The following is a 48,149-nucleotide window of genomic DNA, read 5'->3' on the forward strand; positions in this document are numbered from 1 at the left end:
CTCGGCCTGATCGACGCGGATCGCTTCGACCTGCTGGTCGACCCGCGCCGGATGCTCGGTCCCGACAAGCCCTAGAGGAGTATCATGCAAAAGCGCTCGATCGAGATCGCCGGCCATCGCACGTCGGTCAGCCTGGAAGACAGCTTCTGGCAGGCCCTGTCCGATTACGCCCGGCAGCAGGGGGCGACGATCAACGCGCTGGTGACCGAGATTGACACCGGCCGCGACCCCGACAGCAACCTCTCGAGCGCGATCCGCCAGTTTTTGCTGGCCGCCGCGCGGGCCGGCCGGCTGCCGCTCCCGGGCGGCGACGACTAGGTTTTTTCCGGCTACGGAAAGGAATTCGCCCTCCTGTCGTCATCCCGGCGCAGACCGGGATCCTGGGCCGGCAAGCGCGCCTCTCTCGTCCAAAGGCCCCGGCCTTCGCCGAGGCGACGACGATCAAGGGTCAATCAAACCACCGGCCTCACTCGCCGTCATCGCCAAGCGTCACCGAAACCTCGACCTCCATGCCGAGATAGCCGCCGGCATCGCCGGTGAAACTGCCGGATATCGGGATCGCTTGCGCCGGATCGCGGGTGACGGCGACCCGGATCAGGGCTTCGCTGCCGATGAGACCATTGGTCGGATCATATTCGACCCAGCCGGCGCCGGGCAGGAACACTTCGGCCCAGGCGTGGGTCGCGCCGGCCCCCTGCACCGCAGCCCCCTCGGCACCGGCGTCGAGGGCGGGATCGTAGAGATAGCCCGAGACGAAACGCGCGCCGAGGCCAAGATGGCGAGCCGCCTCGATGAACAGCAGGGCGAAATCCCGGCAGGTGCCACTGCCCCGCTCCAGCGTCTCGACCGGGGTCTGCGTCCCCTCCTCGTCCCGGGCCTGATAGGCGAAACCCTGGTGGATACCGTCGTTGATATCGCTCAGAAGGGCGAGCGTGTCCGTGCCCTTGGCCATGACGAAACCCGCCGCCCATTCGGCCAGCCGCCCCTTGGGATCGGGATAATGGGTCTCGCGCAAGGGCCCCAGATCGCGCCGGTCGTCCGAGGCATAAATGAAGGGATAGGTCGCGGCGTCGGCGTCGATATCCATGCTGGGCGGCACATAAGGGTATCGCTCCAGCCGCAGCGTGCTTTCGATTTCCAGCACCGCCGCGTCTTCCGCGAATTCGGCGATGGCGATGGAATTGCCGAAAACGTCGTGAATCCAGCGCAGTTCGGCTGGCGGCGACAGGCGCAGCGTCGCGTCGAGCAGGCGCAGGTCATGACTGTCCCGCGGCCTCAGCATCAGCCGATGGGGGCCGAAGGTCACCGGCCCCGAATACTGGTAGCGGGTGACATGGCGAACCGTCATCCGGCCCGTCATCAGTTGCCCCCCAGGCCCTTCAGCAGCTGATCGACGATGGCCTTGCCCGAGCCGCCGCCGCTCCCGCCGCCGGGCAAGCCGGGCAGCTTCGAGCCGATGAATTTCTGCAGGTAGTAATTTTCGATGTCCCGGCTGCGCACCGTGGCATTCACATCGTCCGGCGGGCCGGTCAGGTCGATGCCGAGGGCGGGCAGATCGGCCGGCGCCACCAGCTGCAGGGCAAGGCGCACCTTGGTCGCCCAGGCCGGCAGGTCGATGGTCCCCTCGCCGCCCAGGCTGGCGCCATCCATGTCGGAAGCAAGGCCGTCGAGGCGGATCACGCCCTTGTCGATGACGAGGCCGGTCGAAATGCGCCGATAATCGGTCGCGCCCGATTTCAGGGCATGGGCAATGCGGCCGACGATGTCGCCCGGCTGGTTCACGGTGGCAAGACCGTCCGACAGGGCCTTGAGGTCGATGCCCTGCAGCTTGCCGTTGCTGGCGACCAGCGCCCCCTTGCCGGCGAGGCTGGAGACGATCTCGAAGGTGCTGCGGCCGCGCCCCGCGAGTTCGACGACGAGGGCACCGCTGCCGGACAGGCCCGGCTCCCCGCCCTGCCGCCCGGTCACCCGGTCGAGATCGAAGCCGTTGGCCTTGAGGTCGACCGAAAGCGCGACCGCATCGCCGGAAGCATCGAGGACGAGCCCCCCCTCGAGCGTGCCCGGCTCGGCGAAGGCCTTGAGGCCGGAGACAGCGATGCGCCCCGACGCGGCATCGACCCGGGCCGCGACCCCGGTCAGTACGAAACGCCCCGACACGATGCGGTCGACGGCAAGATCGAGCGTGCCTTCGATCCGGCGGAAAGCGGCGAGATCGAGCGGCTTGGTGGACCAGCGTCCGGCCTGTCCGCCGGTTGACTTGGCGGGAGCCCCCGAAGGATTGGCTGCGGGCGCGCCACCGCCGAACAGCGCGAGATCGAGGCGCGTGGCCGTCGCCTGCCCGTCGAAGCGCGTGGTTGCGCCAAAGGCGATCTTGCCCCGGATGCTCAGGTCGCTGTCGCCCAGCACCAGTTTCAGACCGTTCAGCTTCACCTGATCGGTGCCACCGACCGCATCGACATCAAGTTTCAACGGCCCGGAGACCGGCCCGGTCAGGCCAAGGCGGGTCAACATGCCGGCGCCATTCGCGCCGTTCAGTCGGCCGGTGAATTTATAGCCGCCCTCGGTCTCGACCGCGGCCGACGCCTGAACCTCGGCCGGGCCGAGCATCCCTTTCAGCTCGAAGGCCGGGCTTTTCGGCACGCCGCGCAGGGCAACCGTCAGGTCGACCGGGCCGAGCACCGGACCGGCCGGGGCAGGTGTCAGACCGATCTGGCGGGCGACCGCGATCAGCTCGGGCGCGCTCAGCGCCCCCTTCAGATCGAAATTCAGGGCATCGAGCCGCCCGATCGAGCCGGCGAGGGCGAGCCGCGTGTCGCCCAGCCCCAGCTTGGCGTCGACCACCGGACTGTCGGGCTTGCCGGTAATATGGGCCTCCAGCACTAGGGCGCCGAGGCTATCGACATCGGCCGGGGCCGCTTCGCCCGCGAGGGCGAAGAGGGGCGCGGGCGATGGCGCGGTGGCGCGCACCTCGAAATCGCCCTCGGTCGCGTCCTTGACGAAACCGAGCTTGCCCTTGGCGCCAAGGGCGAGGCCCGCGAAATCGCCGACGGTGAATTCGGCCAGCCGCAAGGCCTCGGCCGAGAGCGTGCCGTCGAGCAGCACGGCTTTCACATCCCGCCCGTCGAAGGTCACACTCTTCGCGGCAAGACGCAGGGCGATATCGAACCCCAGCCCGGCGAGGGGCGAGGCCGTGGGCGCGCCGATCTGCGCCAGCGGATTGCCCGTGGCCGGCGCAGAGGCCGGCAACGCCGGCGCGGCATTGCGATAGCCGTCGAGATCGAGCCGGTCGATGTCGAGGGAGAGCATGGCCACGGGACGCGGCCCCGGCTGCCAGCCGGCACTGCCCCGCGCCGTCGCGCCGTCCAGCCTGACGACGAGATTGCCGAGCGTGCCGCCGACACCGTCGGTCACCAGCTTGCCGGTCAGGCCGAAACGGGTCAGGCGGTCGGCCGGCAGCCCTTCGGGCGTGATCTTCAGCCAGTCGGTCAGGGCCCGCGGATTGTCGGAAGCGACATCGACGCTGCCCTCGAAGCGCAGGCGGCCATCCCGACTTGCAGCGCTGCCCGACAGGCCGAAATCCGTGCCCCCCGGCAGGACCGCCGAAGCATTCGACAGGGTCAGCCGGCCGCCTTCCAGGGTGGCGACGACGGCAATCTTCTGCACGACGGCGCCGGCATATTGTACCGCGTCGATGGCCAGATCGACATCGGCGGTCAGCCCGCGCGGCAGATCGACCGCGGCGGTTTCCGCCGCGGGCAGGGTCGCCGCCGCCGGGACATCGGGCTTCGTCTTGCTGGCGTCACCGGCGAAGGCGGCATGAAGCGCATCGCCGTCGAGCCGGGGCAGGCGCATCTTCAGCGAAACGGAAGGCGTATCGCCCAGCTGAATCGCCAGGCGGCCGCTGCCGCGCGCTTCGCCCACGGCGACGACAAGGTCGTCCAGTGCGATGGCGGCCGGCGTCGCCTTCAACTGGCCCTCGATGGAGACGGCCCCGGCCAGCGGCAGGCTGATCCCGGTCAGGCCGGTGACGGCGGCGGCATCCTCGACGGTCAGCACCGCCTTGCCGTCGATCGCGGGTCCGGCGGCGCCGAGTTGCAGATTGCCCGAGGCATGAACGCCGGCCCCGGCCAGGCCGAGCCGGGCGTCGAAACCGATGGGCGTGCCCGGCGTCAGGCGGCCAAGCACGAGATCGAGCAGCACCGGCATTCCGCGATAGGAGGCACCGCCGCTGGCGGTGAAGGGCCCCTGCAGGCTGGGGGCGGAGAGCGAGGCCTCGATGGTCTCGATCCGCTGGATGTCGCCGCCGCGCGGCCGGTATTCAAAGCTGCCGTCTTCGATCACCACCCGCTGGACCGCGATCCCGGGGGCACTGCCGCCCGGCCCTGCCTCGGCGTTTCCCGCGGACGCGGGCGCGACCGCAGGCGTCGCCGTCGGCTCGGCCCAGGTGACGGTGGGTTTCGACAGGCGGATTTCAGCGACATCAACAACGCCGCCCAGCAAAGGCAACAGGCTGAGGCGCAGGTCGATCGCCGCGACGGTGGCGAGATTGGGGGCGTCCGGCGTCTCACCCTCGACCACGATGTCGCGGACCGAGACGGCAGGCACGGGCAGCAAGGTAAAGCGGATGTCGCCGCCGAGGCTGACACGGTGCCCCGTCGCCTCCTCGATCAGGGCGGCAATCCTGGGCTTCTGGGCGTTGAGATCGACGAGAAGCGGTGCCGCGAAGCCGAGCCCGACCACGACACCGACCGCCGCCCCCACCCCGATCAGAAGCTTGCGCAAATCACGTCTCCGTCCAATGCTTTGGCCATTGTAGCCGCCACCGATGCAGGACGGAAACCGCCGCATGGCAGACATCATCAATTTGCGCCGGGCACGCAAGGCGAAAGCCCGGGCCGAGGCATCGAGCGCCGCAGCGGAGAACCGGGCCCGCTTCGGCCGCACCGGCGCCGAGAAGAAACGCGAGGCGGCCCAGAAGCAGCTCGACGAAAAGCGCCTCGACGGTCACCGCCGCGACGACGAAACGCCCTAGCGACCCGTCAGGGCCTCGACCACCAGGCCTTCGGTCAGCAGCTGCGGCAGAACGACCGGCCGATCCGCCCCCGGCCGGTAAAGCAGATAGAGCGGCACCCCGGACCGTCCGTTCTCGGCCAGCAGGCGGGTGATCGTGCCGTCGCGGTTGGTCCAGTCGCCGATCATATAGACCGTGCCCGTGCTCGCCAGCGCGTCCTTCACCGCCGGCCGCTCCAGCGCCACCTGTTCGTTGACGAGGCAGGTGATGCACCAGGCCGCGGTCAGATTGACGAAAACCGGCTTGCCTTCCGTCCGCAGGGCCAGAAGTCGCTCCGGATTATACGGCTCCGCCCCGGCCTGATCGGCAAGGCCCTTGCCGGCGCCGCTCTCCGCCGGCATGGCGGCCAGCACCAGGGCGCCGATCACCGCGGCGGTGCCAACCAGCCGGCCGCCGACACCACCGAATTCATGGACGAGGAAAGCCGCGAGGGCGATCAGCAGCAGGCCGGCGCCGGCCGCCGCGACCCCCATCGGCCCCGACTGGACAGCCAGCACCCAGAGCAGCCACACGGTCGAGGCAAAGAGCGGAAAGGCCAGCAGCTTCTTCAGTCGCACCATCCAGCCGCCCGGCTTCGGCAGCAGACGGGCCAAGCCGGGCACGAAGCTGATCAGAAGAAAGGGCGACGACAGGCCAAGGCCGAGCGCCATGAACACCGCGAAGGCTTCATGGGCCGGACGGGTCAGGGCGAAACCGAGGGCCGCGCCCATGAAGGGCGCCGTGCAGGGCGTCGCCACGACGGCGGCGAGCAGGCCGGTACCGAAAGTCCCGGCGAGGCCACCCCGGCGCACCAGCCCCTCGCCCGCCCCCATCAGCCGGTTGCCGAAAGAGACGATGTCGAGCATCCACAGGCCGAGGGCGAAAAAGAGATAGCCAAGCAGCGAAACGACGATGGGCGATTGCAGCTGGAAGCCCCAGCCGATGGACTCGCCCCCGGCCCGCAGGGTGAGCAGGGCACCGGCCAGCAGGGCGAAACAGGCGAGCACGCCGAGCGTATAGGCAATGCCGTGGTGGCGCACCACCGGCCCCGGCCCCTTGCCCGCCATGGACAGCACCTTGATCGACAGCACGGGCAGCACGCAGGGCATCAGGTTGAGGATGAGCCCGCCAACAAAGGCGAAGGCGAGCGCCAGCAGGATGCCGATGTCTGGCGCGTCGGGCGCCGGCGCCGGAGGGGGAGCGGTCGCCGCCGAGGCGGCTGGCGCGACGCTGGCGAGCGGCGTGTCGACGACATAGGAGCGCGTCCAGCCGCCGCCCCCGACCACGATCACACCGGACAGGCGCGTGCCCTTGAAGTCCTTCTCCAGCGTCGCGGTCAGGCGACTGCCGTCGAAGACCTGGGGCGCCGCGGCGACGATACTGTCGCCGTCGAAGGGAAAGAAGCGCGCGGTCGCGACCTTCATGCTCGCGGGCAGCAGGATTTCCAGGCTGTCGCCCGCCCGTGTCGCCACGACCGGCTCGCCAAGGGGCAGGGGCAGTTTCTCCCGCGCCTGCTCGAAGCCAAGGGCGTGGGCGGGATCGGCGGCGAAGGTGGCGGCGACGGGCACCGACAGGGACAGGTCCGCCCCCTCGGGCACGCAGATTTCGGCGCAGATCAGCCAGTCGGCCCGCGCGCGCAGCTCAAGCGTGCCGCCCGCGAAACCCTCCGGCACCGCGATATCGGTCAGCAGCCAGGTCTCGCCCTCGAAGCCGTAATTCATGAAGGGACCGACCGGGATCGCCTCGGGCCGGGGCCAGGCGATGGCGCCCGCGCTCACCCCCTGCGGCACGGTCCAGACGATGGTGGTGGCAAGGCCGGTGTCGCCCGGGTTCACCCAATAGGTATGCCAGCCCGGCCGGGCGACCAGCTTCAGGGCGACGCTCAGGGTCCGCCCCGGCACCGCCGGCCCTTCGGCGATCAGTTCCGCCACGGCATTTTCCGTGGCGACGGGCTGCGCGGACGCGAGCCGCGGCAGCACCATCACCGCGAGGGCGAGAACGAGGACGTGGAGGATGAGGCGGATCGACGGGATGTGGCGTGGCATGACAGGACTTATACGCAGGATTGAGGCCAAGTGATGATGCGCCGCCTTGCCGCTGTCTGCGCTTTTTTATCGCTTTTCCCGTATCTGGGCGCCGCGCGGCCGTCGGAGGCGGCGCGGCTGTATCCTCCATCCGGACGGGCCGCCGCCATCGCCGCCGGCTGCGGCGAGGCGGAGTGCTGCGAGAAGTCGCTGGGCAGTCCCCGAATCGAGCTGCGCTGGCGCGATGCCTTGTCCGATGAAACCCTGCATTTCCGCTGGTCGCGGAACGGCGGCTCGACCTTGAGCAAGATCAATGCGGCAGGGCAGCGGACCACCTATTTCTGCCTTGTCTGGGCTGCATTGCGCCTCGATTGAGGGGTCGCGGTCACGCTGCGGGATCGCGTTGACGGCTGTCATAAAAAACCGCTTGCACCCCCGGATTTTTGCCCTATATCTCCGCTCCAGACGCACCCGCACGTGCCCTTGGCCCACGGTGGTACAGCAACGACGTTAGGCGTCCTTTTTGGAATTTCCGGGCTCGCCCCGAAACCCGAGAGGGAACCAACATGTTGGACCGTGAAGGCCTGAAGGCTGGCACTGCCCACCGACACATTCGAGAGACCGCCCTCGCTTCCGTAACGGGAGGCCGGCAGGTTTTCGCCGCCGCTTTCAGCGCCGCCGTCCGCTCGAGTATGCGGGCGCCGGACTGACTTCCGGCAACCGGCCCCGACGGGCCGTGACCGCCTAGACCCAAACATCACCCGAATTGTCGTTGTTTCTCGTCCGCCCCTCACGGCGGCACGTCTGGGACCACTCACATGACCGAGAAGATTCGCCGTTTCCTCGACGAGCGTCGCCCCGCCACCCCCTGCCTGGTGGTCGACCTGGACGTGATCGAGGATAACTACCTCAATCTCAACCGCCTGCTCCCGGCGGCGAAGATCTTCTATGCCGTCAAGGCGAACCCGATGCCGGAAGTCGTCGGCCGACTGCGCAGCCTCGGCTCCTCCTTCGACACCGCCTCGCGCGGCGAGATCGAGCTGGTGCTGTCCCAGGGCGCCGATCCGGCCAATGTCTCCTTCGGCAACACGATCAAGAAGGAAACCGACATCGCGACGGCCTATGCCCTCGGTGTCCGGCTCTTCGCCTTCGACTCGGAAGCCGAGCTCGAGAAGATCGCCCGCTCCGCCCCCGGCTCGCGCGTGTTCTGCCGCGTTCTCGTCGAATGCGACGGCGCCGAATGGCCGCTGTCGCGCAAGTTCGGCTGCGCCCCGCAGATGGCCGCCGACCTGATGGTGAAGGCGCGCGAGCATGGCCTCGACCCCTATGGCATCTCGTTCCATGTCGGCTCGCAGCAGACCGACCTCGGCCAGTGGGACAAGGCGGTCGGCGGCGTCGCCCAGCTGTTCTCGATCCTGCGCGAGCGGGACGTCGAGCTGCGCATGATCAACCTCGGCGGCGGCTTCCCGGCCAAATACCGTTCGGACATCCCCCCGCTCGAGGCCTATGCCGAGGCGGTGATGGGCGCGATCTACAAGCACTTCGGCAACGCGATCCCCGACATCATCATCGAGCCGGGCCGCAGCATGGCCGGCGATGCCGGCGTGCTGCAGACCGAGGTCGTGCTGATCTCGAAGAAGGACGAAGCGGAAGACAAGCGCTGGATCTATCTCGACGTCGGCAAGTTCTCCGGCCTGGCCGAGACCATGGACGAGGCGATCAAATACCGCCTGTGCACCCCGCATGACGGCGGCGCCACCGGTCCCGTGATCCTCGCCGGCCCGACCTGCGATTCGGCCGACATCCTCTACGAGAAGGCGAATTACGAGCTGCCCGTCGATCTGAAGATCGGCGACAAGATCGAGATCCTGGCGACCGGCGCCTATACGACCTCCTACTCCTCGGTGAATTTCAACGGCTTCGCGCCGCTGAACACGATCTGCATCTGACCCCGCCTCTGGTTGGAAAGGGACTACTGATGATCAACGAACATTGGGGTTTCCGCGTCGGCGAGCGCATCACCGTCCCCGGTCTGTGGGGCGAGCAGATGGGCACCGTGATCGACTTCGCGACCATGCAGGGTCGCAACGCGGGCCGCGTCGCCCATGTCGTCGTCTACCGCCTGGACGACGGCCGCGTGTCGAGCGACACGCCGGAGCGCCTGTTCCGCCTGAACCGCAACCACCGCGCCTATGGCGGCATGGGCACCCAGGCCCGCGCCGCGTAAGGCACCGGCATCCATCGAAAAGGCCGCCCCGCAAGGGCGGCCTTTTTTAATTCATGAAGGGTCATCGTTGACGGGGGCCGGGGTCATTTGGCCGCCGGCACCGCCGGCCACGACAGGCGCGGTCACTCCGCCCGGGTGGAATGCAGGATCATGTCGTCGAGTGCCTTCACCTCGGCGTCGATCGCCGCCTGTTCGGCGCTGCGCTGCGCTTCGCTCGCCGGGGGATGCTGTTCCAGCTGCTGCTGGCGCCGTTTCGCGGCGTCGAGGCGGACGCGGGCCGCCGCCAGTTCCTCGGCCTTGGCCTGGCGGTTGCGCGAGGCTTCGCGCAGTGCGATGTCGAGCCGGGCCAGTTCCGCCTTCTGGGCGCGGTTGCGCGCCTCGGCCGCGGCGAGGGCGGCGCTGGTCGCGCTGGCTTCGGCCCGGGCGGTGCCGGCCCGCGCCTGCATCTCCCGCGCCATGGCCTCGGCGCGCTGGGCGTCCTGTTCCCGCTCGGCCACCCGGCGGTCGTAGGTGCCGTCGACGACATTGCCGATGCCGGAGAAATAGCCCGCGCGATTGGGGTCCTGCTCGCGCGCGCAGGCGCCGAGGCCAAACGACAGGCCGGCGGCCAACAACAGGGATTTTGTGATCTTGGGGGACATATCCGGGTTCCGATCAGGCGTCCGGCACGCTGGCGAGGGCGCGGGCGAGTTCGTCGCGGCTGCGGGCGATATCCTGGGCCGAGCGGCCGATGTCGGCCTGGGCCTGATTCAGATTGGCCCGCCCCTGCCCGCCGACATAGCTGCCGTCCTCGGCGATCTTCTGGCGCACCTCGCCGGCATTGGACAGGGCTTCATCCATCAGCCGCAGGTCTTCCTGCATCGAGGCGGTACGGTTGCGGTAATCCTTGGCCGAGATCTGGCCGGCGCGATACTGCTGTTCCAGGAGGGCGATCTTCTGGCGGTTGTCCGCCGCCACCCGGGCCGAGGAGGCCGCGATCTGGCGGTAGGAATTTGCTTCGTTGCTGGCCGCCTGGATGCGGGCGTCCAGCGCCTGTTCGCGGCTCGCGTATTGCTCGTTCTGGCTGGCGATGTAATAGCCGGAGGCGCCGCCGAGGGCACCGCCCGCCGCCGCGCCGATCAGGGCACCGCGACCCCGGTTCTTGGAATCGGACAGCGCCCCGACGAGGGCGCCGAGCAGGGCACCGGCGACCGCGCCGGTCGCCACCGTGTCGTTGAAACGGTCGGTCTGCTGGCGCAGCGCGGCCTGCGCCGGGGTCAGCGGCTGGTCGTAATCATAACCGCCATAGCCACCGCCGCCGCCGCTCGCGCAGCCGCCGAGGCCCAGCGCCGCGACCAGCACCATCACCCCGAGGGGACGAAGCCCAGCGACCTTCACCCGCGCGACCATCGAAAGACCTCCACGACCCATATCCCTATCGCAAGAAAACGGCGCGATCAGGGCCGGGTTCCCTGCTCATTCCACAAGCTGTCTGTACCAGCCATCGTCATCCTGCGCCGGCCGCGCGGCATAGTCAGTGACCTGCTTCACGAAAAGTTTCGCGAAACGGGCGAAACTGTCCAGCTTCTGCGCCTCGAATTCCGCCGTCAGCACGCCGAGGGCCTTGGTCAGCCGGGCCTTGTCGTAATCATCGGCGGTCTGCACCAGAATGTCGCGGTAAGCGCGCTTCGAGATATCGAGGGCCTGCTGCGTCGCGTCGTAGAGGGTCTTCCATTCGTCCGCGTCGGCCGGATTGGCGGCGCGGTTCTTTTCCGCCAGCTCCCAGCGCGCCTTGACGGGGGCGAGGCGGCGGTCGAGATCGCGCAAGGAACGGATCATGGCGGCGGCGGCATAGATGGTCGACTTGGCCGACCGCGCCTCGGCCTCGTCGCGCGCCACCCGCTCGGCCGAGAGACTGTCGGCGATAGTCTCGACCGCGCGCTTCATGTCCGGATCGGTCGCATCGTCGGCCAGGCGCTTCAGGAGGGCAATCGGATCGGTCTCGCCGGCCCGGCCTTTCTGAATGGCGGCGAAGGCGGCGCGCAGGGCGTCGATCCGGCTCTGGCTGACCGAGACTGGCGCCGTCATGACAAGGCGGAAGCCGAGGGTCGGCAGACGGGTCGCCTGCCCGGTCGCCGTGTCGAAGGGCGGGATTTCCAGCCGCAGGGAGGAACGCAGGCGCCCCTCGGCGGTGCGGAAATCGCCGCCCCGGGCGATCATGCCGCCGGCCTGACCGTGCAGCCGCGCGACGCGCACGAGGCGGTAAGGCTCCAGCACCCATTCCTGCGCATTGCCGAGGATATCGTGCAGGCCGAGGGGATTGGGCTTCAGCAGGCCGATCTGGCGCAATTGCCCGTCGGACGAGGACGGCCCGCTGACCCAGGCATAGGCGGTGACGCCTTCCGGCATGGGGAATGTACGCGCTCTGAAATCGCTGTCCGAGATGGCGGCGCCGCCCCGCGCGGCATATTCCCACTCGGCTTCCGTCGGCAGGCGCAGGAAAGCCGCGGTGTCGCCCTGACGGGGCAGGTCGGCGGGCGATTTCTGCAGCAGCCATTCGGTATAGCGGGCGGAGAATTGCACCGCGTCGAACCACGAGACATCGACCCGGGGCAGCCGCCCCTGGGCGGAGGGTGTGGGGCAACTCCCCTCCATCACTGCGGCGAACTGATCAGCCGTCACCTCATATTTGCCGATCAGGTAAGAACGAGCGCCGTCCCGCCCAACGAGGCCGCCGGCCAGATTGTCCTTGCGGCTGTGCTCGATGTAATCGGTTTCGGGATCGCTCTGCCCGAGGGTGACCTGCCGGTCGTCGAGCGGGCCGCTGCCGGCATCGCCGGTCGGCGTCGCCACCCGGCGGAAGGCCATGTCGCCGCCGCAGGGCATGGGCAGGACCACGTCGCCATCCGCCGGCTTGGGGTTCCATTGTTTCGGCTCCCAATCGGCGGCCACGGCCGGTGCCGACAGGGCGAGAAGCGCGAGCGTGACAAGACCCGGCCTAACCATGACGCACCCCCTCCCCCGGCTCGACCCTCGCGGCCGACAGACCGGCCAATGTCGCGGCCACCAGGGCAACCGCGAGGGCGATGCCGAGAACCGACACGACCTGTACCGCGTCCAGCCGGCAGATGGCGCCGCCGCCCGGCAGCCCGTCCGAGAATTGCCGGTTGATCACCAGCGCGGCAAGACCATAGGCGCCGAGCGCCAGCGCCGAGCCCGCCGCCGTGATGGCGATCCCCTGAACCATCGGCATCCCCGCCATGCCGCCCGAAGACAGCCCCATCAGGCGCAGCAGCGAGAGTTCGCCGCGCTTCCGCGCGACATGGCCGATCAGACTGGCGCCGAGGCTGAGGGCGAAGCCCGCCCCGCCGATCGCCGCGACGATGAGAAAGATCGCCGTCAGATTGCGGTCGAGACGCAGCACGGTCTCGATCTCATCCGCCCGTGTTGTCACCGGCTGGCCCTGCGCCTCCAGCCGGGCGGCGATGGCGGCGACATCCTCGATCCGCGCGGCGACGGCGCGGAAACCGGCGAAGGCGCGGGTTTCCGCCGCGTTCGGCCCGTCCCAGCCATAGCGCGGCACCGGCCGGCCATCGCGATAATCCTCGAGCGCGGCAAGCAGGCCGATGGAGACGAAAGCACCCTCCCGCGCGAAGGCCGCATCCGGCGCGATGCCCGCGACCGTCAGGGACAGGCTTTTCCCTTCCGCCTGATCGCCCAGCTTCCGCTGCACGGCGAGGCGCAAGGCATCGCCGGGTGCCAGCCCCAGTTTCCGCGCGGCGAGCGGGGTGAGGATGATGCCGTCATCGCCCGGCGCCGCAACGGGCGCGAGCAGCGGATCGCCCGGCGCGGTCGGCATCAGCTCGGCGGTCAGGGCATTGCCGCCATCGCCCCGCGCCAGCGTCGCCGTCGCCGCCAGCAGGCGGGTGCGGGGCACGATGAAGATGACGCCGTCCTGCCGGCCGATCTCCGCCACCGCCTCGACCGAGAGGCTGCGATTGCCCAGCGAATTGATTTCCCGCATGTGCGGATCGGCCAGCAGCTGTGCGCGCAGACTGTCGACCACTCCGGTCTTCAAGCCGAGCAGGACGAGGAGCGGCGCGAGAATCGCCGCCAGCGCGACGACGAAACAGGCGCTCAGCCCCTTCTCATGCCACAGGTCGGCAAGGGCGAGGCGGAGACTCAGCATGGCCTGAACACGGCCCGCGTGCCGCCCTCCCCCGCCTCGACCGTCGGCGTCAGGGCCTTGTCCATCCGGCCGGCGAGACTGGCGATATCGTGGGAGGCGATGACGAGGGCGCAGCCCGCCGCCGCCCCGGCCTCGACCAGCAGGTCGAGAATGATGCCCGCCCGGGTCGGATCGACCGAGGCGGTGGGCTCGTCCGCCAGCACGAGGGCGGGGCGATGGGCGAGCGCGCGGGCGATGGCGACGCGCTGGCGCTGGCCGACCGACAGGCTTTCCGGCTTGCGGGGCAGAAGTTCGGCGATATCGAGACGGCGGGCAAGGTCGCGCAGCCAGGCGCCATCCGGCCGGCCCGACAGGCGCTGGGTCAGGGCGATATTCCCCTCGACCGAGAGATAGGGCAGCAGTCCGCCGGTCTGTGGCACATAGCCGATGAAGCGGGCACGCAGAGCCGCCAGCGCCTCGCGCTTGCCGTCGCGCCACAGGGCGGCGAGGTCGACCGTCTCGCCCCCCGCGCTCAGGGAAAAGGCCCCAGCCCGCGCGGGCGCAAGGGCGAGGGCGAGAAGGTCGAGCAGCGTGCTCTTGCCGACGCCGGAAGGCCCGGTCAGGGCGATGCGGTCGCCGGGGGCGATGCTCAACCGCTCCACCTCGACCTCATAGGCCCGGCCTTCCGCCTGCCAGCGACGGACGAGGCCCGCCGCCTCCATCAGGCTCATCAGGGCAGCGCCTCCAGCGGCACCGGGTAATAACTGTCACCCGCCGCCTGGCCCCGCCCGAAGGAGACCCAGAGGTTGGGGCTGGCGTCGAATTCGGCATAGAGGCGGAGTTTCGCCTCGATGGTGTCCAGCACTTCGCGCTGGGCGGATGGCCCCATGGCCAGCCATTCCGCTTCGCCAAGGCCAAGGATCTGGCTGCGGTAAGGCAGGTCCTGCAGATATTCCCCGAGGAGATCGCCCAGATTGCCGATATTCCGCACCTGTGACGGGTCGCGCGCGGTCGCGGCGGCGGCGGAGCGCAGCTGGCCGAAGAAATCCTGCGGCGACAGTCGGCTTTGCTCGCCCTTGTCGAGAATGGTCTTCAGCGCGCCGGCAAGGTCGGACAGCTGGTTCTTGGTCAGCAGCACCCGGACGTCGAGCGCTGGCAGGGTCGGATCCCTGGTGTCACGGTCGGCGGCCCAGGCGCGGAAGACATCGGGCGCCCGCGTGCCCTGCACCCGGCCAAGATAGGCGAGACGCATGGCGTAGCCGACGATGGCACCCTGCCGGGCGATATCCGCGCCCGCCGCGGGCGCCGCGGCCGGCGGCGGGGCGGAAGCGGCGACGGTCGCCTGCGCCTGCGCGATCAGCGTGTCGACCAGCTGGTCGACGACCTGGCCGAGGGTTTCGGCCGTGCCGCCCTCGACCCCGTAATAGAGACTGCCGGCGCCCGGAAACCGGGTCAGTTCCTGATATTGCGCCTTGGCCCGCGCGTGATCGCCCGTGCCCGCCGGGGTCAGCAGATGCAGGGCGAAGGTGGCGATGCCCTTCTGCCGGGCGAGTTGGTTCAACTCGCCGGGGCCGAGGCGGGTTTCGCTCAGGGGATCATTGCCGGCGCGGCTGCCGGCATCGGTGATCAGCACGATGTAGCGCCCGCCGAAGGGCGCCCAGTCCATCTGGTCGATCGCCGTCTTGATGCCGGCGAAACTGTCTTCGTAGAAATTGGGACTGGAAACATCGGCCGCCTTCATGGCGTCGAGCGCGGCCAGCGTTTCTTCCGGTTTGGTGTCCGGCGAGAGCGGGGAGAAGACTTTCGAGACATAGCCGAGGGCCGGCGTCACCTTGGCGTTGTCGCGGAAACCGACGACGCCGAAGCGGATATTGTCGGCGAAGGGCGTGCCTTTCAGCTTGTCGTGGATACGGCGCACCGCCTCCCGCGTCCGCTCGATCTGCGGCTGCATCGAGGTCGAATTGTCGATGACGACGGTGATGCCGACCTTGAAAGCCTTCAGCGCCGCGGCGGGATCGACGGCGACCGGCGGTGTCGCCGACGGCGCGGCCGGAACCGAGGCGATTTCGAGCAGGCGCAAGGGGAAGCCGTCGTCGGTCAGCACCTGCTGCGACGACAGGATGGGCAGCAGATAGAATTGCTTGGCGATGTCGACATAGGTCGGCGGCTCGATCGCGGCGACCGGGCTGTCCGGCGGCAGGCGGTCGCCGATGGCCGCCGCGCGCATCGCCTCGGCATCCGCCGCCCGTGTGGGCGAGGCCATCAGCGTGGCCAGCGCCGGCTGATCCTTGAGGAACAGCACGCGCTGGCGCGCGGCCGGATTGGCGAAGGCGACCGTCAGGCTCTGCTTCCATTCGATGGTCTGGTCGGCCCGGATGTAACCGTCGGTATCGCCCCGGGCATTGCGCCCGACCTCGACGAAATCCTGCCCGCCCGCGCTTTTCTTGCCATAGACGTAATAGACCGTGAAGGCATCGACCGCCTTGCCCTCGACGGCGGCGGGATCGGCCAGCAGCTGCGCGCCGGGGCGCGACAGCACGCGCTGGAACAGGGTCTTCTTGCCCTCGATCAGCAGGGGCTCGCGCGCCAGGGCCGGCTGCGCGGCGACGAGCCCGGCGAGAAGAAGCAGGAGAATGCGGAAGAGCCTCATTGCGCCCCCTCCGGCCAATAGGTGGCGAGCGCCGCCGCGGCCTCGGCATCGCCAGCCGCCGCCTGTTTCTGCAGGACCGCCTTCAGGGCCTCCAGCGCCGGCTTCGCCTCGGCGACGCCGGCCGCCTCGGCCTTGCGGTAGAATTTCGCCGCCTGCCCCGGATTGGCCTTGGAGAACGGCTTGCCCGCGACGAAACTCGCCGGGTCGTAAAGCCGCGCGATGTCGAGCATGGCGCCGCCATGGCCCCGCTCCGCCGCGTTCTCGAGCAGCAGCAACATGCCCTGCACGTCGCCCTTCGCCTTGAACTTCTGCGCCCAGTCGTAGATTTCCTGCGGCGTGCCGGCGGCGCGGACGATGTCCTGCACGCCGGGCTCGCCCGCAGGGGTAGCGGTCGGCGTCGGGGTCGCCGGAACCCCGGCGACCGGCCCGGGGGCCGGCGCAGGAGCCGGCGACGGCTTGGTATAAAAGAGATAGGCGGCGATCCCCACCCCGGCGATGACGACCAGCGCGGCGAGACCGATCAGCCAGCCGCGTGAGGACGGCTTGGGCGGCGGCGCGTCGACCATGCGCTCCGCCCGCATGGTGTCCACCGGGGGCGGTGGCGGGGGCGGCAGGGGTTCCGGGTCGGGCGGCGGGGGCGGCGGGGGCGGTGGGGGCGGCGACGGTGGTGGCGGAGGCGGCGGTGGGGGCGCGGCCGGTTTCACCGCGACGCGGCGCCCTTGCGCCTTGCCGCCGTAATGGGGCGTGATCGCCGGCCAGGCCAGCACCGCTTCGCCGGCGATGCCGTCGATGTCGATGGCGACGTGATCGTCAGAGGTGAGGAATTCCGTCACCTCCGGCCCGAGATAGAATTGCACCGTGCCGTCGCGCACTTCATAGCGGTCGGCCAGCACCCGGCTTTCGGCGATGCGCCAGCCCTTGTCCGACAGATGCGCGGCCTCATAGCCGAGGCGGCGGATGCCGATGCTGCCGTTGCCGACATATTGGCCCCGCCCCTCCACGACGAGAATGGCGTGACCGCCCTCGACCTGGGCCTTGTCCTCGACGACGCGGATGATCGGATCGGCCATGGCCCTACTCCAGCGCCGCGATCAGGCGGCCAAGGCGGGCATTGGCCTCGACATCGACCGCCTCGCCGTCCTTGAACGAGACATTCTCGTCGGTCAGGGCGAACAGCCCGGCGATCCAGTCGACATAGAAGGTCTGGTCATAGGCCGAGGGTTCCTCGGCCAGTTTGGGGTAAGCCCCGGCGGGCGGCGGCGGGGCGAAGATCGGCTTGCCCGTCGCCCGGTTCTGCGGCCGCGCCGCCAGCGGCCGGGCATCGAAACCGAGCCGGTCGACATAGGCGTTGATCAGGCTTTCCGCCGCCGTCACCGGCTTGGCCGCGGCATCGCCCGGGCGGGCACGGAAGGCCGACATCTTGCGGACCTGCGCCGCGATGGCCTGCCCGAGGCCGAGGCGGCGGGCACCGATGCCCAGTTCCTCGGCGAGGGTGGCGGCCGACGGCCCGTCGAGACCGATACCGTCCCGCAAGGGGCCGTCGTCGGCGAGGGCGTGAATCTGTTCCATCCAGTGTTCCATCGCGGCGTCGGCGAAACGCTCCGCCTGATCGCGGGCGCGGCGCGGCGGCGCCGGCACTTCGGAGGTCACCGGCCCGTCGCCGAACAGGGCATCCATCATGCCCTGCGCGTCCGGCCGCCGGCCGAGCGCGGGGCCGCCTTCGGCCTGCGCGGTCTCGTCAGAGGCCGCCTCAGTCTCGATCCGGTAGTATAGGCCGACCAGCGTGTCGGCCGAGACCTGAAGCGCGCGCAGCAATTGGCCGAATTTCTGATCCCCGGCACAGGCGACCAGCCGGCGGCCGCAGGCGCGGACGGCGCCACGCCGCTTCTCGAGTTCGACCGAAAGGTCGCCCGAGATGTAATAGCGCGCCAGCCGCTCGAGCATGGCCCGGCGCAAGCCGCGCAGCTGTTCCTCGATCTGGCGGCGCTTGATCGCCGGGTTGCATACCGGCTCCAGCGAGGCGGCGAGATAGGAAATGCCGCCGTCGTTCAGGCGGAAGGCTTCGTCCCACGCCTTTTCCGGGTCGCTGAAATGGGCCTGCGCCGCGCCATTGGCGAGGAAATCGGCCTTTGCCCTGGCGATCCGCTCGGCCTCGGAGGCGCGAATGCCGGATTCCCGCCCCGCCGTGTCGTAATCGAGGATGTGCTTGGCGATGAAATTGGGATTGCGCAGCCAGAAACTGTTGGCGAAGGGCTTGCCCGGCGTCCAGTTGCGCGGCCAGTCATGGGCCTTGCCGAAGAAATCGAGCAGCGAGGCATTGAGCCGGATCGTCCAGCGCCCCTCGGTCGAGGCGGCTTGCCCGGCCTTTTCCTCGAATTCCTGATCGAATTTGGTCAGCACGAGGAAGAGCGCGTTGTCCTGCCGCGCCCGGTCCTCCGGCGTCGCGCCATGGGTCGCGTCGATCCAGTCCTTCACCATGGCCGGCAGGGTGCGGACTTCCTGATTGGACGGGCCGATGCACAGCAGCATGGCGGTGAGTTCCCGCTCGGCGCAGTAACGCTCGAACAGATAGGCGACCTTGCCGCGCAAATAGACCGAGCGCAGCGCGCCTTCCTGTTCGAGGAAGCCGCGCGGATCGGGGAAATTCTCGCGGCTGCGGGCGCCTGGGAAATCGAGCAGGTCGGTGTGATCGAAGAAGGGCCAGGGCTGGTCGCGCATGACGATCGTCAACTCGGCGATCAGCGCGGTCACTTCCGCCCGGGCGAGCTGGGCCTTGCGGCCGTCCCTTGTGACCAGCGTCAGCGCCTCGCCCGCCGCCGGCTTGCCGAGGTCGCCGAGGGTGCGGACGTCGATGATCGAAGTCTCGCGCGGGACCAGCGCCTCGATCCCGACCCAGGCCTCCGCCGCGTGGCCCAGCCGGTCGAGACCGCCGACGAGGGTCTGGTACAGCGCGGTCAGACGCGGGATGAAATTCCAGACGACGGCGAACAGCTCCGCCCGGTCGGCGAGGGCGAGGCGCGGCGCCAGCTCCGCCGCCCGCGCCCAGTAACCGCCGGAAAGCGCGCGAACCCCGGCCTGGGGCTTGAAGTAACGCTCGAAATATTCCTGCAGGTCGAAGACATCGTCCGCCGTCAGCACGTCGACGGCGCTGCCTTGCGCCTTCGGCTCCAGCCGGGCGAAGAGTTCGCCGATCTGCTGGGGCGTTGGCGGTTCCTCGTCCTCGAGATTGAAGTCCGAGAAATAGGCATTGCCGATGATCTTCACGACATCGGTCTGCGACAGCAGACGCAGCGCGACCGGCTTGCCCGTCGGGCAGGGCCGCGCCTTCATGGTGAAGCGGGTGACGACGCCCGTCGCTTCCTGCCCGCCCTCGGGGTTGAGATCGGCGACGAAGTCGAGCGCCCGATCCTCGAACACCGCCATCAGCCGCTCCGTCCCCTTCCGGGCGAGGGCGGAGATCAGATAGGACTTGCCGGCCTGGCTCGGCCCGAAGACCGAGACGCACATGGGCCGCGTCGCCGCCGCTTCCAGCTTGCGGGCGGCGGTGCCGAAGCGGCGGAAATCGCGGCGCAGCGCCGCCTCGTCCTGATGCAGGCGGCCGGGATGGGCCTGGAACCAGTCGATGGCGGCGGTGGCGGCCGCGCCGGTGGCGGCGGCCCTGGCGCGCAGCGTCTCGTTTTCGGCGGAATGGTCGATGCTCATCATGCGCCTCACATTACCCCGAGCACGCCCGTGTCGCGCCAATAGCCTTGCGCCGCCTTCAGCGTCTGCAGGCGCAGGGTGACGGCGCCGCGCCGGCTGTTGCCCTCCGCGTCCTCGACATCGGCGATGCGGAAATCTTCCCAGCGGTCCATGTGGTCGCTGTCCACTTCCGCCCGCTCGATCGTCACCTTCAGCGGCAGGGCAAGGCCCGCCGTCGCCGAAGGATTGGCGAATTCGAGGAAATAGAGCGGTGTCGCCGGCCAGCGTTCGAGGTCGAGCTGGCGGAAGCCAACGAAGACCGGGGCGTAGAAGTCGAGGGTGAAACTCTCGCCCCCGCCCTCGCCCGTGCGGGCGTCCAGCGTCGGATCGGCGAGGAAGACGTTGCGCCGCAGGACCTGGCCCGAAATCTCCATCTGGCCGAAGAAACGCGCGGTCGATTTCATGACAAGGCGCGAGGTGCGCATCAGGAAAGCTTCGAGGTGCCCCTCGGCGAGGCCGCAGAGCATGGCACCGACGGCGGCCGCCGTCTTCGGGTCCTCGATCCGCGCGTTCACGTCGCGGAAGGGATACCAGCTGCCCACGGCATATTGATGCATGGGCAGGATACGGTCCGGCATCACCGGCAGTTTCGCCAGCATCACCTTGACGATGGCCGGCAGGCGCGACGGCCGGCCGGACAGCAGCAGGATATCGCAGTCATAGGCATGGATGACCTCGGCCAGATCGGCCAGGGTCTGACCGATGACGGCGAGCGTCGTCGCCTCGATCTGGGCAAGGTCGATCGTGACCTCGACCGCGCCGGTGTCGAAGCCGCTGGCGCCGTGATCCACCGCCTCGGTCTCGAAGAAGCGCAGCACGCGCAGGGTTGGCGGCAGGGCACGATCCATCAGGCTGTCCAGCCGGCGGGTTTCAGCGCCGGCATGGGGGCCGCTGCCGCCCTGTTCGTAGGCGTGCAGCAGGGCAAGCCCCGCCGGCTCCAGCACCTGGGCGACGAACTGGCGGCGCAGGTGGCGCTCCACCTCGGTCTCCGAGCCGCGATTGCCCGAGAACAGTTTTTTCAGCATGGCCGCGGGGTCGCCGACGCCGGCCGCCGCCAGGCCCTTGGCGATCGCCGGCAGGATATGGCGCTCGATCACGGCGGCGAGGATATCGTCGCCCGCCAGCTTGAAGCCTTCGCGGAAATTCTGCGCCGGATTGATCGCCCGCTGCCCCTCGACCGTGTAGGTCGTCACGATGAGATCGGTGGTGCCGCCGCCGATGTCGATGGAGGCGATGCGCAGCGACGGCTCTGCCCCGTAACCTTCGCGGACACGGCCCTTCAGGCCGAAGAAGGCGCCGTAATCGCCCCGGAACTTCTGGGTGATCTCGGTATAGAGATAGACGAGCTGGGTGCCCGAGGCCTCGTCGAGGTTCAGCACCACCGAAGGCTCCGGCGGCAGGGTGCCGTCGACGGCGGCCTGCGCCATCAGGTCCCAGGCCAGTTTCACCGCCCCCTCGGCCCTGCGGCGCATCAGGCGCTGCTCGGCCACGGGCAGGGCCGGCGGCATGGTCAGCACGATGCGGCGCAGGCGGCGCGGCACGTCGCCATGCTTGCGCGCCAGGCGGATTTCCGGCGCGTTGATCATGGCCATGGCCTGGAACAGAATCTCGACCAGCAGAAGACTATAGATCGCCGAGCGGGAGAATTTCGCCCGCACCGCCGGCTGGCCCTTGCCCGGCGGCAATTGCCGCAGCACGTCGCCATCCTCGGTCATCAGGCCCATGACCGGGCCCGACACCGGCGGCTCGGTGGTGATGCCGTCGGGGCCGAGGCCGTTGAAGCGCCAGCCCTGCACCAGCGGCCTGGTATCCCACAGGTAACGCTTGGGGCTGGACAGGCCCGTCGCCCCCTCGTTACCCAGAGCATCGCCGGCGAGACGCATGGCTTCCGGCCCGACCCGCAGGGGGCTGGGCCACCAGAAGGCATTGGCCCGGCCGGAGCGGCGGGAGGCCGCCTCCTTGCCGAAGCTCGCCCGGGCGAATTCGACCCGGCTCTCGAACGGCTTGCCATAGGCCTGTTCGGGATGGCCGAGGTCGCGCAGCTCGAGGACATAGCTGTCGTTCAGGTCCATGCGGTCGTCGGCATGGGATTCGAGCAGGATGCCGCAGGTGCGCGAATTGCCGATGTCGAGCACGAGATCGACCTCGACCGGCACGCGCCGTCCGGCATCGGAGACGGTGTCGATCAGGCGGATGCGGGGCAGGAAGTCCGCCTCGTCGATGAGGGCGAGATAGGCGATGTAACGCGCCCAGTGCTCGCAGGCATGGGGAAAATCGTCGTCGCGCAGGGGCCGGTTCGGCCGCTGGGCCTGCTTGAATTCGCGGAAGCTCTCGTCCAGCCACTGGTCGACCCAGGCTTCTTCCATGAACCAGGCATTCTTCTCGGCCTCGGCGACCAGGGCGAATTCCTGCTGTTCCTCGGCGTCCGACGGGCTGGGCATGACATAGGGCCGGCCCGGCAGACGCTTCGCCAGCGCCGTGTCGAAAGCGAGGGTAACGCGGTGCGTCATGCCCTCGCGGTCGCGCGCGGGCAATTCGACGACGCACAGCCGCGCCCAGTTGCTCGGCCCCTGATCGTGCAGGTCGGCGCCATCCGGCGTCTTGCCGCGCACCTTGCAATAGGGCAGCGGCATCCAGCGGCCGAGGAAGGGCTCCAGCCCCTTGCGGCCGTTCAGTTCATAGACATCGTCGGGCGGTGCCAGCGTCCCGGTGCGGGGATCGACCAGCCCGCCCTTCGCCTCATCCATGACGAGGGTGCGCAGCACGACCTGCTGCTGGCCATCGCTGCCGGCGCCGGCCGCCAGCGGCTCTTCCCAGAAGGCGCGCGAGACTTTGGGCAGGGCGTCGATATCGAAACCGAAGTCGAGGAACTGCAACCCGCTCGACGGCACGAGACTGACCAGACGGCGGAAACTCGTCAGACGTTTCAGCATGTTCCCACGACCATCATCACTTTTCCGCCCCGTTCGAGGCTAGCACGTTCCGCCATCACGGCACGGTGAAGACGTGAACGATCTTAGTATCGTTCCGGTTGCGCGCACGGTCCACCGTGCCTTCGAACACCTGGTCCGGCTTGCCCTCGCGCCGCAAGGTGATGCGGTAGTGCGAGCGCGGCAGGCCGCGCGACTTGGGCAGCTGGACCTCGATCCGATAGGTCCCGGGCGGTGGATCGTTCACCCAGACGATATTCTCGACCGGATCGAGGATCACCCGGTCGTCGTAACGATTGTGGTCGATATCCAGTTCGCCGCCGCAGGCACGCAGATTGTCCCAATAGATGCGCCTGCCGTCCGGGCAGATCACATGAACGTCGACGTCGTTCGGATCGTCCCAGGCCAGGATCACCTGCATCTTGCCCTGCTGGCCGCCATCGCGTTCCACCCGGCGCGCATCCTCGTTCACCGACGGCGGCGGCGGTGGGGGCGGAGGGAGCGGCGGCGGCGGCGGTGGGGGTGGCGGCGGTGGTGGGGGCGGAGGCGGAGGCGGAGGCGGAGGCGGAGGCGGCGGAGGGGCAGGCGGCTGGCAGGCCAGGCGCTTTTCCGCGATCCGGCGCTCGATATCGGCCATTTCCCGCTGCAGCACGGCTTCGCGCGCGGCTTCGGCGTCGCGTTCCTCGATCAGGGCGATTTCACGGGGGTCGATGCCGCAGACCGGCTCGGGGATCGCGAACAGGCCGAGAATGCGGGGCCACAGCCACCACAGCAGAACGGCAAGCAGCAGCAGGAGCGCGGCGAGTGCCGCCAGCCACCACGGAAAGCCCCGGGGCGGCGGGGCGGCGACCAGCACCGGCGCCACGGGCGGCGGCGGCGGCGGCGCGCCCCGGCGGAACCGGGTGAGCACGCCGCGCTGGCCCTCCCCGCCCTCGCGGACATTGCCCCAGCCGGTCAGGACGGGCCGGCCGTCGATGACGAGGACATGGTCGAGCGAGGGAATTTCGAGGGCGTGCAGCAGCATCAACGCCATCAACCGCTCGCCGCCATCGCCCGAGGTGGCGAGCGTGTCGGCGGCGCGGCGGATATCGCCGGTCAGCGCGGCCAGCCGGTCCTCGACCCCGGCGCGCTCGGCTTCCGGCAGATCGACGAGGCGGCGCGGCGCGGCATCGCCCGGGGCATACCAGTCGATCTGGCCCCGGCCGGGATCGAAATTCGGCTCGGCCAGCAGCGCGGCGTGATCGGCCGACAGATTGCGCCGCAGATATTGCGCGATCTGGTCGAAGGCGAGGGTGACCGGCTGGCCGCCCGCGCCAAGCGCATGGAAATCGGTCGAGCGGGTCGAGGCGACGAGCTGGCTGGTCATCGCGCGTTACTTCGCGGGTGCCGCCGGTGCGCCGCCGCCAGCCGCGCCCTGCCCGCCCCCCACGGCTGGGGCTGGGGCTGGGGCTGGGACGGGGGCCGCAGCGCCCGCTGGCGCGTCGGCCGGCGGATTGGCCGGCACGCAACGGCCCGACAGTTCGGTGAAGCCGGCGTTCTGGCTCTTCAGGAAGGCGATCAGTTTCGCGCTGGCGAGGGCATAGTTCACCCGCACCGCCTGCGACGCCTCGACCTTCAGGAAGGTGTTCACCCCGACGACCCGGCCACAGCGATCGACCAGCGGCCCGCCGGAATTGCCGGGCGAGATGCCGGCGGTATGAACGACCACCGGCACCCCGCTGGCGAGGTCCTGCATCACCGAGACCTCGCCGGAGGTCACGGCCATTTCCGGCACGGCCGAAACATCGCCCTGTTCCATCAGGCGGCGGAAGGCGGCGTCATCCTCCATGACGATGCCGGGGAAGCCGGCGGCGACGACATGGTCGAGCTTGGCGACAGTGGTGGTCACCGACAGCGGCTGAATCGTCGCCGGGGCGCCGTCGACCTTCAGCAGGGCAAAATCGACCTGGCCCGGGTCGGTCGCATTGGTCGAGGCCAGCAGGGTCGCGGGCCGGGCGCCGCCCAGCGGCTTCGAGGTGACAAAAACCTTCTCCGCCCCGGCGACGACATGGGCATTGGTGACGACGAGCCCGGGGCCGACGAAGAAGCCCGAGCCGGTGCTGACTCCTTCCTGATTGGGGGCGAGGACGAGGACCACCGCGCCGTCGACGAGATCGAGCAGATTGCCCTCGAAGGCGCGGCCGCCTTCCGGTGTCGGCACGGCTTCGGCCGGCGGGGCGGTGCTTTCCGGCGGGGCCGGCAGGCTGCCGAAGGGATTGTCGGCGGTGCAGACATTGCCTTCGAGGATTTTCTTCGCCTCGGCGATGCGCTGCTCCAGCGCCTCGTTGGCCTTCTTCTGCAGGGCGATTTCTTCCCGCGTGCGCGCCTCGTCGATCAGGCTGGCCCGGCCTTCGAGCCCGTCCAGCTTGTGAGCGAGCAAGGCCCAGCCGAGCCAGACGCCGAGGGCGAGGAAGACCAGCGCGACGACGAGGCCCGCCGGGATCAGCCACCAGGGCTTGCCCCGGCGGGGCTCGGCGGACGTGTGGGGCGAGGAAGGCATGGACATGAAGGGCGACCCCGACTTCGGCAGGCGCGGCGGCGGATATCACCCGCCACCATCGCACCGCCCCGATGCGCTGGACAGGCACTTGTGCGGGACGCTAACAAACCGCCTGCGCCATGCCAATGTCGAGGATCACAACCCCCGAGGGGCCCCGTCAGTTCCAGCGTCCCTCGACCCAGATCCAGCCATTTCGCCGCTCGGCCCAGTGACCGGGGATCCAGCGGTGTTCCGGATGGCGCACGAAGACCACCCGGCCCGGCACCCAGATCCACACCCCGGCGCGCAGCGCCCAATGGCCGGGTTCCCAGATTTCATGCTCCTGGATCGCGGGCGCGACCTCGACCCGGGGTGGCGGCGGCTCTTCATAGATGATGATGTCCCGGGCCTGGGCGGCACCGGCGGCACCGAACAGGCCGAGTCCGAGAATCAGCGCGGCGGCTGCTCGCTTCGACATGATGGTTTTCTCCGGCGGAAGGTTTCCGCATTGCCTGAAACGGCGGATTACGGGGATTTCCTGCGCCGCCCGTGGGCCTTCCCTGCCCCCGATGTTCCCTATATGATCCCGGCCATGTTTACCGAAGCCCCCCTCGACTGCGGCCGCGCCACCGTTCTGCCCGAATGGGTCGACTACAACGGCCATATGAATGTCGGCTATTACGTTCTCGCCATCGACCAGGCGCTCGACCGCAGTTTCGACCGGTTCGACTGCGGCAAGTCCTATGTCGAACGCACCAACCGCTCGTTCTTCGTGCTGGAAACCCATGTCCGGTATTTGCGCGAGGTGACGGTGGGTGCCCCCCTCGCCTTCAGCTTCCAGCTGATCGGCCACGACGCGAAGCGGCTGCATTATTTCATCGAGATGCGCCACGCCGAGGAGGGGTTCCTGTCGGCGACCTCGGAACAGATCGCGCTTCATGTCGACCTCGGCACCCGCCGGACCGAAGTGATGCCGGATCACCTCCAGGCCCTGTTCGCGGACATGGCCGCCGCCCATGCCGCCCTGCCCGCGCCCGAGGGCCTCGGCCGGGTCATGGGCCTTGGCCGGAAAAGCTGATCCCGTGTCCGCCGATCCCTTCGACCCCGCCGGCTGGGACGAGCCCCTGCCGCCGGATGCGCCCGATATTCCGGCGCCGACGCCCTATTACCTCGACGGCCTGAACCCGGAGCAGCGCGCCGCGGTCGAGGCGACGGACGGCCCCGTCCTCGTCCTCGCCGGCGCCGGCACGGGCAAGACCCGGGTGCTGACCACGCGGATCGCCCATCTGTTGCATCTCGGCAAGGCCTGGCCGGGGCAGATCCTCGCCGTCACCTTCACCAACAAGGCCGCGCGCGAGATGCAGGAGCGGGTCGCCGCCCTCGTCCCCGGCGCGGCGGAAGGGCTGAACTGGCTGGGCACCTTCCATTCGATCGCCGCCCGCATCCTGCGCCGGCACGCCGAACTCGTCGGGTTGCAGCCCAATTTCACCATTCTCGACGCCGACGACCAGCTGCGTCTGATGAAACAGCTGATCGCCGCCGAGGGGCTGGACGACAAGCGGTTCCCCGCGCGCAGCCTCGCCGTGCTGATCGACCGCTGGAAGAACCGGGCGCTGACCCCCGACCGGCTGGGCAGCGACGACGCCCATAGTTTCGCCGACGGCAAGGGCAAGCTGCTCTACACCGCCTATCAGGAGCGGCTGAAGACCCTGAACGCCGCCGATTTCGGCGATCTTCTGCTGCATGTCATCACCATCTTCCAGCAGCATCCGGACGTGCTGGCCGACTGGCAGCGGCGCTTCAAATACATCCTCGTCGACGAATATCAGGACACCAACGTCGCGCAATATCTGTGGCTGCGCCTGCTCGCCCAGCGCTGGCGCAACCTGTGCTGCGTCGGCGACGACGACCAGTCGATCTATGGCTGGCGCGGCGCCGAGGTCGGCAACATCCTGAAGTTCGAGAGCGATTTTCCGGGCGCCGTGGTGATCCGGCTGGAGCGCAACTACCGCTCGACCGGCCATATCCTCGCCGCCGCCTCGGGCCTCATCGCCGCCAACGAGGGCCGTCTCGGCAAGACCCTGTGGACCGAGGACGAGGCGGGCGAGAAGGTCCGCGTCATCGGCTATTGGGACGGCGAGGAAGAGGCCCGCTCCACCGCCGACCTGATCGAGGGGATGCGCGGCCGCGGCCGGCGCCTGTCGGAGATGGCGATTCTGGTGCGCGCCGGCCACCAGACCCGCGCCTTCGAGGAGCGCTTCGTCGCGACCGGCCTGCCTTATCGTGTGATCGGCGGCCCCCGCTTCTACGAGCGGCAGGAAATCCGCGATGCCCTCGCCTATTTCCGGGTCGTCGTGCAGCCGGACGACGATCTCGCCTTCGAGCGGATCGTGAACGTGCCGAAACGCGGCCTCGGCGATGCCACGATCCAGCAGCTTCACATCCTCGCCCGGGCGCGCGGCATCTCGCTGCACCGGGCGGCGGAGGCGATCACCGAGTCCGACGAACTGAAACCGAAGGCGCGCACCGCCCTGCGCGACCTGATGACCGGTTTCGCGCGCTGGCGCGCCGTCGGCCGCGACCTGCCCCACGCCGAACTGGCCGAGACCATTCTGGATGAAAGCGGTTACACCGCCATGTGGCAGGCCGACAAGTCGGCCGAGGCGCCGGGCCGGCTCGACAACCTCAAGGAACTGGTCGACGCCCTCGCCGGCTTCGAATCCCTGCCCGCCTTCCTCGACCATGTCGCGCTCGTCATGGAGATCGAGCGGGGCGACGCCGGTCAGGACATGGTCACGCTGATGACGCTGCATGGCGCCAAGGGGCTGGAATTCCCCGTGGTCTTCCTGCCCGGCTGGGAGGAAGGCCTGTTCCCGAGCCAGCGCAGCCTCGACGAGAGTGGCCTCGCCGGGCTCGAGGAAGAACGCCGCCTCGCCTATGTCGGCATCACCCGCGCGCGGGAGACGGCGATCATCAGCCATGCCGCCAACCGCCGCATCTATAACCAGTGGCAGAGCGCGATCCCGTCCCGTTTCATCGACGAGATGCCGCGCGACCATGTCGAGATCGAGGCAAAGCCCGGCCTGTGGGGCGCGAACAGCGGCTCGTCCAGCCTCGGCACGTCACTGCGCGAGGCCGATCTGTTCGGCGACCGTGGCGCGCCCGGCCCGGGTTTCCGCCGCGCCGCCGAGGTGAAACCGACCCGCGCCCTCGACCTCGCGGTCGAGCGGGTGACGGTGACCGATCACTCGGGCGATGATTTCTCGACCGGCGAGCGGGTGTTCCACCAGAAATTCGGCTATGGCCGCATCGCCCGCATCGAGGGCAACAAGCTCGACATCAATTTCGACAAGGCGGGGGTCAAGAAAGTGATCGCCAGCTTCGTCTCCCGGGCATGACCCCGTTTTCCCTTCCGAGGCCCCTGACATGAACCCTGGCGCCGGCCTGATCGAAGCCCATCTGACCCTGCCGCCGGAAGCGGTGCCCGCTTTCGAATTGATGCTGTCCGACCTCGTCGTCGCGCTGACGACGATGACGAAGGACGACGGCGCGACCTGGACCCTCGAAGCCCTGCTCGGCCCCGACGGCGACAAGGAAGCCCTCGCCGACGCGCTGGTCGAGGCCGCCGACATCGCCGGCATCGAATTGCCGGCCATCGAATGGCGCGTGCTGCCCGATGTCGACTGGGTGTCGGAGACGCAGAAGATCCTGAAGCCGCTCGATATCGGCCGGTTCTGGATTCACGGCCCCGACGCGGAAGAGACGCCGCCGGTCGCGACCATTCCGCTGGAGATCGAGGCGGGCCTTGCCTTCGGCACCGGCCGCCACGCGACGACCGCGGGCTGCGTCCTCGCGCTCGAGAAATTGTCGAAACAGCGCCGCTTCCGCCGGGTGATCGACGTCGGCGCCGGCTCGGGCATTCTTGCCATGGCGGCGGCGAAGCTGATGCATCCACCCGTTCTGTGGGCGACCGACGTCGATCCGGTCGCGGTCGAGACGGCGCGCGACAATGCGGCGAAGAACGGCCTGCGTGCCGCCGCCCTGCACACGGTCGCCGATGGCGTGATCGAGCGCAAGGTCCAGGCCGCCGCGCCCTTCGACCTCGTCATCGCCAATATCCTGGCGGTGCCCCTGATGAAGCTGGCGAAACAGATCTGCGACGTGGTCGCGCCCGGCGGCACCATCGTCCTGTCCGGCCTGCTCGTCTCGCAGGAAATGATGGTGCTGTCGGCCTATCGCCAGCGGGGCTTCCACCTCGCCGCCCATATCCACAAAGAAAACTGGGCGACCCTGATCCTCACCCGCTAGGGGGAAGTCGGGATCGCCCAGCTTCGGCGTCTCGTCACAATGTCTCGGCGCGCCGTCGGGCGCACCTGATGCCTCAAGCGGCGGTGCGGGCCGCGGCGTTTTCGTTCGCCGCGTCCTTCAGCGCCTGTGCCTGCAACAGCACTTTGGCATCCCGCCGGACACGGCCGGCGACGACGCCATCAATCTGGCCGCGGTCGATGCCGATATCGGCAAGGAGGCGGTCGTCAAGAACAGACAATTCGGCACGCAGGCGCTGACGCGCCATGAAACCCTTCAGCGCCCCGGCGAGCTTTCCCGGAACCTTGGCCACAACCATGACAACCTCCCAGAGGAAAACGCTCAACCCCACCAGCGGAACGATCCTGGCCGTAACCATGTCCGCGCCACCGATGAAGCCATAGGTGCTGACGGGCCGATGCCCAACATGCGAGCGGGACGCCTCGTAAGGAACGTAAGCCATGATGCTTCTCCTTCGGTTGGCGTTACCGTCGTGGCAAGATATACGCGGCGGCCGTGGCTTCCGGCAGGGGGGCACCGGCAGGCGAGATATGCGTCCAATGCATTGGAAACAAATTATCGTCCCACTAAATGCATAGCTCTGCAGCAAATGTCCCGAGTTCGACGCCAAGAGGCTAAAAAATGAGCACACCCGATCAGGCCACCGCACGCTTCCTCGATGCCGGGGAGCTGGCCGAGCTGGAGCGCCTGGCGCCGGGCAAGCCCTTGGAATCGCTGGCGCTTCGCGTCGCGGGCGCGGCCGCCGGCACGGCCGGGAGCGGCGCCGACCTGCTGGCGGTGATCGCGCCGGGCGCCGCCCCTGCCCTTGCGTCCGGGATCGCGGGCGTGGTCGGCCGGCTGCGCCCGCGCCTGCTCGCCTCCATCGGCGCCGGACGCAAGGCCAGCGCCGCCCGCATCGCAGCCCTGCGCGAAGAGCTGGCACGGCGCAACCTCTGCGGTTTCCTGATCCCCCTCGCCGACGAGCATCAGGGCGAATATATCCCGCCCTCGGCCCAGCGCCTCGCCTGGATCAGCGGCTTTTCCGGCTCGGCCGGCATGGCCGTCGTGCTGCGGGATGAAGCCGCGATCTTCGTCGACGGGCGTTACACGCTGCAGGTCCGCGATCAGGTCGATACCGCGATCTTCGCCCCCCATCACCTGATCGAGGAGCCGCCGGCCACCTGGCTGGCCAGCCGGCTGAAGGCGGGCGACCGCCTTGGCTTCGATCCCTGGCTGCACACCGCGGCCGGCATCGCCGCCATCGAGCGGGCGGCGGCCTCGGCCGGGGCCCAGCTGGTCGCGGTCGCGGGCAATCCGGTCGATGCGATCTGGACCGACCGGCCACCGGCGCCCCTGTCGCCGATGAAGCCCCATGCCCTCGCCTTCGCCGGCGAAAGCCACGAAGACAAGATCGCCCGCCTCGCCAGGGGTCTCGCCGCCGAGGGACTGGACGCCGCCGTGATCAGCGCGCCCGATGGCCTTGCCTGGCTGCTGAATGTCCGGGGGCAGGATGTGCCCAACAATCCGCTCTCGCTCGGCTTCGCCGTGCTCGACGCGGGCGGCGAAGGTCTCGTCCGCCTGTTCGTCGATCCGGCCAAGGTGACGCCGGAGGTGCGCGACCACCTCGGCAACCGGGTGACGATCGCGGCGCCGGACGACCTCGGCCCCGCGCTCGACGCGCTGGGTGCCGCCGGGGCCAAGGTCCGGCTTGACGCCGCGACGGCGGCTGTCTGGCTGTCGGCGCGGATCGAGGCTGCGGGCGGCGCGGCCCTGCCCGGCCTCGACCCCTGCGCCCTGCCCCGCGCGATCAAGAACCCGGTCGAAATCGCCGGCACCCGCAGCGCCCATGTCCGCGACGGCGCCGCCATCGTCCATTTCCTGCACGGACTGCAACAGGCGGTCGAAGCCGGCGAGACGCTGGACGAACTCGCCGTCGTCGCCCGGCTGGAAGCGGCGCGCGCCGCCCATGGCTGGTTCCGCGGCCCCAGCTTCGACACGATCGCCGGCTTCGGCCCCAATGGCGCCATTGTCCATTACCGCGCGACCGAAGAAACCAGCCGCGTTCTGGAGAAGGGCAACCTGCTGCTGCTCGATTCCGGCGCGCAATATCCGGACGGCACCACCGACGTCACCCGCACCATCGCCATCGGCAGCCCGAGCCCGGAGCACCGCAACCGTTACACTCTCGTTCTGAAAGGCCATCTGGCGCTGGGCGCGGCGCGCTATCCGGCGGGCACCTCGGGCAGCCAGCTCGACGTGCTGGCGCGCCTGCCGCTATGGGCCGCCGGCCTCGATTACGACCATGGCACCGGCCACGGCGTCGGCGCCTTCCTCTGCGTTCACGAGGGGCCGCAGCGCATCTCGAAGATGCCGAACAGCGTCGCCTTGCGGCCGGGCATGATCGTCTCGAACGAGCCCGGCTACTACAAGACCGGCGCCTATGGCATCCGCATCGAGAATCTGGTGACCGTCACCGAACTGCCGGCCCCGGTCGGCGCCGAGCGCGAGATGCTGGGCTTCGAGACCCTGACCCTGGTACCCTACGACCGGCGGCTGATCGACACGTCCCTGCTGACGGCGGCGGAAATCGCGCTGGTCGATGCCTACCACGCCCGGGTGCAGGCGCAATTGGCGCCCCTTCTCGATCAAGCGGCACTGGCCTGGCTGAAAACGGCGACTGCCCCGATTTCGCGTTGACCTCTTCGGATCACGCGACCTTGGTGCCGCAGCGATCCGGAGGCAGGACCAGACAATACATTGCCGTCAGCATGTCGATAATCGCGGGAGACACTCATGCTCTTTAAACGAAAGCAGGAATTGGAATGCCCCGCTATCGCGAAGAGCCCCGGGGCCGTTGAGGTCTTGCGGGTCTGGGCGGTCCCAGGGGCGCCGCAACAGTTTTCCCTTCGGCCCACCTGGAAAGACCCTGCGGCTTGGGGGCTGATGCTTGCCGACCTCGCCCATCACGCCGCCAAGGCCTATGCCGCGGAAGGATGGTCGGAGGCAGAGGTCTTCGAGAGAATCATCGCCGGCCTGAAAGCCGAGATCGAGAGCCCCACCGATTCTCCCTCCTGAAAGGGAGGGACTGTCCCCTTTGTGCCGCGCCCCGGCGCGCCCCCCCCCTCGCTGCCTACCGCGCCCTCGGCGCCCGGGGCGGCAGGCCGAAGGGCACGCCCGGTTCGTGCTTGCCGTTGCGGATGGTGAAGCTGGTCTTCACGCTGGCGACATTGGGTGCCGGGGTCAGTTCGCGGGTCAGGAACGACTGGAATTCGGCGAGGTCGCGGGCCACGATCTTCAGGATGAAGTCGATCTCGCCGTTCAGCATCCAGCACTCGCGGACGAGCGGCATGGCGCGCACCCGTTCCTCGAAGGCGACGAGGTCCGATTCGGCCTGGGAAGCGAGGCCGACCATGGCGAAGACCGTAACCTCGAAGCCCAGCGATTCGGCGTCGACCTCGGCGTGATACCCACGGATATAGCCCGATTCCTCGAGCGCGCGGACGCGCCGCAGGCAGGGTGGTGCCGAAATCCCGACCTGCCGCGCCAGATCGACATTGGTCATGCGGCCGTCGGTCTGCAGGTGTGCCAGAATCTGCAGGTCGATGTCGTCAAGCTTTACCTTGGTCATGCGCTCCCCCTGTGGCGGCGCATTATCAGGCCGGGCCCAGCGATACGAAAGAAAATTTCACAACAAGGTGAAAAATGCCGACGCAACATCGGCAAGCGGCGGATTAGACGCCAGTTTCGTCCGCCGTCAAGCTACATGCGGAAAGCCGCGCGCCGCCTCTTGGCGGGCCATGCCCGGGGCGCATAACATGATGATCGACAGGGAACCCATATAGGCGATTCTCTCAACGGATTCGCGTTGCCCATGATGGCGGCCGAACAGGACAAAAAGTGGAGTTGTCGGGAATGACGGAGCGTCGCCACGCCAGGGTGCTGATCATCGGCTCCGGGCCCGCGGGCTGTACGGCGGCGATCTATGCGGCCCGGGCCTGCCTCGATCCCGTCATGGTGCGCGGCCTGACGCCGGGCGGCCAGCTGACCATCACGACCGAGGTCGAGAATTACCCGGGCTTCGCCGAGGCGATTCAGGGCCCCTGGCTGATGGAGCAGATGGAGGCGCAGGCGCGCCACGTCGGCACCACCATCATCGACGACATCGTGACCGAGGTCGATTTCAGCCAGCGCCCCTTCACCCTGAAAGGCGATTCGGGCACCGAATACACCGCCGACACGGTGATCATCGCGACCGGCGCCAGCGCCAAATGGCTGGGCCTGCCTTCGGAGCAGAAATATCAGGGCTTCGGCGTCTCGGCCTGCGCGACCTGCGACGGCTTCTTCTATCGCGGCAAGACCGTCGTCGTCGTCGGCGGCGGCAATACCGCGGTCGAGGAAGCCCTGTATCTGACCAACCATGCGTCCAAGGTGACGCTGGTGCACCGCCGGGGCGAGCTGCGCGCCGACAAGACCAACCAGCGCCGCCTGCTCGCCCACCCGAAGGTGAGCGTGGTCTGGAACAGCGCGGTCGAGGAAATCCTCGGCAGCGACGATCCGCCGGGCGTCACCGGCGTGCGGCTGAAGAATCTGGAAACCGGCGCGGTCAGCGAACTTCCGACCGACGGTTTCTTCGTCGCCATCGGCCATGCGCCGGCGACCGAATTGTTCAAGGGCAAGCTGCCGATGGACGACGCCGGCTATCTGCTGACGGCGCCGGATTCGACGGCGACCAGCATCCCCGGCGTCTTCGCCGCGGGCGACGTGAAGGACCATGTATTCCGCCAGGCGGTCACCGCCGCCGGCATGGGCTGCATGGCGGCACTGGAGGCGGAACGCTTCCTTGGACAGCATGAAAGCGAACAGGCAGCGGCCGCCGAGTAAGGACGGCCGCGCGCGCGCGACGAAGCGTGCGTGAATGGGGGGCGCGCGATGATGGACTGGGACAAATTGCGGATTTTCCATGCCGTTGCCGAGGCCGGCAGCTTCACCCATGCGGGTGAGGTGCTGAACCTTTCGCAATCGGCGGTGAGCCGCCAGATCAGCGCCCTCGAGGAAAGCCTCAAGGTCTCGCTCTTTCACCGCCATGCCCGCGGGCTGATCCTGACCGAACAGGGCGAATTGCTGTTCCGCACCGCCCATGACGTCTTCGCCAAGCTGGCGATGGCCGAAGCCATGCTGGCCGACACCAAGGACAAGCCCCGGGGCGAGTTGCGGGTGACGACCACGGTCAGCTTCGGGATGCTGTGGCTGACGCCGCGGATCAAGGAATTCTCGGATCTCTATCCCGACATTCGCGTGCACCTGATCCTCGACGACGACGAGTTGGACCTCGGTATGCGGGAGGCGGATATCGCCATCCGTTTCCGTGCCCCCGTGCAGGCCGATCTGGTGCAGCGCCGGCTGGTCCAGGTGACCAATCATCTCTATGCCGCGCCGACCTATCTGAAGCGTTTCGGCGCGCCGAAGAATATCGACGACCTCGACAACCACGCCATCCTCGCCTATGGCGCCGCCGTGCCCCAGCCGCTCGCCGATGTGAACTGGCTGCTCGCCAAGGCGACCGACCCGCAGCGCCCGCGCAAGCCGGTGTTCACGGTCAACAATATCTATGCCCTGATGCTGGCCGTCGAATCCGGCCTCGGCATCGCCGCCCTGCCCGACTATGTCGCGCGCGGCAACACCAAGCTGACCCAGGTCCTGCCCGACAGCGCCGGGCCGACCTTCGACACCTACTTCGTCTATCCCGAAGAATTGCGCGACACCAAGCGTATCGCCGTGTTCCGCGACTTCATGCTGCGCAAGGTGGCCGAATGGGGGTTCTGAGCCCCCATTTTGCACCGCAACATATTTACAATGCTGTCATATGACTGAAAACGCAGGGATTTTCCCTGCGTTTTCATTCCATGCAAAAAATGCAACAGCCGCCGCTCGCAATAGCAATGGTGACTGTGCGGCTGCGGGATTATTTATCACTTCGACGCCGCCGCTTGCGGTGGCTTGAATACCCGCCCAACTCCTCCCCCGGGCCGGTATTCGGTCGGGTGGTTTGCCCCCCATTCCCCCGACCAACTTCACGGTCTTTTGACGTGAAGCCTCCCTGTAAGACTTGCCGGGCCCTTGGGCCCGGCTTTTTTTTGCGCTGCGCCTTGGGTCAATCGAATTTTATACCCAATTCGGCGATACTTAATCGCGCAGAATTCACAACGCATTGTTTTTAATAGGCTTATCGCTCAGCCGATATACCCCCAAACTGTGTTTATATTCAATTTGGAGGCACTTACCGTCGATTTTCGCGGCTATTTTCCACCATTCTGAGGGTCACGAGGCTGGCCCACAGCCACCCCATCGACTCTGTGGAGGTGTACCCGAGATGAAGCCCGATACCGGTGCCGCCGTCGCCCTGACCCTGCTTCAGATCGAAACCATGCGCCGCGAAATCCAGGCCAGTATGCTCGACACCATGATGACCGCCAATCGGCAGTACCTCGAACAGCAGCTGGATCAGGACGATTTCATCGTCGCCAACGAAATCGCCCGGTTGCTCAAGGAAACCGTGGCCATGGCCGGCGATATTGCCGCACAATTGCGTCAAAGCACGCCTCAGGGAGCCGCACCCACAACCAAGACGCCACGCGCCGCACAGGGAGAGAACGCATGACGATGTATTCCCCCGCCTTCATCCCGCTTCAGGAGCAAAAGCCGCTGGCCCAAGACCAGATGCTGCTGCGATTGCTCACCGTGTTGCGCCATCCCCCCGCCGGCACCGAATATGGCCTCGTCGAGCGGAATACCTGCCGGCTTGCCCTCGGCATTACCGGCTTCGAGCTGGACTCGGTGATCCGGCGCGGCCGTCAACGCGGTTATCTCGACACGCATTCTGCCTATGACCGCATCGGCCTGACGCCGCGCGGCTTGCAGAAACTGCAGTCGACCGCCGCCTACATGTAGAGCGCCTCGCGCTCCAGACCCTTGTAGAGATCGGCGACAAGCTCGCCATAGCCGTTGAACAGCAGGGTCGGCCGCCGCTCGTCGGTGCCGAGCACCCGCTCATAGGCCTGCGACCAGCGAGGATGCGGCACCTGCGGGTTCACATTGGCCCAGAAGCCGTATTCGTCCGGCCCGAGCGTCTGCCAGAAATTCTCGGGCTGCCGGTCGGTGAAGGTGATGCGGACGATCGACTTGATCGACTTGAAGCCGTATTTCCACGGCAGGGCAAGGCGCAGCGGCGCGCCGAACTGCGGCGCCGCCGGTTTGCCGTAGACCCCGGTGACCAGGAAGGCGAGATCATTCGCCGCCTCCGCCATGGTCAGACCCTCGACATAGGGCCAGGGATAGAAACTGTTCTGGCGCTGACCACTGGCGATCCTGGGATCGTTGAAGGTCTCGAAGCGGACATATTTCGCCGACGACAACGGCTCCACGGCATCCATCAGGGCGCGCAGGGGAAAGCCGGTCCAGGGCACAGCCATCGACCAGGCCTCGACACAGCGATGGCGATAAAGCCGCTCCTCGAGGGCGAAGCGGCCGATCAGATCGTCGATCGCGATGGTCGCCGGCTTGGCCACCATGCCGTCGATCACCACGCTCCACGGCCGGAGGGGCAATTTGTCGGCATTGGCCCAGATCTGCTTGTGGGTGCCGAATTCGTAGAAATTATTGTAGGTCGACGCCCATTGCTCGTCGGTCACCGGCCGGTCGAGAGCATAGGCCTCGTTCCTCTTCGCCGGGTAGAAGCGCGCGCTCGGATCGGCGGCGGGTTTCGCGCCCTCGCCTTCCGCGCGGGCTTCGCCATCGCGACCATCGCAACCGGCGATCAGGGCGACCGCCCCGAACCCTGCCAGTTTCATCAGGCGCCGACGGTCAAGATAGACCGCCTCCGGCGTCGCCGCGCTTTCGCGCAGCTGGTCCCAGGGTTTGCGGTTCCTGATCAGCATGGCGGCACTCCCGTTACCCGGCCTCGATGGCCGCGATCTCGGGAAGAAGGTTCGCCGCGGCCGGCCCCGAGGTTACAGGAGCCGGCCGCAATGCCTATCGTTTGATGTCGCCGGCCTTCAGGCGAGGGTGGCGCGCAGCATCCAGGCGGCCTTTTCGGCGGCGGTGACACGGGCCACCATCAGGTCGGCCGACGAAATATCGCCCAGCTCGCCCAGTTCGCCTTCGGCTTTGCGCAGCGAAGCGGCCAGCGCCTCGTTGGTGGCCAGCAGGTCGCGCACCATGTCGTCGGCCGTGGCGCCTTCCGCCGCTTCACCGATCGAGGTCAGCTTGGCGAAAGCCGCCAGCGAACCCGGGGTCTTGTAACCGAGGGCGCGGACCCGCTCGGCGATTTCGTCGACCGCCTCGTGCAGCTCGTCGTACTGGCCCTGGAACAGGGTGTGGAGCTGCTGGAAGGTCGGGCCGGTGACATTCCAATGGTAATTGTGGGTCTTCAGATAGGCGGTGAACGTGTCCGCCAGCGCCTTGCCGAGGATGGCCGCCGCCTTTTCGCGCGCCGCCTCGTCGAGACCGATGTCCATTACCGCTTCATTCGTCTTGCCCATGATCATTACCTCCTGTCTGCAATCTTATATAGAGGCAGAAACCGACACTTTCAAGCTATTTTCTAGAATTATTCTAATCTTGGCCAGCCGGGGCCAGCAAGGCCAAGGGCTTGCCCCTGATGTGGCCTTCCAGTCGGTCCACGATACTTGCATGGACAGGCGCCGCAACGCCGAGAGCCGCGGCCAATCGTACCACCGTCCCCGACAGGACCATGACCTCCAGCGGTCTGCCGTGTTCGAGGTCGTCGAGCATGGACGACCTCAAGTCCGCGGGCATGATGGCGAAGGCCTCCATGGCCGCGGCTTCGGCGCCTTCCCCGAGCGCGACGCCCGCCGCTCGCCCGACGGCCACGGCCTCGGCCACGGCCGCCGCGAGCAGACCGAAGGACACCGGATCGTCACGGAGCGCGCCGATGTCGGCGCGGTAAAGGCAGGATATTCCAGTGAAGGCGGAAGTCAGGCAGAGCTTGCGCCAGAGTACGACATCGACATTGGTGCCGACGGTGACCTCGAAGCCAGCGGCGTTGCCGACATCGACGAATTCCGCCGCCAGCGGCGTCAGCACGCCGGACACCGGGGCCAGTTCGAGCACCACCCGGGGCGAGGCGACATGGATCAGGCCCGGCCCCGCGATGCGCGCGGCGATATAGGCACCGCCGCCCAGCACCCGTCGCGCGCCGAGCCTTCGGGCCAGCCGATGCGGCGCGTCGATGCCGTTCTGCAGGGTAAGCACGAGGGTATCCGGCCCCAGCAGGGGACCGATCACGGCCGCCGCGGCCTCGTCGCCGAAACAGCGGACGGCGAGGACGACGATGTCGCAGGGACCGATGGCGGAAGGGTCGCGGGTCGCGTTGACCCGGCGCAGGGCGAGATCGCCCGCCGCGCCCTCGACGACAAGGCCGTGGCTGCGCAGGGCTTCGAGATGGCCGCCCCGCGCGACGAAGAAGACTTCGTGCCCGGCATCCATCAGCCGGGCACCGAAATAGCCGCCGACGCCGCCGGCGCCGATGACGGCTATTTTCACCGGCGGCTCACTTCAGGGCCGCGCAGGCCCGCTGAATGCGCGTGCAGGCTTCGGTCAGCGCCTCTTCCGAGGTCGCGTAGGAGATGCGGAAGTAGGGCGACAGGCCGAAAGCCGCGCCCTGCACTACCGCCACGCCTTCCGCCTCGAGGAGATAGGTGACGAAGTCGCCGTCATTCCCGATCACCTTGCCATCCGGCGTCGTCTTGCCAATGACGCCTTCGCAGGACGGATAGACATAGAAGGCGCCTTCGGGACGCGGACACTTCAGGCCCGTGGCCTGGTTCAGCATCGAGACGACGAGGTCGCGCCGCTGCTTGAAACGCTCGGCCCGGGGAGCGATGAAATCCTGCGGGCCGGTCAGGGCCTCGACCGCGGCCGCCTGGCTGATCGAGCAGGGGTTGGAGGTCGACTGGCTCTGGATCTTGGCCATGGCCTTGATCAGGGCGACATCGCCCGCGGCATAGCCGATGCGCCAGCCGGTCATCGAATAGGCCTTGGAGACGCCGTTGACGGTCAGCGTGCGGGCATAGAGCGCCGGCTCGATCTCGGCCGGGGTCACGAACTTGAAGCCGTCGTAGACGATATGTTCGTACATGTCGTCGGTCATGATCCAGACATGCGGATGCTTCACCAGAACGTTGGTCAGCGGCTTCAGGTCATCGTAAGAATAGGCCGCGCCGGTCGGGTTCGACGGCGAGTTCAGGAACACCCACTTGGTCTTCGGCGTGATCGCGGCCTCGAGCTGGGCCGCCGTCACCTTGAAGCCCGATTCGAGCGTCGTCTCGATGAACACCGGCGTGCCGCCCGCGAGCAGCACGATATCGGGGTAAGACACCCAGTAGGGCGCGGGGATGATCACCTCGTCGCCCGGGTTCAGGGTCGCCATCATGGCGTTGTAGATCACCTGCTTGCCGCCGGAGGCGACATGCACCTGCTCGGGCGTGTAGGTCAGGTTGTTCTCGCGCTTGAACTTCAGGCACACCGCCTTCTTCAGCGCGGGCGTACCATCGGGCGCGGTGTATTTGGTGTCGTTCGTCTCGATCGCGCGGATGCCGGCGGCCTTGATGTTGTCCGGCGTCGGGAAATCGGGCTCGCCCGCGCCAAGACCGATGACGTCGCGGCCGGCCGCCTTCAGCTCTGCCGCTTTCTGGGTCACCGCGATGGTCGGCGACGGCTTGATGCGCGCGAGGGACGAAGCGATGAAGGCCATGAGAGCACCAGTCTTGTGGTTGGCGAGGAAAACGCGCCGGAACCCTAGCCCCGCCCTCGGTCCGCATCAAGAGCGCAGGCGGCATCGCAGGCCCCGCGCGGGCACGTCATGCGTCTGCGTCAGGGCTGCGCCTTCTTCCGGTCTGGCGGCGCCGGGCCGACGGCCCTATAAGGAACATATGGCGAATATGATGGACGGCCCGAGCCTGGCCGAGATAGCGGCCTGGGTTCCGCACCGGCCCGAACGCCCGGAGAAATCCGAAGGCGGGCGCCGCTTTGAACTCGTGTCCGACTACAAGCCGGCGGGCGACCAGCCGGCAGCCATCGACGAACTCGTCGCCGGGGTCGACGGGGCGGAACACGACCAGGTCCTGCTGGGCGTCACCGGCTCGGGCAAGACCTTCACCATGGCCCATGTGATCGAGCGGACACAGCGCCCGGCCCTCGTCCTCGCCCATAACAAGACCCTGGCGGCCCAGCTCTATGGCGAGATGAAGGCTTTCTTCCCGAACAACGCAGTCGAGTATTTCGTTTCCTATTACGACTATTACACGCCCGAGGCCTATGTGCCGCGGACCGACACCTATATCGAGAAGGAATCGTCGATCAACGCCCAGATCGACCGGATGCGACACTCGGCGACCCGCGCCCTTCTGGAGCGGGACGACGTGATCATCGTCGCCTCGGTGTCCTGCATCTATGGTATCGGCTCGGTCGAGACCTATACGGCGATGACCTTCGGCCTGAAGACGGGCGAGACCATCGACCGGGCGGAGTTGCTGCGCAATCTCGTCGCCCTGCAGTACCGGCGCAACGACGCCGCCTTCCAGCGCGGCACCTTCCGCGTGCGCGGCGACAATGTCGAAGTCTTCCCCGCCCACTACGAAGACCGGGCATGGCGCATCTCGCTGTTCGGCGACGAAATCGACGCGATCTCGGAATTCGATCCGCTGACCGGCGAGAAGACCGCCCCCCTCGACTATGTGAAGATCTACGCCAACAGCCACTATGTGACGCCGCGCCCGACCCTGCATCAGGCGGCGAAGCAGATCCGGTTGGAACTCGCGCAGCGGCTGGAAGAGTACAAGTCGACCGGCCGGCTTCTGGAGGCCGAGCGGCTGGAACAGCGCACGACCTTCGATCTCGAGATGCTGGAAGCGACCGGCTCCTGTGCCGGGATCGAGAATTACTCGCGCTATCTGACGGGACGCCGCCCGGGCGAGCCGCCGCCGACCCTGTTCGAATATCTGCCGGACAATGCCCTCGTCTTCGTCGACGAGAGCCATGTCACCATCGGCCAGCTCGGCGCGATGGAGCGGGGCGACAACAAGCGGAAATCGACCCTGGCCGAATACGGCTTCCGCCTGCCCTCCTGCATCGACAACCGGCCGCTCAAGTTCTCGGAATGGAACGCCATGCGGCCGCAGACGGTCTTCGTCTCCGCGACCCCCGGCAAATGGGAACTGGAGCAGACCGGCGGCGTCTTCACCGAACAGGTGATCCGCCCGACCGGCCTGATCGACCCCGAATGCTACATCCGCCCGATCGCGAAGCAGGTCGACGACCTGATCGCCGAATGCCGGGCCGTGACCGCCAAGGGCAACCGCGTCCTCGTCACCACCCTGACCAAGCGGATGGCCGAGGACCTGACGGAATATCTGCACGAGGCAGGCATCCGGGTGCGTTACATGCACTCCGACATCGACACGCTGGAGCGGATCGAGATCCTGCGCGACTTGCGCCTCGGCACCTTCGACGTCCTCGTCGGCATCAACCTGCTGCGCGAGGGGCTGGATATCCCCGAATGCGCCCTCGTCTGCATTCTCGATGCCGACAAGGAAGGCTTCCTGCGCTCGGAAACCTCGCTGATCCAGACCATCGGCCGCGCCGCCCGCAATGTCGACGGCCGGGTGATCCTCTATGCCGACAAGATCACCGATTCGATGCGCCGCGCTCTCGACGAGACCGAGCGCCGCCGGGCGAAGCAGCGCGCCTATAACGAGGCGCATGGCATCACCCCGGAATCGGTACGCAAGCAGATCGGCGACATCCTCGAATCGGTCTTCGAGGCCGATCATTCGAGCGTCGACCTCGGCGACGACAGCCGCAAACACCTTGTCGGTCACAATCTGAAAGCCTATATGGCCGATCTCGACAAGCGTATGCGTGCCGCGGCAGCCGAACTCGAGTTCGAGGAAGCGGCGCGCCTGCGCGACGAACTGCGCCGGCTCGAGGCCTCGGAACTCGAAATCGCCCAGAACCCCACCGCGCGGCCATCGGCCCCTGCCCCCGGCGCGCGCGGCCGCTCCAGCGGCGGACGGCCGGGCGTCCGCACCCCCAAGAAAAAGCCAGCCCGCCGCTGAGCCCCATTTGCCGAGGCCCCTTTCCATGTCCAAGAGTTTCGTCAGCCCGGTCGGTTTCGCCGACGCCCGCCAGGGCCTTGCCCATCTGTTCGTCCGGGGCCTGACCATCGAGGCCGAGATCGGCGTCTGGGCCCACGAGAAGGGCCGGCGCCAGATCGTCCGCCTCGACATCGACCTCGCGGTGGACGACCCGCGTTCCGCCGGCGACGATCACGGCAAGGTCGTGTGTTACGAATGGGCCTCGAACGAGGCGCGGGCGGTGGTCGCCACAGGTCACTTCAATCTCGTGGAACGCCTGGCGGAGGAAATCGCCGACCGCCTGCTGTCGGACCCCCGGGTGCACGCCGTTCGCATCCGCGTCGAGAAACCGGGGGCGATACGCGGTGCCGACGCGGCCGGAATCGAGATCGTCCGGCTCGGTGTCACCAGCCTCGACGTGCGGCCCTGACGAATTCTCATAGCCTGCGACAAGGGGCGCCATGGCGTCGGGCGCGCGAAATTGTGCACAGGCGCGGCTAGCAGCCCGGGCAACCGGGCGTCAAGCCGAAAAATGGTTAAAAAATCCCGGCCGAATTGGCCGCTCTCGCGTAACCCATTGATTTCATTAGAGGTGCCCCGGGATGCTCAATTTATGAGCAAGGACGCGGGGAGCTAGGGAAAGTGCGGGAGAGCGGCATTGGTTCATGGGTTGCCAACAAGGTTATCCACAGGATCGGTGGAAAGTGTCAGGATGAAGACGGGACAGTTTCAAGGCATCCTGCCAAGAATTGCAGCAACCGAGGATTCCCGCGGCTTTGAGCACTGTCACATTCGCGCCCTCCGGCGCCGCCGCGACACCTTCGCTGTTGCAGCATAGCAGATAGCCATGGGAAGCGGCTGTGAATCGGGCCAGAACGGGTTCATCGAATGATTGCGAATGGCGATAGCGATATCCCGCCCGATGACGAGTCGGTCGCGGACGACGAGTCGCCGGCCGGCGACTCGTCCGAATCGCGTGGCCGGGGGCTGATCCGCCGCCATCTCGCCACCCTCGGCAGCGGCCCCGGCGTCTACCGGATGCTCGACGCGCGGGGCGAACTGCTTTATGTCGGCAAGGCGCGTAATCTCAAGCGTCGCGTGGCGCAATATGCCAACGGCGTGCACCCGTCGAACCGCATTGCCCGCATGGTTGCCGAGACGACGGCGCTGGAGGTCATTGTAACCCATACCGAGGCGGAGGCTCTCCTCCTCGAGGCCAATATGATCAAGCGGCTCAAGCCGCGTTACAATGTCCTGCTGCGCGACGACAAGTCGTTCCCCTATATCGTCATCGCCAAGGGTCACGCCTGGGCCCGCCTCGGCAAGCACCGGGGCGCCCGGGGCGAGAAGGGCAGCTATTTCGGCCCCTTCGCCTCGGCCGGCGCGGTCACCCGCACGCTGAACGACCTGCAGCGGGTGTTCCTGCTGCGCTCCTGCTCCGATTCCATGTTCGAGAGCCGCAGCCGGCCCTGCCTGCTCTATCAAATCAAGCGCTGCGCCGGGCCTTGCGTCGACCTCGTCTCCAAGGCCGACTACGACCATCTGGTCGAACAGGCCGAGGAATTTCTGGGGGGGCGCAGCCAGGCGATCCAGCGCGAATTGTCGGAAAAGATGACCGAGGCGGCGGAAGCCCTCGACTACGAGCGGGCGGCGATCTTCCGCGACCGCATCAAGGCGCTGACCGCGATCCAGGCCCATCAGGACATCAACACGGATGCCGTGGGCGAAGCCGACGTGATCGCGCTTCATGTCGACGGCGGTCAGGCCTGCGTCCAGGTCTTCTTCTTCCGCGGCGGACAGAATTGGGGCAACCGCGCCTATTACCCCCGCATCGACAAGACCGACGAGGAGGCGGCGATCCGTTCCGCCTTCATCGCCCAGTTCTACGACGAGCGCCCGCCGCCGCGCCTGATCCTGGTCGACGGCCCGGTCGACGACGCCGAACTGCTGATCGAGGCCCTGTCGGCCGCGGCCGAGCGGCGGATCGAGATCGCCGAGCCGAAGCGCGGCGCCAAGGCCGACCTGGTCGAGCACGCGCGGACCAATGCGCGGGAGGCCCTGGGCCGGCGCCTCGCCGAGACCTCGGGTCAGGCCAAGCTGCTGCAGGCGGTGGCCGAGGCTTTCGACCTCGAAGCCCCGCCGAAGCGGATCGAGGTTTACGACAACAGCCACGTCATGGGCACCAACGCGGTCGGCGGCATGATCGTCGCAGGGCCGGAAGGCTTCATGAAGAACGCCTATCGCAAATTCAACATCCGGGGCGAGGACATCACCCCGGGCGACGATTTCGGCATGATGCGGGAAGTGCTGACCCGGCGCTTCAAGCGCCTCGTCGCCGAGAATCCGGACCGCGCCGAAGGCGGCGCGGCCTGGCCCGACCTGCTGCTGATCGACGGCGGCGCCGGGCAGGTTGGCGCGGTCGTGGAGATTTTGCGGGAACTCGGGGTCGAGGAGGTGCCGGTCGTCGGCATCGCCAAGGGCCCGGACCGCAATGCCGGGCGGGAGCGATTCTTCCGCCCCGGCAGACCTGAGTTCAGCCTGGAACAACGCTCGCCCGTGCTCTATTTCCTGCAGCGCCTGCGCGACGAGGCGCATCGCTTCGCCATCGGCACCCACCGGGCGAAACGCGGCAAGGCGGCGGTACAATCGGTGCTGGACGAGATTCCGGGCATCGGCCCCTCGCGCAAGAAAGCCCTGCTGCATCATTTCGGCTCGGCCAAGGCGGCGGCGCGGGCGGGACTGGCCGATCTCGAAAAAGTACCGGGCATCTCGAAAACCGTCGCGAAGCTCGTTTATGATCACTTCAACGAAAAGGCCTGACCCGAGCGCGCGATGATCACCAACCTGCCCAACCTGCTGACCCTGTTCCGGATCGTCGTCATCCCGCTGATGGTCGCCGCCTTCTTCCTGGATTTCCCGGTGGCCAACTGGGTCAGTTTCTCGCTCTATACCGCCGCCTGCATCACCGATTATTTCGACGGCTGGCTGGCGCGGGCGCTGAACCAGACCTCGCCCCTCGGCCGCTTCCTCGACCCGATCGCCGACAAGCTGCTGGTCGCCGCCGCGCTGCTGATGCTGGTCGCCAAGGGCCATATCGCCGACTTCGCCGTGATCGCCGCGGTGATCATCCTGCTGCGCGAGGTGCTGGTCTCGGGCCTGCGCGAGTTCCTGGCGGAACTCCGTGTCGGCGTGCCGGTCTCGAAACTGGCCAAATGGAAGACCACGGTGCAGATGATCGCCCTCGGCTTCCTGATGGTCGGCCGGGCCTCGCCCGCCGCGATCCCGAGCGAGGATATCGGCCTGTGGGGCCTCTGGGGCGCCGCAGCGCTCACCCTCGTCACCGGCTACGACTACCTGCGCGCCGGTCTCCGCCACATGACCGGCACGGCGGCCTGAGGCCCATGCGGATGCTCTATTTCGCCTGGGTGCGCGAGCGGATCGGCACCGGGGAGGAAGACACCGGCCCCCTGCCCGGCGTCGCCACCGTCGGCGAGTTGCTGGCCGCCCTCGCCGCGCGCAGCCCGCGCCATGCCGAGGCCCTGGCCGACCGCAAGGCGATCCGGGTCGCCGTCAATCAGGATTTCGCCACCGACGAAACGCCGGTCGCCCCGGGCGACGAAGTGGCGATCTTCCCGCCGGTCACCGGCGGCTGAGCCTCACGACAGAATGTCGCGCAGGCGGAACCACATCATCGCCGCCATGAGGAGCGGCGTGCGCAGCAGGCGCCCGCCCGGGAACGGGCGGTGCCGGATGCGCGAGAAGACATCGAAGCGCCCGGCGTCACCCGAAATGGCCTCGGCCAGCAGTTTACCCGCGAGATTGGTCAGGGCGATGCCATGGCCCGAGAAGCCTTGCGCGTAATAGATGTTACTGCCCAGCCGGCCGAAATCGGGCAGGCGGTTCACCGTGATGTCGACGAGCCCGCCCCAGAAATGTTCCACCTTCACGTCCCGCAGCTCGGGGAAGGTACGCGCCATCTTGGCCCGCATGATCAGCGGCTCGTGTGGGCCGGTGCGCCCGGAATAGGACGCGCCGCCACCGAACAGCATCCGGTTGTCGGCCGACAGACGGAAATAGTTGAGGACGAAATTGCTGTCCGAGATGCAGGCCCGGCCGGGGATCAGGCGCTGAGCCCTGTCGCCCAGAGGCTCGGTCGCGATGATGAAGGTCGCGACCGGCATGATGGTCCGCGCCAGCTTCGGCCGCAGGCTGCCGACATAGGCATTGGCTGCGAGCACCACGGTCGCGCAATCGACTTCGCCGTCGCGGGTGACGACCAGCGGCCGCGCGCCCTCGCGAATCTCGGTCACCCGGCTCGCCTCATGCAGGGCGACGCCCTCGCGCTCCGCCGCCGCGGCGAGGCCGAGGGCGAAGTTCAGCGGATGCAGGTGCCCGCTGCCGAAATCGAGCACGCCGCCATGGAACCGGTCGGAGACGACCTGCGCGGCCAACTCGGACCGGTCGAGCGGGGTCAGGTCGCCATAGCCGTATTTCCGCGCCATCAGCTCGACATCCTCGAGCATGGCGGCGTAATGCGACGGCTTGGTCGCGGCATGGACATAGCCCGGCTGCCAGTCGCATTCGATGGCGTGGCGCTGGATGCGGCGGCGGACGATGTCGGTCGCCTCCACCGTCATGTCCCAGATCGCGCGCGACGCCGCCTCGCCCAGCATCTTCTCGATGCTGGCGACGCCGGGGTTGAGACCGTTCAGCATCTGCCCGCCGTTGCGGCCCGAAGCCCCCCAGCCAACCCGCTCCGCCTCGAGGAGGACGACGCGAAAACCCCGTTCCGCCAGCTCGAGCGCAGCCGAAAGCCCGGTGTAACCGCCGCCGACGACGCAGACATCGGCCGAGACCCGGCCCCTCAGCGCAGGTCGGATCGGGCTGGCGTTACGGCTCGAGACGTAATAGGAGGCTTCATATCCGGTCATGATGCGCAGGCTGGCCGGGCCGGCCGGCGCCGTCAACCCCGCGTAGCGAAAGGCCAGCCATGCCATCGACAGACTGGCGATTTTCCGTCGCCGATGCCTTCCACGCCGATTTCTATATCGAGGACGATCCGGAAAGCCGCCCCGGCATCGAATGGCTGATCGACGTCGCGCGCGGGCCCGAATGCGTGAAGGTACTGGTGCGCGGGGTTTTCGCCGACGACCTCGGCCCCGAGACCCGCGCGGATCACCGCTACCAGGCGCAGACCTGCATCGCCTTCCTCGCCGACATGATCGAGGACGGCTGGACCCCGCGCGAGGGCGAGCGATTCCTGATCGAAATCCACGAACCCGACTAGGTTCTGGACTCATAAGACCTGAGCCATAGGCGGGTTGCGGCGAGCGACACAGCTGCGAGGAAGTTGGCAGCGAGCTTGTCGAAGCGCGTGGCGACTCGCCTGAAGTGCTTGATCTTGCT

At 68.0% G+C, this 48,149-nt stretch carries 43 protein-coding genes and 1 pseudogene (1 of these 44 running past the window's edge); 21 read left to right on the forward strand and 23 right to left on the reverse strand.

Annotated features, from left to right (window positions below):
• A protein-coding gene (gene fumC, locus DKG74_RS18915) for a class II fumarate hydratase (RefSeq protein WP_109907787.1) crosses the window boundary here: on the forward strand, positions 1-75 show its 3' end. 1,329 nt of this gene lie to the left of the window's left edge; 75 of the gene's 1,404 nt are visible here — the last part of the coding sequence; its start codon lies off the left edge, out of view; it ends in the stop codon at positions 73-75.
• Between the two features lie 9 nt (positions 76-84).
• A complete protein-coding gene (locus tag DKG74_RS18920; protein ID WP_109907743.1) occupies positions 85-318 on the forward strand; it encodes a ribbon-helix-helix domain-containing protein in 234 nt (77 codons plus the stop codon).
• 148 nt (positions 319-466) lie between these two features.
• On the opposite strand, the gene DKG74_RS18925 is transcribed toward DKG74_RS18920, so the two are convergent.
• Both DKG74_RS18925 and DKG74_RS18930 read right to left on the reverse strand, forming a co-directional pair.
• Positions 467-1,360 carry a transglutaminase family protein gene (locus DKG74_RS18925; RefSeq protein WP_109907744.1) on the reverse strand — a complete coding sequence of 298 codons (894 nt, stop codon included), beginning with the start codon at positions 1,358-1,360 and terminating at the stop codon, positions 467-469.
• On the reverse strand, positions 1,360-4,782 hold the full coding sequence (locus DKG74_RS18930) for an AsmA family protein (RefSeq protein ID WP_165837761.1): 3,423 nt from the start codon (positions 4,780-4,782) through the stop codon (positions 1,360-1,362). The genes DKG74_RS18925 and DKG74_RS18930 overlap by 1 nt, the downstream gene beginning before the upstream one ends.
• Positions 4,783-4,846: 64 nt before the next feature.
• Between DKG74_RS18930 and DKG74_RS18935 the strand changes: the two genes are divergently transcribed.
• Positions 4,847-5,032 (forward strand): DUF4169 family protein, encoded by a 186-nt coding sequence (locus DKG74_RS18935; protein ID WP_109907746.1) that lies wholly within the window; start codon positions 4,847-4,849, stop codon positions 5,030-5,032.
• Here the strand turns inward: DKG74_RS18935 and DKG74_RS18940 are convergent.
• Positions 5,029-7,095 carry a protein-disulfide reductase DsbD family protein gene (locus tag DKG74_RS18940; protein WP_109907747.1) on the reverse strand — a complete coding sequence of 689 codons (2,067 nt, stop codon included), beginning with the start codon at positions 7,093-7,095 and terminating at the stop codon, positions 5,029-5,031. The genes DKG74_RS18935 and DKG74_RS18940 overlap by 4 nt on opposite strands.
• 33 nt (positions 7,096-7,128) lie before the next feature.
• Between DKG74_RS18940 and DKG74_RS18945 the strand changes: the two genes are divergently transcribed.
• From DKG74_RS18945 to DKG74_RS18955, 3 genes are all read left to right on the forward strand, one after another.
• A complete protein-coding gene (locus DKG74_RS18945) occupies positions 7,129-7,449 on the forward strand; it encodes a hypothetical protein (protein ID WP_109907748.1) in 321 nt (106 codons plus the stop codon).
• Between the two features lie 443 nt (positions 7,450-7,892).
• Positions 7,893-9,023: a type III PLP-dependent enzyme gene (locus DKG74_RS18950; protein WP_109907749.1), complete on the forward strand. Its 1,131-nt coding sequence runs from the start codon at positions 7,893-7,895 to the stop codon at positions 9,021-9,023.
• A 29-nt stretch (positions 9,024-9,052) separates the two neighbouring features.
• The gene (locus DKG74_RS18955) at positions 9,053-9,301 is read left to right on the forward strand and encodes a hypothetical protein (protein ID WP_109907750.1); all 249 of its coding nucleotides are present in this window, start codon (positions 9,053-9,055) and stop codon (positions 9,299-9,301) included.
• Positions 9,302-9,423: 122 nt separating this feature from the next.
• Here DKG74_RS18955 and DKG74_RS21860 read toward each other — a convergent pair whose 3' ends face one another.
• The 12 genes from DKG74_RS21860 to DKG74_RS21870 all read right to left on the reverse strand — a co-directional run bounded on the left by DKG74_RS21860 (position 9,424) and on the right by DKG74_RS21870 (position 25,765).
• Positions 9,424-9,942 carry a hypothetical protein gene (locus DKG74_RS21860; protein ID WP_165837762.1) on the reverse strand — a complete coding sequence of 173 codons (519 nt, stop codon included), beginning with the start codon at positions 9,940-9,942 and terminating at the stop codon, positions 9,424-9,426.
• A gap of 13 nt (positions 9,943-9,955) precedes the next feature.
• A complete protein-coding gene (locus DKG74_RS18965) occupies positions 9,956-10,690 on the reverse strand; it encodes a YMGG-like glycine zipper-containing protein (RefSeq protein WP_109907751.1) in 735 nt (244 codons plus the stop codon).
• 66 nt (positions 10,691-10,756) lie between these two features.
• A complete protein-coding gene (locus DKG74_RS18970; protein ID WP_109907752.1) occupies positions 10,757-12,286 on the reverse strand; it encodes a formylglycine-generating enzyme family protein in 1,530 nt (509 codons plus the stop codon).
• Positions 12,279-13,469, reverse strand: a complete 1,191-nt coding sequence (locus DKG74_RS18975; RefSeq protein ID WP_109907753.1) for an ABC transporter permease — start codon at positions 13,467-13,469, stop codon at positions 12,279-12,281. Before DKG74_RS18975 ends, DKG74_RS18970 begins: the two co-directional genes overlap by 8 nt.
• Entirely contained in the window at positions 13,463-14,179 is a 717-nt protein-coding gene (locus DKG74_RS18980) for an ABC transporter ATP-binding protein (protein ID WP_207779419.1), read from the reverse strand. Before DKG74_RS18980 ends, DKG74_RS18975 begins: the two co-directional genes overlap by 7 nt.
• Positions 14,179-16,098 (reverse strand): vWA domain-containing protein, encoded by a 1,920-nt coding sequence (locus tag DKG74_RS18985; RefSeq protein ID WP_109907754.1) that lies wholly within the window; start codon positions 16,096-16,098, stop codon positions 14,179-14,181. The genes DKG74_RS18980 and DKG74_RS18985 overlap by 1 nt, the downstream gene beginning before the upstream one ends.
• Entirely contained in the window at positions 16,095-17,168 is a 1,074-nt protein-coding gene (locus tag DKG74_RS21865) for a hypothetical protein (protein ID WP_165837763.1), read from the reverse strand. Before DKG74_RS21865 ends, DKG74_RS18985 begins: the two co-directional genes overlap by 4 nt.
• A 4-nt stretch (positions 17,169-17,172) precedes the next feature.
• The gene (locus tag DKG74_RS19000) at positions 17,173-19,803 is read right to left on the reverse strand and encodes a virulence factor SrfC family protein (RefSeq protein ID WP_109907757.1); all 2,631 of its coding nucleotides are present in this window, start codon (positions 19,801-19,803) and stop codon (positions 17,173-17,175) included.
• A gap of 5 nt (positions 19,804-19,808) precedes the next feature.
• Positions 19,809-22,772, reverse strand: a complete 2,964-nt coding sequence (locus tag DKG74_RS19005) for a virulence factor SrfB (RefSeq protein ID WP_109907758.1) — start codon at positions 22,770-22,772, stop codon at positions 19,809-19,811.
• Between the two features lie 55 nt (positions 22,773-22,827).
• On the reverse strand, positions 22,828-24,135 hold the full coding sequence (locus DKG74_RS19010) for a hypothetical protein (protein WP_109907759.1): 1,308 nt from the start codon (positions 24,133-24,135) through the stop codon (positions 22,828-22,830).
• Between the two features lie 6 nt (positions 24,136-24,141).
• Positions 24,142-25,314: a S1 family peptidase gene (locus DKG74_RS19015; protein ID WP_109907760.1), complete on the reverse strand. Its 1,173-nt coding sequence runs from the start codon at positions 25,312-25,314 to the stop codon at positions 24,142-24,144.
• A 151-nt stretch (positions 25,315-25,465) separates the two neighbouring features.
• Positions 25,466-25,765, reverse strand: coding sequence for a YXWGXW repeat-containing protein (locus DKG74_RS21870; protein WP_165837764.1), 300 nt, complete (start codon positions 25,763-25,765; stop codon positions 25,466-25,468).
• 114 nt (positions 25,766-25,879) lie between these two features.
• Here DKG74_RS21870 and DKG74_RS19025 point away from each other — a divergent pair, with 114 nt between their 5' ends.
• From DKG74_RS19025 to DKG74_RS19035, 3 genes are read left to right on the forward strand one after another with little or no spacing between them, the layout of a single operon-like run.
• Positions 25,880-26,365, forward strand: coding sequence for a thioesterase family protein (locus tag DKG74_RS19025; protein WP_109907761.1), 486 nt, complete (start codon positions 25,880-25,882; stop codon positions 26,363-26,365).
• Positions 26,366-26,369: 4 nt separating this feature from the next.
• Positions 26,370-28,685 (forward strand): ATP-dependent helicase, encoded by a 2,316-nt coding sequence (locus DKG74_RS19030; protein ID WP_423841702.1) that lies wholly within the window; start codon positions 26,370-26,372, stop codon positions 28,683-28,685.
• Between the two features lie 28 nt (positions 28,686-28,713).
• Positions 28,714-29,595, forward strand: a complete 882-nt coding sequence (locus tag DKG74_RS19035; RefSeq protein WP_109907763.1) for a 50S ribosomal protein L11 methyltransferase — start codon at positions 28,714-28,716, stop codon at positions 29,593-29,595.
• A gap of 73 nt (positions 29,596-29,668) precedes the next feature.
• Here the strand turns inward: DKG74_RS19035 and DKG74_RS22340 are convergent, their stop codons facing one another.
• Positions 29,669-30,055, reverse strand: coding sequence for a DUF1127 domain-containing protein (locus DKG74_RS22340; RefSeq protein WP_243404172.1), 387 nt, complete (start codon positions 30,053-30,055; stop codon positions 29,669-29,671).
• A 179-nt stretch (positions 30,056-30,234) separates the two neighbouring features.
• Between DKG74_RS22340 and DKG74_RS19045 the strand changes: the two genes are divergently transcribed.
• Both DKG74_RS19045 and DKG74_RS19050 read left to right on the forward strand, forming a co-directional pair.
• Positions 30,235-32,289 carry an aminopeptidase P family protein gene (locus DKG74_RS19045; RefSeq protein WP_109907764.1) on the forward strand — a complete coding sequence of 685 codons (2,055 nt, stop codon included), beginning with the start codon at positions 30,235-30,237 and terminating at the stop codon, positions 32,287-32,289.
• 96 nt (positions 32,290-32,385) lie between these two features.
• Positions 32,386-32,667, forward strand: a complete 282-nt coding sequence (locus DKG74_RS19050; protein WP_109907765.1) for a DUF5076 domain-containing protein — start codon at positions 32,386-32,388, stop codon at positions 32,665-32,667.
• Between the two features lie 55 nt (positions 32,668-32,722).
• Here the strand turns inward: DKG74_RS19050 and DKG74_RS19055 are convergent, their stop codons facing one another.
• Entirely contained in the window at positions 32,723-33,220 is a 498-nt protein-coding gene (locus DKG74_RS19055) for an Lrp/AsnC family transcriptional regulator (protein WP_109907766.1), read from the reverse strand.
• Positions 33,221-33,504: 284 nt separating this feature from the next.
• Between DKG74_RS19055 and trxB the strand changes: the two genes are divergently transcribed.
• From trxB to DKG74_RS19075, 4 genes are all read left to right on the forward strand, one after another.
• Complete coding sequence (trxB, locus tag DKG74_RS19060; protein ID WP_109907767.1) at positions 33,505-34,473, forward strand: thioredoxin-disulfide reductase; 969 nt, start codon at positions 33,505-33,507, stop codon at positions 34,471-34,473.
• A gap of 51 nt (positions 34,474-34,524) precedes the next feature.
• Positions 34,525-35,415, forward strand: coding sequence for a LysR family transcriptional regulator (locus tag DKG74_RS19065; protein WP_109907768.1), 891 nt, complete (start codon positions 34,525-34,527; stop codon positions 35,413-35,415).
• A gap of 547 nt (positions 35,416-35,962) precedes the next feature.
• Positions 35,963-36,250, forward strand: a complete 288-nt coding sequence (locus DKG74_RS19070; RefSeq protein ID WP_109907769.1) for a hypothetical protein — start codon at positions 35,963-35,965, stop codon at positions 36,248-36,250.
• Positions 36,247-36,540 carry a hypothetical protein gene (locus DKG74_RS19075; protein WP_133251628.1) on the forward strand — a complete coding sequence of 98 codons (294 nt, stop codon included), beginning with the start codon at positions 36,247-36,249 and terminating at the stop codon, positions 36,538-36,540. The genes DKG74_RS19070 and DKG74_RS19075 overlap by 4 nt, the downstream gene beginning before the upstream one ends.
• Here DKG74_RS19075 and msrP read toward each other — a convergent pair.
• From msrP to DKG74_RS19095, 4 genes are all read right to left on the reverse strand, one after another.
• The gene (gene msrP, locus DKG74_RS19080) at positions 36,531-37,526 is read right to left on the reverse strand and encodes a protein-methionine-sulfoxide reductase catalytic subunit MsrP (protein ID WP_109907771.1); all 996 of its coding nucleotides are present in this window, start codon (positions 37,524-37,526) and stop codon (positions 36,531-36,533) included. The two genes, DKG74_RS19075 and msrP, sit on opposite strands and share 10 nt — an antisense overlap.
• Positions 37,527-37,643: 117 nt before the next feature.
• Positions 37,644-38,129 carry a Dps family protein gene (locus tag DKG74_RS19085; protein ID WP_109907791.1) on the reverse strand — a complete coding sequence of 162 codons (486 nt, stop codon included), beginning with the start codon at positions 38,127-38,129 and terminating at the stop codon, positions 37,644-37,646.
• A 73-nt stretch (positions 38,130-38,202) separates the two neighbouring features.
• Positions 38,203-39,153, reverse strand: a complete 951-nt coding sequence (locus DKG74_RS19090; RefSeq protein ID WP_109907772.1) for a ketopantoate reductase family protein — start codon at positions 39,151-39,153, stop codon at positions 38,203-38,205.
• A gap of 7 nt (positions 39,154-39,160) precedes the next feature.
• A complete protein-coding gene (locus tag DKG74_RS19095) occupies positions 39,161-40,363 on the reverse strand; it encodes a pyridoxal phosphate-dependent aminotransferase (RefSeq protein ID WP_109907773.1) in 1,203 nt (400 codons plus the stop codon).
• A 187-nt stretch (positions 40,364-40,550) separates the two neighbouring features.
• Between DKG74_RS19095 and uvrB the strand changes: the two genes are divergently transcribed.
• The 5 genes from uvrB to moaD all read left to right on the forward strand — a co-directional run bounded on the left by uvrB (position 40,551) and on the right by moaD (position 46,396).
• Positions 40,551-42,725: an excinuclease ABC subunit UvrB gene (gene uvrB / locus DKG74_RS19100; RefSeq protein ID WP_109907792.1), complete on the forward strand. Its 2,175-nt coding sequence runs from the start codon at positions 40,551-40,553 to the stop codon at positions 42,723-42,725.
• A 25-nt stretch (positions 42,726-42,750) separates the two neighbouring features.
• Positions 42,751-43,173, forward strand: a complete 423-nt coding sequence (gene folB, locus DKG74_RS19105) for a dihydroneopterin aldolase (RefSeq protein ID WP_109907774.1) — start codon at positions 42,751-42,753, stop codon at positions 43,171-43,173.
• A gap of 458 nt (positions 43,174-43,631) precedes the next feature.
• Positions 43,632-45,563, forward strand: coding sequence for an excinuclease ABC subunit UvrC (gene uvrC, locus DKG74_RS19110; RefSeq protein ID WP_109907775.1), 1,932 nt, complete (start codon positions 43,632-43,634; stop codon positions 45,561-45,563).
• Between the two features lie 12 nt (positions 45,564-45,575).
• Positions 45,576-46,139, forward strand: a complete 564-nt coding sequence (gene pgsA, locus DKG74_RS19115) for a CDP-diacylglycerol--glycerol-3-phosphate 3-phosphatidyltransferase (RefSeq protein ID WP_109907776.1) — start codon at positions 45,576-45,578, stop codon at positions 46,137-46,139.
• Between the two features lie 5 nt (positions 46,140-46,144).
• Entirely contained in the window at positions 46,145-46,396 is a 252-nt protein-coding gene (gene moaD / locus DKG74_RS19120; protein WP_109907777.1) for a molybdopterin converting factor subunit 1, read from the forward strand.
• A gap of 3 nt (positions 46,397-46,399) precedes the next feature.
• Here the strand turns inward: moaD and DKG74_RS19125 are convergent, their stop codons facing one another.
• Positions 46,400-47,740, reverse strand: coding sequence for an NAD(P)/FAD-dependent oxidoreductase (locus DKG74_RS19125; protein ID WP_279340898.1), 1,341 nt, complete (start codon positions 47,738-47,740; stop codon positions 46,400-46,402).
• On the opposite strand from DKG74_RS19125, the gene DKG74_RS19130 reads away from it, so the two are divergent.
• Entirely contained in the window at positions 47,734-48,030 is a 297-nt protein-coding gene (locus tag DKG74_RS19130) for a hypothetical protein (RefSeq protein ID WP_109907778.1), read from the forward strand. The genes DKG74_RS19125 and DKG74_RS19130 overlap by 7 nt on opposite strands.
• Here the strand turns inward: DKG74_RS19130 and DKG74_RS19135 are convergent.
• Positions 48,027-48,149: pseudogene (locus DKG74_RS19135) on the reverse strand (IS5/IS1182 family transposase); the annotation flags it as partial. The gene DKG74_RS19130 and the pseudogene DKG74_RS19135 overlap by 4 nt on opposite strands.

The organism is Zavarzinia aquatilis (assembly GCF_003173035.1).
In the GTDB taxonomy this organism is placed as follows: Bacteria; Pseudomonadota; Alphaproteobacteria; order Zavarziniales; family Zavarziniaceae; genus Zavarzinia; species Zavarzinia aquatilis.

Excerpts from the sequence above, each read along its gene's own strand:
- DKG74_RS19130 (WP_109907778.1), top strand. The coding sequence starts at position 47,734 with ATGCCATCGACAGACTGGCGATTTTCCGTCGCCGATGCCTTCCACGCC.
- folB (WP_109907774.1), top strand. The coding sequence starts at position 42,751 with ATGTCCAAGAGTTTCGTCAGCCCGGTCGGTTTCGCCGACGCCCGCCAG.
- DKG74_RS21860 (WP_165837762.1), bottom strand. The coding sequence starts at position 9,942 with ATGTCCCCCAAGATCACAAAATCCCTGTTGTTGGCCGCCGGCCTGTCG.
- trxB (WP_109907767.1), top strand. The coding sequence starts at position 33,505 with ATGACGGAGCGTCGCCACGCCAGGGTGCTGATCATCGGCTCCGGGCCC.
- DKG74_RS22340 (WP_243404172.1), bottom strand. The coding sequence starts at position 30,055 with ATGGCTTACGTTCCTTACGAGGCGTCCCGCTCGCATGTTGGGCATCGG.
- DKG74_RS19005 (WP_109907758.1), bottom strand. The coding sequence starts at position 22,772 with ATGCTGAAACGTCTGACGAGTTTCCGCCGTCTGGTCAGTCTCGTGCCG.
- DKG74_RS19010 (WP_109907759.1), bottom strand. The coding sequence starts at position 24,135 with ATGACCAGCCAGCTCGTCGCCTCGACCCGCTCGACCGATTTCCATGCG.
- DKG74_RS18980 (WP_207779419.1), bottom strand. The coding sequence starts at position 14,179 with ATGAGCCTGATGGAGGCGGCGGGCCTCGTCCGTCGCTGGCAGGCGGAA.
- DKG74_RS19075 (WP_133251628.1), top strand. The coding sequence starts at position 36,247 with ATGACGATGTATTCCCCCGCCTTCATCCCGCTTCAGGAGCAAAAGCCG.
- msrP (WP_109907771.1), bottom strand. The coding sequence starts at position 37,526 with ATGCTGATCAGGAACCGCAAACCCTGGGACCAGCTGCGCGAAAGCGCG.
- DKG74_RS19125 (WP_279340898.1), bottom strand. The coding sequence starts at position 47,740 with ATGGCATGGCTGGCCTTTCGCTACGCGGGGTTGACGGCGCCGGCCGGC.
- DKG74_RS19025 (WP_109907761.1), top strand. The coding sequence starts at position 25,880 with ATGTTTACCGAAGCCCCCCTCGACTGCGGCCGCGCCACCGTTCTGCCC.
- DKG74_RS18925 (WP_109907744.1), bottom strand. The coding sequence starts at position 1,360 with ATGACGGGCCGGATGACGGTTCGCCATGTCACCCGCTACCAGTATTCG.
- DKG74_RS18955 (WP_109907750.1), top strand. The coding sequence starts at position 9,053 with ATGATCAACGAACATTGGGGTTTCCGCGTCGGCGAGCGCATCACCGTC.
- DKG74_RS18950 (WP_109907749.1), top strand. The coding sequence starts at position 7,893 with ATGACCGAGAAGATTCGCCGTTTCCTCGACGAGCGTCGCCCCGCCACC.
- DKG74_RS18935 (WP_109907746.1), top strand. The coding sequence starts at position 4,847 with ATGGCAGACATCATCAATTTGCGCCGGGCACGCAAGGCGAAAGCCCGG.
- DKG74_RS18970 (WP_109907752.1), bottom strand. The coding sequence starts at position 12,286 with ATGGTTAGGCCGGGTCTTGTCACGCTCGCGCTTCTCGCCCTGTCGGCA.
- DKG74_RS19070 (WP_109907769.1), top strand. The coding sequence starts at position 35,963 with ATGAAGCCCGATACCGGTGCCGCCGTCGCCCTGACCCTGCTTCAGATC.
- DKG74_RS18920 (WP_109907743.1), top strand. The coding sequence starts at position 85 with ATGCAAAAGCGCTCGATCGAGATCGCCGGCCATCGCACGTCGGTCAGC.
- DKG74_RS18975 (WP_109907753.1), bottom strand. The coding sequence starts at position 13,469 with ATGCTGAGTCTCCGCCTCGCCCTTGCCGACCTGTGGCATGAGAAGGGG.
- DKG74_RS18945 (WP_109907748.1), top strand. The coding sequence starts at position 7,129 with ATGATGCGCCGCCTTGCCGCTGTCTGCGCTTTTTTATCGCTTTTCCCG.
- moaD (WP_109907777.1), top strand. The coding sequence starts at position 46,145 with ATGCGGATGCTCTATTTCGCCTGGGTGCGCGAGCGGATCGGCACCGGG.
- DKG74_RS19055 (WP_109907766.1), bottom strand. The coding sequence starts at position 33,220 with ATGACCAAGGTAAAGCTTGACGACATCGACCTGCAGATTCTGGCACAC.
- DKG74_RS19035 (WP_109907763.1), top strand. The coding sequence starts at position 28,714 with ATGAACCCTGGCGCCGGCCTGATCGAAGCCCATCTGACCCTGCCGCCG.
- DKG74_RS19050 (WP_109907765.1), top strand. The coding sequence starts at position 32,386 with ATGCTCTTTAAACGAAAGCAGGAATTGGAATGCCCCGCTATCGCGAAG.
- pgsA (WP_109907776.1), top strand. The coding sequence starts at position 45,576 with ATGATCACCAACCTGCCCAACCTGCTGACCCTGTTCCGGATCGTCGTC.
- DKG74_RS18985 (WP_109907754.1), bottom strand. The coding sequence starts at position 16,098 with ATGAGGCTCTTCCGCATTCTCCTGCTTCTTCTCGCCGGGCTCGTCGCC.
- DKG74_RS18965 (WP_109907751.1), bottom strand. The coding sequence starts at position 10,690 with ATGGTCGCGCGGGTGAAGGTCGCTGGGCTTCGTCCCCTCGGGGTGATG.
- uvrB (WP_109907792.1), top strand. The coding sequence starts at position 40,551 with ATGATGGACGGCCCGAGCCTGGCCGAGATAGCGGCCTGGGTTCCGCAC.
- DKG74_RS19065 (WP_109907768.1), top strand. The coding sequence starts at position 34,525 with ATGGACTGGGACAAATTGCGGATTTTCCATGCCGTTGCCGAGGCCGGC.
- DKG74_RS19000 (WP_109907757.1), bottom strand. The coding sequence starts at position 19,803 with ATGATGAGCATCGACCATTCCGCCGAAAACGAGACGCTGCGCGCCAGG.
- DKG74_RS21865 (WP_165837763.1), bottom strand. The coding sequence starts at position 17,168 with ATGGCCGATCCGATCATCCGCGTCGTCGAGGACAAGGCCCAGGTCGAG.
- uvrC (WP_109907775.1), top strand. The coding sequence starts at position 43,632 with ATGATTGCGAATGGCGATAGCGATATCCCGCCCGATGACGAGTCGGTC.
- DKG74_RS19045 (WP_109907764.1), top strand. The coding sequence starts at position 30,235 with ATGAGCACACCCGATCAGGCCACCGCACGCTTCCTCGATGCCGGGGAG.
- DKG74_RS19015 (WP_109907760.1), bottom strand. The coding sequence starts at position 25,314 with ATGTCCATGCCTTCCTCGCCCCACACGTCCGCCGAGCCCCGCCGGGGC.
- DKG74_RS21870 (WP_165837764.1), bottom strand. The coding sequence starts at position 25,765 with ATGTCGAAGCGAGCAGCCGCCGCGCTGATTCTCGGACTCGGCCTGTTC.
- DKG74_RS19095 (WP_109907773.1), bottom strand. The coding sequence starts at position 40,363 with ATGGCCTTCATCGCTTCGTCCCTCGCGCGCATCAAGCCGTCGCCGACC.
- DKG74_RS18940 (WP_109907747.1), bottom strand. The coding sequence starts at position 7,095 with ATGCCACGCCACATCCCGTCGATCCGCCTCATCCTCCACGTCCTCGTT.
- DKG74_RS19085 (WP_109907791.1), bottom strand. The coding sequence starts at position 38,129 with ATGGGCAAGACGAATGAAGCGGTAATGGACATCGGTCTCGACGAGGCG.